Genomic DNA, 57,671 nt, shown 5'->3' on the forward strand with positions numbered 1-57,671 from the left:
TAATAAAGCAGATGCTAAGCTGTAATGAACATTCTTATTACAGGTGGAGCAGGTTTTATAGGGTCTCAAGTGGTGAGACTATTTTTAGAAATTTTTCCCAAAAGTCATATTTACAATCTTGATGCGCTTACTTATGCTGGAAACCTAGAAAACCTTTCTGATGTAGAAACTTCTAGCAATTATACATTTATAAAAGGGGACATCAATGATGCCCCTTTTTTAATGAATCTGTTTTCTAAATATCAATTTGATAAAGTAATTCATCTAGCTGCCGAATCTCATGTTGATAGAAGTATAAAAGATCCAATAGCCTTTGTGCAGACTAATGTTATTGGAACACTTAATCTTCTTAATGCTGCAAAGAGTATTTGGAAAGACGATTATTCGTCAAAACTTTTCTACCATATCAGTACAGATGAAGTGTACGGTACACTTGGTGAGACAGGCTTGTTTACAGAGAATACGTCATACGACCCAAACTCCCCCTATGCAGCGTCTAAGGCAAGCTCAGATCATTTTGTAAGAGCTTATGGAGAAACCTATGGTTTACCATATATAATTAGCAATTGCTCTAATAATTATGGTCCTAACCAATTTCCAGAAAAATTAATTCCTTTATTTATAAATAACATCATTGAGCATAAACCACTACCTGTGTATGGTGATGGAAATTATACGAGAGATTGGTTATTTGTAAAGGATCACGCATTTGCAATAGCACTCATATTTGAAAAAGGTAAATTAAAGGAAACCTATAATATAGGCGGTTTTAATGAGTGGAAAAATATTGACTTAGTAAAGCTATTATGTGATATAATGGATGAGAAGCTTTCGCGAAAGCGGGATTCTTCAAAATCACTTATAACTTACGTGAAAGATCGTCCTGGTCATGATAAGAGGTATGCAATTGATGCAACAAAAATTGAAAAAGAACTTGGTTGGAAACCATCAGTTACCTTTGAGGAAGGTCTATCGCTTACCGTAGATTGGTATCTTGCTAATGATCAGTGGCTCAAAAATGTAACTTCCGGATCTTACCAAGAATATTATAAAAAAATGTACTCATAATGAAAGGTATTGTACTAGCAGGCGGCTCGGGGACGCGTTTATCACCACTTACCATAGCGGTAAGTAAGCAGTTGTTACCTGTGTATGATAAACCTATGATTTTCTATCCTATCTCTGTGTTAATGCTTGCGGGTATAAGAGAGATATTAATAATAACTACACCTGAAGATAGTCACCTTTTTGAGCGTTTATTGGGTGATGGAAGCACGCTAGGCTGTAATTTTCAATATGAAGTTCAAGAATCACCAAACGGACTTGCAGAGGCATTTATAATAGGTGAATCATTTATAGGACCGGATAAAGTAGCACTAGTTCTAGGAGATAATATCTTTTACGGTAATGGCCTTAGTCAGTTATTGCAAAGTAAGAATGATGTTGATGGTGCGGCTATTTTTGCTTATCCCGTTAGAGATCCAGAACGATTTGGTGTTGTGGCTTTTGATAAGGAAATGAAGGCAACAAGCATTGAGGAAAAGCCTAGTACACCAAAATCTAATTACGCAGTTCCTGGAATTTATTTCTATGATAACGAGGTAGTGGGGATTGCAAAGAAAATAAAACCGTCAGAACGCGGAGAGTTAGAAATTACTACAATCAATCAAGAATATCTCGAGAAGAAAAAACTTTCAGTAGGTATCATGAGTAGAGGTATGTCTTGGTTTGATACAGGTACAGTAGACGCGCTAGATGATGCAACAGAATTTATAAGAGTGATACAGCGCAATCAAAGTACAATGATAGCATGTCTTGAAGAAATTGCTTACAAAATGAATTGGATATCATACGAAGCACTTAAGGCAAGCGCATCAAGGTATGGTAAAGGTGCCTATGCACAATATATAAATACACTATAGTGGAATTTCAAAAAACAGCATTCAAAGATTTAATTATATGCACTCCAAACGTGTTTGAAGATGACCGAGGATATTTTTATGAATCATATAATTCAGAAGCTTTTAAAAAATTTGCAGGTTTCTCCCCATCTTTTGTTCAAGATAATCAGTCTAAATCTACGTACGGGGTACTAAGAGGGCTCCATTTTCAGATAGGAATACATGCTCAGTCTAAGCTTGTAAGAGTCATTGAGGGTGAGGTGCTAGATGTTGTTGTAGATCTTCGTAAGGAAGAACCTACTTATGGAAAATCTTTTGCTATCGAACTTTCAGGTGCTAATAAAAAGCAGCTCTTTGTACCTAAAGGAATGGCGCATGGGTTTATTACATTGAGTGATACTGCTATCTTTGCATATAAGTGTGACGCGTTTTATGATCAAAAAAGTGAACGTGGACTTGCTTACAATGATGTATCATTAAAGATTGATTGGTTGCTTGACGAGCATGAATTTTTGCTTTCTCCTAAGGATTTAGAAAACCCTATGCTCTGCGAACTTAAAAACATTTCTTTTTAATGAATGTTACTGCGAGTAATAGAGAGGTCACATTAAAAAAGATTGTAGTCACTGGAGCTCTTGGTCAGCTGGGAATGGCTTTACTAGAGCAGTCTAAGTACCATAAGGATTTTTACTATGTGTTTCTTTCAAGAAAAGACTTTGATATAACTTCTCGTGATAATATCTCATCAGTGTTTGATACACATCAACCAGATGTTGTTATCAACACTGCTGCATATACAGCCGTAGATGCTGCCGAAGACGATAAAGATCAAGCATTCCTTATTAATGAAACAGCTGTGGGTTATCTCGCAGAGGAGTGTAAAAAGCGCGATTGTGCATTAATTCATGTCTCTACAGATTATGTTTTTGATGATAATAAATCTACTGCATATGTAGAAAGTGATAAGCCTAATCCGCAAACAGTTTATGGTGCGTCAAAACTAGGCGGAGAAATCTTAATTGAGGCTTCAGAGATATCAAAATACGCTATTATTCGAACGTCATGGGTTTATAGTGTGTACGGTCATAATTTTGTAAAAACAATGCTGAGATTAGGGCAAGAAAGGGGTCAGCTCTCTGTTGTAAATGACCAGTTGGGTTGTCCTACTTGGGCAAATGACCTGGCATATGCTATTTTAACTGTTGCCCGAGAATTGAAAGAAGATAATTCCGGTGTATATCATTTTTCTAATATGGGAAGTATTACTTGGTATGATTTTGCGAAAGCCATCTTTGAGAACTCACAAATCGATGTTCTCATTACTCCAGTTACAAGTGATTTGTTTCCTACCAAAGCAAAACGCCCTAAAAATAGTGTGCTAGACACGCATAAGATTGAAAAGCAATTTCAAGTTGATATTCCAGAATGGGGTAGTTCGCTGCAAAAAATGCTCAAAAGACTATAATGAATGAATCTTGGAAAACTATCGCAATTAAAGCTGCAATAAGAGCAGGGGAAGTTATTATGGATGTTTACCGTCGTGACTTTGATGTAGCACATAAATCAGATAATTCTCCGCTCACTGAGGCAGATTTAAATGCTCATGAAGCTATTGTAGCTCATCTTGAGGAAACTGGGATTCCAATATTGAGTGAGGAAGGAAGTGAAATACCTTTTGAAATTCGTACAAAATGGGATCAATTTTGGATGGTAGACCCTCTCGATGGTACCAAGGAGTTTGTAAAACGCAACGGTGAGTTTACGGTAAATATCGCTTTAGTAGTAGATAATAGACCTGTTTTTGGTGTGATTTATGTTCCTATAAATAATACTTTGTATGCTGGTGGGTCAGATGATGGAGCTAGTTATAAGTTGGTTGATCCCAAAGATGATATCTCATGGAAAACGTTGATAAGTAAGGCAATCCGGCTTTCGCGAAAGCTTAAAAACTACAATGACCTTAATGTCGTCAAAGTAGTCACTAGTCGCTCTCACTTAAATTTAAAAACGCAAGAATTTGTTAAGGACTTGCAGAACGCAGGTAAAAATACAGAAGTAGTACCATCTGGTAGTGCATATAAGTTTTGTCTAGTTGCAGAAGGAACTGCAGATGTGTATCCGCGTTTTGGGCCTTGTATGGAATGGGATACTGCAGCGGGAGACGCTATTTGTGAAGGAGTAGGAGGAGCTGTTTATTTTGAAAATACCAGGGAGAAACTATTATATAATAAAGAATCACTTTTTAGTCCTAACTTCGTAGCACATTAATTGATTTATGAAAATTCTTGTTACTGGCGCTGCTGGATTTATAGGCTATCACCTTTGTAAACGATTACTGAGCGAGGGTCACGCTGTGGTAGGCCTCGATAATATAAACGATTATTATGACCCACAACTCAAGTTTGATAGACTTAAAGAGCTGGGTGTAGTGAAGGAACAGGCAGAAAAGTGGAATACACTTTCTGCTAGTACTGTAGAAGACAACTTCTCATTTATTAGATTAAATCTTCAAGATAGAGCAGCGCTACCAAAACTGTTTAGCTCAAATTCCTTTGATCAAGTCTGTAATCTTGCAGCTCAAGCAGGAGTGCGATACTCTATAGAAAACCCAGAAGTGTATGTGGATACTAATATTGTGGGTTTCTTGAATATTTTGGAATGCTGTAGAGATTATAAAGTTTCAAAATTAGTTTATGCCAGTAGTAGCAGTGTTTACGGTAATAGTAAAGAGGTCCCTTTTACAGAAAAGCAGCCTGTAGATGAGCCTATAAGTATTTATGCAGCGACTAAGAAATCTAATGAGTTAATGGCGCATACGTATAGTCATCTATTTAATATAGAGACTGTAGGATTACGATTTTTTACCGTTTACGGGCCTTGGGGAAGACCAGATATGGCGATGTTTTTATTTACAGATGCTATATTAAATAACAAACCTATTAAAGTCTTTAACGAAGGTAATCTCTCACGTGATTTTACATATATATCAGATATCATAGATGGTGTGATGACAGTAATTTCTAGTGCTTCGCAGTCTAAAAACCCAATTTATAATATTGGGAATAGTAAACCGGTAAGGTTGTTAGATTTTATTTCGGCATTGGAATCAGAGCTAGGCCTAACTGCTACAAAGCAAATGATGCCTATGCAAGATGGAGATGTACACAGAACATGGGCAGATGTTTCCTCATTGCAAAAAGATTTTGGCTATGAGCCTTCAGTCTCTGTTGCAGAAGGGATAGCAGCTTTTGTAACATGGTACAAGTCTTATTACGTAAAGTCTTAAGTTCGCTTTCGCGAAAGCGTAAAGGAATACCACAACTACCTTATTATTCAAACCGCTATATTTGCGATTTGCCACAAATTAGACTAGAATGAAGATTAAAAATATTTGCTGTATAGGTGCAGGATATGTAGGAGGTCCTACCATGTCTGTCATAGCATTAAAGTGTCCAGATATTAAGGTAACTGTAGTAGATCTTAATGAAAAACGCATTGCCGCGTGGAATGATAAAAACTTGGACAACTTACCTATTTATGAGCCAGGACTTGCCGAAGTAGTAGGAAAGGCTAGAGGAAGGAATTTATTTTTCTCAACAGAAGTAGATAAAGCAATAGATGAAGCAGATCTTATATTTATCTCTGTTAACACACCAACAAAGACATACGGTGTAGGAAAAGGCATGGCTGCCGATCTTAAGTATATCGAGCTATGTGCTCGACAAATTGCAAGAGTAGCAACGTCTGATAAGATTGTAGTGGAAAAATCAACACTTCCCGTACGAACGGCGGAGGCACTTCAAAATATCTTACATAATACAGGAAATGGTGTGCGCTTTGATATTTTATCAAACCCTGAGTTTCTAGCAGAAGGAACTGCAATTCAAGATTTGTTAGACGCAGACCGTGTTTTAATAGGTGGAGAGGCTACACCAGAAGGAATAAAAGCAACAGATGCACTTGCAGAAATTTACGCAAAATGGTTGCCAGAAGAACGTATTTTGAGAACAAATGTATGGTCTTCAGAGCTTTCTAAGCTTACGGCAAATGCTTTCTTAGCACAGCGAGTATCTTCTATAAATGCCATGTCAGAACTATGTGAAGTTACTGGAGCAGATGTTCAAGAAGTTGCTAGAGCAATAGGTACAGACTCACGTATAGGTCCTAAATTTTTAAAGGCTTCTGTAGGTTTTGGAGGTTCTTGTTTTCAAAAAGACATTTTGAACCTTGTTTATATTGCCAAAACGTATGGGCTTGATGAAGTAGCCGATTACTGGGAGCAGGTAATTATTATGAATGATTATCAAAAAAGGCGATTTGCAGAAAAGATAGTAAAAACGCTGTTTAACACTGTTTCTGGTAAGAAGATTACATTGTTAGGATGGGCATTTAAAAAGGACACTAATGATACCCGAGAATCTGCGGCCATTTATGTAGCAGATTATTTACTCAATGAACAAGCAGAGGTTGTTATATACGACCCAAAAGTTTCTGAGGAAAAGATTCTAGCAGATTTAGATTATTTAAACTCTCGTTCTGAAGCAGAAAACAGAGCTTTAGTTACGGTGGTCACAGATCCTATGGAAGCTTGTGAGAATGCCCATGCTATTGCGATTATGACCGAGTGGGATGAGTTTGTAGGATATGACTGGCAGCAAATTTACAATCTGATGCAAAAGCCTGCTTTTGTTTTTGATGGAAGGGCATTGTTAAACGCAGAGTTTTTAAAAAATATAGGTTTTGATTATTACGCTGTAGGGAAAGGATAGTTGTTCAGTATGTTTTTACATTGTTGTTTGTTATACTAGCTAAAAAAGCGGCTTTTGAAAGATTAAATTTTAATTAGCAGATGAGAATCAAAGAAACTATATTTGCAACTAGTTCAAAATCACGAAAAACTTTTATTTTTTTATGCCAAAACTAACATACTTTGCTCATGAAACGGCAGTTATAGATGAAGGTTGCTCTATTGGTCTAGGAACAAAAATTTGGCATTTTTCTCATATAATGCCTGGCTGTGTTTTGGGGGATGACTGTAATATTGGTCAAAATGTTGTTATATCTCCTCAGGTTATATTAGGTAAGAATGTAAAAGTTCAAAATAATGTATCTATATATACAGGTGTGATTTGTGAAGATGATGTCTTTCTTGGGCCATCTATGGTTTTTACAAACGTAATCAATCCTCGTAGTGCAGTAAACCGCAAAGCAGAGTATGCTCAGACTAGAGTTAAAATTGGTGCCTCTATCGGTGCAAATGCAACGATAGTTTGTGGAAATGATATTGGGAAATTTGCATTTATTGGTGCAGGAGCAGTAGTCACAAAAGAAATACCAGATTACGCCTTAGTGGTAGGTAATCCCGCAAAACAAATAGGGTGGGTAAGTGAATATGGACATCGTTTAACTTTTGACGAAAATAATCTTGCTTTTTGTCCAGAGACACAACAAGAGTATAAAATAGTAAACAATACAGTACAAAGAATAGCATAAAATAGATATGAAGAATTTTGCATTAATCGGAGCAGCAGGATATATAGCTCCTAGACATATGAAAGCTATAAAAGATACAGGTAACAATCTAATAGCTGGATTAGATAATTTTGATAGCGTAGGTATAATAGATAGTTATTTTCCTAATGCGGACTTCTTTGTAGAGTTTGAACGTTTTGATAGACATATTTCTAAATTGAAATATGATAAAAATGTACAACTAGATTTTGTGAGTATTTGTACTCCTAATTACTTACACGACGCTCATATCCGGTTTGCATTGAGACAAGGTGCAGATGCAATTTGTGAAAAACCGTTGGTACTAAATCCTTGGAGCGTTGAATCATTAAAGAATATTCAAAAGGAAACAGGAAAAAAAATCTATAATATTCTTCAGTTAAGAGTACATCAGAGTATTATAGACTTGAAAGCAAAAATTGACAATGGTCCTAAAGATAAGATTTATGACGTAGATCTTACATATCTCACCTCAAGAGGTAATTGGTATTATACTTCATGGAAAGGCGATGAGTCTAAATCAGGAGGAATAGCAACAAATATTGGAGTTCACTTTTTTGATATGTTATCATGGATTTTTGGAGGTGTTAAGCAAAATATAACCCATATTTATGAGCACGATAGAGCTTCTGGATATTTAGAACTTGAAAGAGCCCGTGTACGTTGGTTCCTATCGATAAATGAAGATGTACTGCCTAAGGAAATAGTTGAAAAAGGACAACGAACATATAGGTCAATAACTATTGAGGGTGAAGAGCTTGAGTTTAGTGGTGGCTTTACAGACTTACATACGACAAGCTATAAAGAGATTTTAAAAGGCAATGGTTACGGAATAGAAGATGCTTCACAAGCTATAGATATTGTATACGACATACGTAACTCTAGCCCAGTAGGTCTTAAGGGAGAATATCACCCTTATGCAAAGAAGAGCTTAGCTATCCATCCTTTTAGAAAGAAATAGATAATGAAAGTAGTTACAATCATAGGAGCTAGACCTCAATTTATTAAATCTGGAGCGGTAAGTAGATCTTTTATAGAGTTTAATAATACTAGACCACCAGAAACTATTGATGAAGTAATAGTTCATACAGGACAGCATTACGATAGTAACATGAGTGATGTCTTTTTTGAGCAAATGGATATACCTAAGCCAGCATATCAATTAGATATCAATGGGTTAGGGCATGGTGCGATGACCGGGCAAATGCTTGAAGCTATTGAAAAAGTATTGCTTGAAGAAAAGCCTGATTGGGTAATGGTGTATGGCGATACAAATTCAACACTTGCTGGAGCTCTAGCGGCATCAAAGCTCCATATAAAAATTGCACACATTGAGGCTGGATTACGATCGTTTAATATGCGTATGCCGGAGGAGGTGAACCGTATTCTTACTGATAGAGTAAGTACTGTTTTGTTTTGCCCAACAGACTCGGCAGTACAAAATTTAGAGAATGAGGGTTATAATGATTTGGATATCGCTATTGTAAAAAATGGTGATGTGATGATGGATGCTAGTTTAATGTTTTCCGCTTTCGCGAAAGCGCCCAAAGAAAGTATACCGGCTGCATTTGTTTTAACAACAATTCATAGAGCAGAAAACACAGATGATCCGGCTAGATTGAGGGCTATATTTAAAGCACTCAATACAATATCTAAAGATACTCCCGTAGTACTGCCATTGCATCCTCGAACCAAAAGCTTTATGGCGAAATATAATATTGAGATTGGTGAGCAACTGCATTGCATTGATCCTGTAGGCTATGTTGAGATGTTATATCTTCTTAAGAATTGTTCACTAGTCTTAACAGATAGTGGAGGACTTCAAAAGGAAGCATATTTTTTTGAAAAGTATTGTCTCACTCTAAGAGACGAGACAGAATGGGTAGAGCTTATAGATAATGGGTTCAATCAGCTAGTAGGAGCAAATTTTGATGTTATTATGAAAGCATTTAATGATGTCAATACTAAAAAGCCAGATTTCTCATTAGACCTTTATGGTAATGGTGAAGCTAGCAAAAAGATTATAGAAGGCCTTTTAAAGTATAAATAAAACAGTAGTTTAATATTAAGTAAATTATGACTAGATAATTTTTTTAATATGAACAATACATCAGAATCAATGACAATATCTAAAAAGTTAATTTCTGTATTTGCAATTTGTTTTGTTCTTATTGCAACGACAAAATCTTATAGCCAAACAGTTGAAGATATTAATGCAATGCCATCTCAAGATGTTCAGAGTCTAATCTCTAAAGCTAAGGCAAGTGGTTATACACCTGAGCAGCTAAAGGCTTTAGCTCTATCTAAAGGACTATCTCAAGATCAAGTAAATGCTTTAGTAGGAAAGGTGGGTGAAAATCAAGCAGGAAATCAAAGTACTCCTGATAATCTTGCGATTACTCCCAATACTAATGTGGATACTTCATTAGACAATACGAGGGTGCCAAAAAAGTCAACATTATTTGGTTATGATTTTTTTAATAATCCAAATATTAGTTTTCAGCCTAATGTTAATCTTGCTACACCTGTAAATTATCAATTAGGTCCTGGTGATGGTCTTGTTATAAGTTTATGGGGAGCAGCAGAGAATACATATGATCTAGTAGTAAACAGAAATGGTAGCGTTAAAATACCTAATGTAGGTCAAGTATTGGTAAGCGGCCTAACTATGGAAGAAGCCAGTTCTAAAATAAAAAGTAAATTACTTAATGTTTATAGAGGCATATCCGCACCAAATAGTAGTCCATATAAAATCTTCACAGACATTTCCTTGTCTAGTGTAAGAACAGTACAAGTAAATATTATAGGAGAGGTAGCGGTGCCCGGCACTTACTCTTTAAGTGCATTATCTACAGTTCTTAATGCGTTGTATGCAGTGGGAGGGCCTACTGATCAAGGTACTTTTAGAGAAATTAAATTAGTTCGTAACGGTGTTGAGATGCCTTTGTTTGATATATATGATTACTTGATTAATGGTAGTCAGGTAGGGAACGTTACTTTAAGAGATCAGGATGTAATTATTGTAAAACCCTATATTTCTAAAATAAACATAACAGGAAGTGTTAAACGTCCAGGGGTGTACGAAATAAAAAAATCAGAAAAGTTCTCCGATTTATTAAAATATGTAAGCGGTTTTACTTCTAATGCATTTAGAGAAATTATAAAACTAGAGAGAATACAAGGTGATAGAAAAGTACTTAAAGAAATAAGCTTAAATGATTTTAGAAATGAGCAACTCTTTGACGGAGACGTTATTACTGTTGGTTCTATCATCGATAAGGTAGAAAATCGTGTAACTATAAACGGTGCTGTTTATAGACCTGGAGATTATGAGTATACATCTAATATGTCCTTGCAAGAGTTGCTTAGTAAAGCAAGTGGTCTTAAGGAAACAGCATATCTTGATAGAGTTGTTATTACAAGTAATATAGAAGGGCAAAATAGTACTTCTCAATCCTACTCATTAACGACAGATGGAGATATTTACTTGAAGGTAAATGACGTAGTCAATGTTTTTGACAAGAATAGCGTGCGTGAGCTAGGTACAATCACAATAGGAGGCGCAGTTAAAAATCCCAAAACAATATCTTATATAGAAGGAGTTAGTCTTGAAGAACTTGTTATTATGGCAGGTGGTTATGAAAAGGAGGCAGACGCGCGTGTTATTGATGTAACTAGAGAGGTTATAGATGACGACTATAAAACAGTCTCAGAAACATTTAAAATCTCGGCAGAGGGGGGATTAGATGTCAATACCAATACTACATTTGTATTTGAGCCTAATGATAAAATCACTGTACGCTATTTGAAAGGTTCTGGAGACAGAATTGCCGTTTCTGTTACAGGTGAAGTCCTTTATCCAGGAAGTTATGATGTAAGTTTTAAAAACGAGCGCATACTTGATCTTGTAAATAAAGCAGGAGGTCTCTCACCATATGCTTTTGAACAAGGAGGAAGCTTAGTGAGGAAAAATCCATATTACAAAGAAGTTATACAACAATTAACTTCAGATAATGTAAATGACAGTACTGCTACAAAAAATATAAATATTAATCTTAATAATCTAGAAGAGTATCGTGTGGGTATTGACTTTAAAAAGCTACTTAAAGAGGGAGAAACTTCAAAAAACAACATGATTCTTAAAGATGGTGATCGATTAATTATACCATCTATAAAGCAAACTATAAAAGTAGAAGGAGAGGTGATGTTACCATCATTAGTGCGATATGACAAGTCTATTAGCTTTAAAGAATACATAAGTAAATCTGGAGGCTTTAATAGTAAAGCATTAAAACGAAAATCTTATGTGATATATGCAAATGGTGATATTAAAGCGACAAAGAATTTTCTGTTCTTTAAATCTTACCCATCCATTGAACCAGGAGCATTAGTTATAGTGCCAGCAAAGAAGGAACGTGCAGGAGGAATTAGTACTCAAGAAATTTTAGGTATAAGTACCGGTTTTGCAACATTGGGATTATTAATGGAGAGATTATTTTCAAATTAATATGAAAAAACATTTAGATCATTCTAATGAAAACGACTATAAGATTATATTAAGTCTTATTAAGGGGTTTTTAAAAACTAAGAGATTTATTATAATTTCTGTTACAGTCTTTCTAATTTTAGGGGTAATAGTTGTTTTAAGCAAACCAAAAACGTATAGCTCTAGTGTCTTGTTTATAACACAAGATTCAAGTAGTGCGCAATCTAGCGGTTTGGGTGGCATAGCATCATTAATAAGTGGAGGTACTATTAAATCATCATCTACTAATGATATACCAACTTTTTTATATCCTCAAATTATTGATAGTTGGGAATTTAGAAAACAACTTTTTGATACTCCATTGAAGTTAAAAAACGAAGATTCTCTTATTACCCTGAGAAGATATGTTTTAGAAAGAGAAGGAACTCCGATAATGCAGACGGTCGCTAAGTATACAGTAGGACTTCCTGGGCTAATCTCAGGTAAAAATGAAGTAAAAAGTATATCTAGTGATAGAATTGATTCTTTGGAATATATAACAAACGATGATAGAAGAGTACTAGAATCTCTACAAGAGAAAGTTTCGTTTGCAATTAGTAAGGATGATGGTACTCTGGAGATAAGAACAGCTATTAGGGAAGAGCCTATTGCGGCAGCACAACTGGCAAAACAAGTGCAATTAAAGTTACAAAAGGAAATTATAAGGTATAGAATTGGTAAGGCTCAAGAAAAATATGATTTTATAGAAAATCAATACCAAGAAACAAAACAAAAATATAAGGATTCCCAAATTTCACTAGCCAGATATTCAGATCGTAACCGATTTAACACTACAGAGTCGTCATTAATACGCAAAAGAGAATTAGAGAGTGAGAGTACATTACTTTATGCATTATATTCGGATTTGGAACAACAAAGAATTACTCAAAGTATAAAAATTAAGGAGGATACTCCTAATTTTACTATTATAAACCCGGCTGTTGTACCTTCTAGAGCCGATGGGAATAATTCTATCATAACACTGTTTATTTACGGAATTGTTGGATTTATAGTAGCTGTATTTCGATATTTATTTATTGTATCTCGATCATATGTAAGTAGTCTTTGGAAGGAAGTTTAAAATCTAAGCTTAGTTTTATAGGTTTTTACTATTAAAACTCTACTGTCTTTCTCTATCATCTTAACTTATTTATTTTGTACAAAAAAATAATTTCCTATTTAAATAAATATCAAGGAAGTAATACTTTAAAGGCATTTCATCTTGCTATTTCACAAAGCTTTATAGCTTTTTTATTTATTTTCATCGACTTTATCTTTTCAAAGAGATTATCCGTCTCTGATTTCGGCGTTTGGAAAGAAACTTTCTTTATCATGAATTTAGGAATCCCTTTTCTTTCATTTGGCTTTACAGAAAGTTTTAAATATTTTATAGCTAAGGAAAATAAGGACATATTATTCTTTTTTCAGAACTTAACTTTTGTAATATTTAGAATTGCTCTTATTTTGTTTGTTGCATTGGCAATTGTTAATATATTACATTATTTAACCATAATTAATATTGGAGTTTATTATATTAATTCTTTGTTTTTTCCTCTACCATTATTAGCGTTTCTTTTTAATAAAACGCTGAGATATATTTATATAAACTTAGGTAAGGCAGAGTTGTTAACTAAGTTGTCCTTTTTTGGAGGAATATTTAGTCTTATAGTTTTAGTTGCTGGATGGTATCTGTTGGCTATTTCAATTGAGTATTATGTTTCTATAGCTGTAGTTTCGTATTTTTCAGTTTTCCTTTTTCCTTCTCTCTTTTATTACAAGTCTTTAGGGCTACCTATAAATTTTTTTAGTAAGCATAAAGCGACTGTTAAGAAAATGTGGGTGTATGGTTTTCCCTTATACTTAGCTACTTTTTCTGGATTATTTAGCTCTTATCTAGATAAGTTTATTGTAAATATTTTTGAGAATGAAGCAACATTTGCAATTTTTGCAGTAGGGGCTTTCGAAATACCCATTTTCGCAATGCTAAGTGCAGCGTTTTCTCAACAAATATTTCCCAAAATGGTTCAATTCATAGGAGAAGGAAAAGAATACGAGGCAAAAGACTTATGGTTGCAAACGACCAAAAAAGTTTCCTATATAACTTATCCAATTATTTTACTAACGATGTATTTTGCCGAAGATATTATTTTTTTTATCTACAATGATTCCTATCAAGAATCTGTAGTATTATTTAAAACCTACCTTTTGGTGTTGTTATTTAGAAATAATAGCTATGGAATTTTACTTACTGCAAAAGGTAAGACAAAACTTATTACAAAGATTAGTTTTGTTGTTTTGATAACAAATATAATTTGCTCTTTAGTTTTATATAATTTTTATGGAATTCAAGGAGTGGTATTTGGTACTTTACTATCGACGTTCCTGATGTGGGTGATTTACATTTACAAAGAGCAGCTATTTATGGAGTATTTAAAAACAATAATTTTAAATAAAGTGTTATTAATACTTCAGTTATTGATATTTTTAATATATATCCTATGATTAGATTCCTCAAGCTTTTTTGTTTTATTCCATTCATTAAAAGACTTATTGATCGAAAATACTATGCAACCGGTTTCGGAACATATTTATTAAATTCTTTTTGCAAAGTTATTCTTCGCATTAATAGTCCTAGCCCTTTTTTATTGCATTTTACATCACGGGTAAATAATGCTAAAAGCATTATTATTCTTGGTGAAGATAAGCAAAGTGTATATTTAAGCTTAGCTACCTCTGGAGGATGCTATTATCAAGCAATCAACGGAATTGAAATAGGAGAAGGAACTATTTGGGCCTATAATTGTAGTTTTATTAGTGCCAATCATTCAAATGAAGATCTGACAAAACATAAAAAGAGTGATCCCATTAAAATTGGGAAAAATGTATGGATAGGTAGTAATTGTGTTGTTTTACCAGGTATTCAAATTGGGAATAGTACTATTATTGGTGCTGGAGCAGTCGTTACAAAGAATATTCCTAGCCACAGTATAGCTGTTGGTAATCCCGCAAAAGTTATATGTAAGATATGCCCTAATTGCTCAGGAAAAGTAAAATTAGAAGGTATTTGCGATTGCAGATTATAATAGGATTTAGTCTACTATATAATATTTTTAAATTGTTCTAATAGATGAAATTAATATGAAGAGCAAAAAATCCTTATTGAATATACCTTTGTTTTGCGCTATACCTTTTGTTTCTTTTTTAATAGCAATTAGAAACTTAAGGTCGAGAACAAATGGTTTAATATTTATTTCATTTTGTACCCTTTTGGGTTTTGCCTTTGCATTCTCTAATGATTCGGCAGATTCTTATCGCGTTGCATTGGTATTTCATGAATTTGATTATAAATCACTCTTTGATATCTATCAACTTTATATATTAGGAGGGGCACCAGATTTGTATAGATTTTTCGTTTATGCAACACTTAAAAGCTTCACAGAAAACCCAAAATTATTATTTGCAACTTTTGGATTAGTTTTCGGTGTATTTTGGTATTTTTCTTTGCGAATCTTTAAAAAGGAGCAAGGTAGTTACACTGGGTTATATGCATCTCTCTTATTTTTTATTTTTGTAATTATTAATCCTATAACAAATATTAATGGAGCAAGATTTAATACCGCTATTTGGGTTTTTTTTCTAGCTACAATTAATATTGTACTTTACAAAAAGAACAGATATTTTTTACTTTTAATATGTGCACCATTATTTCATTTTTCTTTTTTATATGGAGTAGTAGTAGTAGTTTTATTTTCAATTACGAGAAGATTCCTTTATTCAAAATTAAGTGTTAATAAGTTTCTTTTTTATGCGTTTGTAGGTAGTTTTTGTCTTTCGTGGATTTTGGAATCCAATATTATAAGCTTTGATTTTATTGGAAATATTGTTCCTTCAGATAGTATTTCTAATAAAATTGGAACCTATAATAGCGCAGAAGTTTCTGATATTTACGCAGAAAGGGAGGCCAATTCTCCATTTTTAATTGTTTCTAATTTTTTTCAGGCTCTGATGAAAATCACTTTTTTTACCATTATAGTCTATTTTAGGAATTTCATGGAGAAGAATGGATATATAAATCCAAGTATAAATAGATTGATGGCTTTCATACTATTTTATTTTGTTTTTTCTTTTATTATAGCAACAATCCCTTCAGGCGGTAGGTTTTTAATGGTTGGTTATATTCTATCCTTATTACTTATGATAAAAATGTGCGATGTTTACGGTTTAGTTTTAAATAAAAAATACTTTTTAGCGCTGATACCAGTTTATTCTTTTACTTTTTTCTTCAACACTGTTTTTTTAAGTGTTACTTTAACTAGTAGTACAATTTGGTACGGCAATTTATTCTGGATTATTTATGAGGGATGGGACTATACCTTTATTTATTTGTAAGTCAAGAAAACAAACATTTATCTACATTATAGAGAACAAAAAATGAAAAACATACTCATTATAAGCTATATCTATCCTCCTTACAATGCTCCTGCGGCACGAAGACCATATAGCTGGGCAAAATATTTAGATAAAAATAAGTATAACATAACTGTCCTTACTTGTAGTAATCCAGATAGTTCATTGGGAATGGACGAAACGATGAATATTCAACTTAAAGGTGTTAACCTTATATCTATTCAAAGTTCTTTAAAAAGTAATATTAGTTCAGATTTACGTGACTCAAATACGGTAAATACAGGCTCAACAATTAAGACTAAAATCAAAAGAAATTTGGTTAAAATAGGGTCGTATTTTCTTATACCTGATAAAGCTATATTTTGGTATTCTAATGTGAAAAAGTACTTGAAAGATAATGATGAATTGATCAGGCATATGGATGTGGTTATTACAACATCTCCAGCAATGACTAATCATCTGTTAGGTTTACATATTAAAAAAAAATATCCCCAAATAAAACTAATAGGAGATTTACGTGACTATCATTACATAGGAGGACATCAATTACACTCGCCATGGCCACTTTCTTTATTTCATAAGAAATTTGAGCGAAATATTTTACATAAGGCGGATAAAATTACATTTATATCAAATGCGATGCGTGAGATATATGCAAATCACTATAAGAAAGATTCCGCAAAATTCTCTGTGATATATAATGGTTTTGATCAAGATGATTTTAGCTTTGATAATGACCCTGTAAATCAACATTCAGATAAGATTAGAATTTTCTACGCAGGTAGCTTTTATGGGGGTATTAGGTCTCCAAAAGGGTTGCTCCAGCTTATTGATTGGGCTGTAGAGGATAAATTAATGAAGCTTGATGATGTGGAGATCGTTATTGCTGGAAATTTCGAAAAGTCTTTACAAGAAGAAATGGCAAGTTTTATGTCTTATAAAACAGTCAAATATATTGGTAAGATCCCACGTAATGAGGTAATCAAACAATACCAAGAATCTACCATTCTGTGGTTAATTGTAGGAGAAAAGCTTTCTCATTATACAGGAGTTCCTTTAAAATTTTATGAATATCTCGCAGCAAATAAGTTTATTATGAATTTTGCTCCAAATAAATCAGAACCTACAGCATTAATTAACAAATATGATTTAGGTTCTAATTTCGATATTCATAATGACTCTAAGGAAAGGCAGATGGAAATTTGGAAAAAGGTAATATCGAAATGGAAGCATGATGGTCTAGAAGTTCATTCACAACAAGGAGTTTTAGATATATTTGATAGAAAAAATCAAACCAAGGAGTTAGAAGTAATTATAGATTATTCTAAGTAATTATTTTTTACTTAATGCTAAGTAACAACGTTTATATCCATGAGTAATGATTGATAAAATTTATAAACTAAGTCCTTATTTTGTTAAAGTTATTTTACTTAACATAAAAGCTTTTCTTAATGAGAGAAGTAGATATACAAAAGGGTACTATGCTTATTTGAAAGAGTATAACGCCTTATGGAAATCAGACAATACTACTGTAGTAAATTATCAGAGAGAAAGATTGACAAAATTGTTATTAGAAGTAAATGAATATGTCCCTTATTATAAAGATTCTTTCAACAAGGTTTCTATTAGTACTGAGGAAATAGTAAATGATCCTTATGCCGCTTTAAAGAGATTGCCCTTTCTATCCAAAATAGATAGAAAAACTAAAGTAGATGATTTAATTAATACTAACCCAGAGAGAGAACTTGTAGAAGTAGGATATACGAGTGGAACATCTGGTTCTCCTACCGTAAACTACTTAGACAAAGAATCTATAGAAAGAGCATTTGCACTTTGGACACGTTTTCAAAATACTATAGGTATTAAGAAAAATGATAAAAGCATTCGTTTCTCGGGTAGAATTTTAGTAAAACCAACGAGTTCGAAACCGCCATTTTGGGTAAACAATTATATACAGAATCAATTGTTTATGTCTACGTATCATCTTACAGACAAAAATGCGTTGGCTTATATTACTAAGATAAATAAGTATAAACCTGTCTTTATGGACGGTTATCCTTCTGCATTTTATATTCTTGCAAAATTTGTAGAAGAGAATAATTGGAAAATAAACTTCACACCGAAGGGAATAACAACAACTGCAGAGACGCTTCACGATTATCAAAGAGTCTTAATCGAAAAAGTGTTTAACTGTAAAGTGTTTAATCAATATGCATCTAGTGAAGGGAGTCCATTCATAACTGAATGTGTAAATGGCAATTTACATGTTAATGAAGACTCTGGTGTGTTTGAGTTTTTGGATAAAAATGATCAACCAGCAGGTCCTAATGAAATAGGAAGAATGGTAGTTACTAGCTTTAGAAATTATAAAACACCTTTGGTAAGATATGACATTCAGGATACTGTATTGATGCCTTCTACTGACATAACTTGTGACTGCGGGTGTGCAATGCAAATAATTGATAAAATAATAGGTAGGGAAGATGATCTATTATGGACTCGTGAAAAAGGGTATGTGGGGAGAATGGATACGGCATATAAAGGTTTAGTTGGAATCTCTAAAAGTCAGATAATTCAAGAGGAAGTTAATTTGTTTATTGTTAAAAATGTAGTCAGTGAAGAATATACAGATGCTATTGAGAAAAAATTTAGATTTAATCTAGAAGAAAGGCTCGGTACTGAGGTTACAGTAAAAATGGAATATTTAAATGATATCCCTCTTGGTAAAAATGGCAAATTTAATGCTGTAATCAGGAATTGCAAATTACCTATAGACTTATGATTATAAAACTATATTACGGATTAGCGACTATCATTACTAGATTAAGATGTAATGTCAAAGGTGTAAAATTGGGTAAAGGAGTTTTGTTTAAAAGCTTTCCTGCAGTTATGAGAAACCCTACAGCAGTTATTACAATAGGAAATAATACATTACTGAATTCAAGTAATACTGGTTATCATATAAATATGCATTCTTCTTGTAAAATCCTAGCAGATAGAGATAAAGCTCAAATAACTATAGGTTCAAATTGTAGAATTCACGGAACTTGTATACATGCATATAATTCTATTAAAATAGGTGATAATGTATTAATTGCCGCCAATACTCAAATCATAGATGGTAATGGACATCAATTATCATTTGATAATACATCTGATAGAATAAATACTACAGATAAAGGCAAGCCTATTATCATTGAAAGTAATGTATGGATAGGAGCAAATTGTTTTATTTTAGGAGGAGTTACAATAGGTGAAGGAGCAGTAGTTTCAGCAAATAGTGTTGTACATAAAGATGTAAAACCAAATACAATTGTAGGTGGTAATCCAGCAAAATTAATTAAAGATGCAAATAAAATAGGCTATTAAAATAACACAGCAACCTATTTACGATGGCACAAGAAAAAATGCAAAGAGAAAAATTAATAAGAATTACAACGGTACCTATCTCATTAGATAAGCTCCTCGAGGGGCAGCTTGACTTTATGAAAGATTATTTTGAGGTTATTGCTGTATCTTCTCAAGAAGAGGAGCTTAAAAGAGTAGCTAGAAAGCAAGGTGTGCCTTATTTTTTTCTTGAAATGACAAGAAAAATAACGCCATTACAAGACCTCAAGGCTGTATATAAACTTTATATATTTTTAAAGAAAGAGAAACCTGTTATTGTTCATACGCATACGCCTAAAGCGGGCATTGTAGGTATGCTCGCCGCAAAGCTTGCTGGAGTACCTCTAAGATTGCATACAGTAGCTGGGTTACCATTACTAGAGGCTACTGGTGCAAAAAGAAAACTGCTAGATATTGTTGAAAAATTAACCTACCGTTTTGCAACAAAAGTGTATCCTAACGCTCAGGGTCTTAAAACTATTGTGGAGGAATTAAAATTTGTTGAATCTTCAAAGCTTAAAGTGATAGGAAAGGGCTCTTCAAATGGGATAGATACTACTTATTTTTCAAAAGATTCTTTAGTAAATAATAGTCTAGATGTCAGTGACGAACTCAAAATAGCGGTTAGTGATTTTACATTCATTCTTGTAGGGCGACTAGTAGGAGATAAAGGTGTGAATGAATTGGTAAAAGCATTTGTAACTGTTCAACAAAAGCATCCAGAGACATCATTACTGCTTGTGGGTCCTCTAGAAGAGGAACTGGATCCACTTTTACAGACTACACAAGATATTATTAAAAAGCATCCTAAGATTTATACAACAGGATATGTAGATGATGTAAGGCCTTATCTTGCTTTCGCGAAAGCGTTAACCTTTCCATCATATAGGGAGGGATTTCCTAATGTGGTATTACAAGCCGGTGCTATGGGGTTGCCGTCTATAGTATCAGATATAAATGGATGTAATGAGATTATCGTAAACAATCTCAATGGATTAATTATTCCAGTAAAAAGTAGTGCCGCACTCGAAATAGCAATGTATAAACTTATAGAGGATAAGGATTTTTATAGTCATACTCAGGCAAATGCTAGAGCAATCATAACAAGTAGTTATGAAAGAAAAGAAATTTGGCAAGCGCTACTTCAAGAGTACAACACACTATTGGCCACTTTAAAGGGTAACAAAAATTAAACTCATGTTATATAATAAAATTTTGAAACCCATTGCAGATTTTTGCTGTGCATTAGTAGGTCTTATTCTTATTGCTCCTGTGTTTATTGTAATCACAATACTGCTGGCTATTGCAAATGCGGGAAAGCCTTTTTATACACAGTTAAGAACAGGGAAAAAGGATGTGGTTTTTAGAATTATAAAGTTTAGATCAATGAATAATAAATGTGATGCTTCTGGTGATCTTCTTCCAGATGCAAAACGACTTACTCCTGTAGGAAAGTTTATTAGAAAAACATCTCTTGATGAGTTACCACAACTTCTTAATATTCTTAAAGGTGATATGAGTTTTATAGGCCCAAGACCTTTGCTGCCAGAGTATGTTCCATTATACTCAGCAGAGCAACGTAAACGCAGCGATATAAAACCAGGAATTTCTGGCTGGGCCCAAGTAAATGGCCGTAACGCCATAAGCTGGGAGAAAAAATTTGAACTTGATGTGTGGTATGTAAACCATCAATCTTTTCTTTTAGATTTAAAAATTCTATTTTTAACCGTTAAGAAAGTATTTGTGAGTGAAGGAATTAGTGCACAAGGAGAGGCTACAACGACTAAGTTTAAAGGAACAAAAAAATAACATATGAAAGACATAGTAATCGCAGGAGCGGGAGGTTTTGGTAGAGAAGTTAAGTTTATTATAGATAGGATAAATGCAGTAAATCCAACATATAATTTATTAGGTTTTTATGATGACAACACAGATTTACCTTCTACTATAAATGGTGTTCCGTTATTAGGCACAACAAAGGATCTTATAAATTATAACAAAACTATTAATGTTGTTTTGGGTGTAGGAGTTCCAAAAATTAAAGAGATAATTGTAAACTCTTTGAAAGAAAATAAGCTGATAACCTTTCCTGTCCTCATTGATCCAAGTTCAATAATAGGTTACGATAATATCCATATTGGAGGAGGTACTGTAATTTGTGCTGGCGTTGTTGTGACTTGTGATATAAAAATAGAAAGATTTGTTACCTTGAACTTGTCATGCACAGTGGGGCATGATACTGTTATAAATGAATTTTCATCATTTATGCCATCTGTTAATATATCTGGCGAAGTGAATATAGGCAAAAGTGTTTATGTTGGAACCGGTGCAAAAATTATCAATCAATTAGAAATAGGAGCAGACACAATTGTTGGCGCAGGAGCAGTGGTTGCTAAAAGTTTGCCAGAAAAATGTACAGCAGTTGGTATACCTGCGAAACCTATAAAATTTCATGAATAATGTAGAAAAACTGATTGCTTTTATACTTTTAATCGTATTCTTCGCTTTTATCGTATTAGTCTTAATTATATCAAGTGCTAGTACAAAGTCATATGGTTTATTTTCACAAATTAGAATAGGTCAGTTCGGTAAACCTTTCATAATATATAAGGTCAAAACGATGAGACACAATAGAGTGACTCTTTTTGGAAAATATTTAAGAAAGTTTAAGATTGATGAGCTTCCTCAGTTATTTAATATATTAATAGGAGACATGTCTTTTGTAGGTCCTAGGCCTGATGTTCCAGGATACTATGACCTTTTGCGCGGAGAAAGCAGACAAATTTTAAACTGTAAGCCTGGTCTTACTAGTCTAGCAGCTTTAAAATATTTGAATGAAGAAGCACTATTATTAACAAAGGACAATCCTCAAGAATATAATGATACTGTCATATTTCCCGATAAAGTTAAGATGAATCTCGATTATTGTAAAAAAAAATCCCTTAGGCACGATCTCTATATCATAGGTCTTACGCTAAAAGCTATATTTGTAAAAAATAAAATCACCGCATAGTGTATGTCAAGTATTAGTAAAATCTGGCTCTCTTCTCCTCATATGGGAGGAAATGAGCGTAAATATGTAACAGAAGCTTTTGATACAAACTGGGTAGCTCCTTTAGGACCTAATGTAAATGGTTTTGAAAGCGATCTTAAAGAATATCAAGATAACGATGTAGAAATAGCTGTTCTTAGTTCTGGAACAGCAGCTATTCATCTTGCATTAATACAGTGTGGTGTTGTAGCAGGAGACGAGGTAATCTGCCAGTCTTTTACATTTTGTGGTAGTATTAATCCTATTAAATATCTAGGTGCAAATCCTGTACTTGTAGATAGTGAGAAAACTACATGGAACCTTTGCCCTGTGCATCTAGAAGTAGCAATAAAGGATAGAATTACAAAAGGTAGAAAACCTAAAGCTATTGTTGCTGTACATTTATACGGTATGCCTTATCAAGTAGACTTGATAAATGAAGTTGCTATTAGATATGATATTCCGGTAATAGAAGACAGTGCAGAGGCTCTTGGATCAACTTTTAAGGGGCAGAAATGTGGAACGTTTGGTCGTTTTGGAATTCTATCATTTAACGGCAATAAGATCATCACAACAAGTGGAGGAGGAGCAATGGTTTGCCATTCACAAGAAGATAAAGAGAAGACAGTATTTCTTGCTACACAAGCACGTGATGATGCTCCGCATTATGAGCATACAACGATAGGTTATAACTATAGACTCAGTAATATTTCGGCAGGGATTGGTAGAGGGCAAATGGAAGTGTTAGATAAACATATAGGTTTACGTAGATCTATGAATGCGTTTTATGTTAAGGCATTTAAAACCATAAGTGGTGTTACTGTTTTTCAAGAACCATCAGATCATTATTTTAGTAATCACTGGCTTAGTGCTATACTTATTGATCCATCAAAAACTGGCGGTATTACTAGAGAAGATTTGCGCCACGCTTTCGCGAAAGCAGATATAGAGTCAAGACCACTTTGGAAACCTATGCACTTACAGCCTGTTTTCAAAGGTGTTCCATATTACGGTAGTGGAGTATCTGATGAGTTGTTTGATAATGGGTTATGTCTTCCATCTGGTTCAAATTTAACAAATGATGATAGAGTGCGCATCGAAAAAGTTATCTTTGAAGTCTTCAAAAATTGTTTGACGAATGTTCAATAGGTTATTAAGTGCAATAAATAGATTGTTTTCTGAGGAGAACAAACTCGATATAAGGAATGTAAGGTACTTGCCGAGATGGGCGGTACTTTTTATTGATACCTTCTTAATTTTTTGCTCATTAATACTTACTTATTTATTACTTCTTGATCTTAATATAGCTCCTCTAAAGGCAATATCAAATACACAACAACTAAGCCTTATTGTAGGTGTAAACTTTGTCTTTCTTTTAATATTTAAAACGTATGCAGGGCTTATAAGGCATTCATCTTTTATGGATGCTCTTAAGTTAATGTTTGCTACCATCTCAACATTTGGAGTTTTGATGATTATTAATATCTTCTGGTTGGAGATTGAGAACCAGAAGCTATTTATTAATGTAGGGCTTATTTTATTCTCTTTTATTTCATTTACAGCGCTCTTTACCTTTAGACTCGCGGTAAAGCAATTATACGAACGATTTAAGATTGCTCAAAAGCACGAAGAGATTATTAGAGCGGTAATTATTGGAGTAGATGATGGTGCAATTTCAATTGCAGCAGCGCTTGATATCGAGCATCCGCAACGTTTTATAATCACTGGCTTTATTTCAAAAAGGCAAAACAAAAGCTTGAGGATTTTAGATAAACCTGTGTTAGAGTTGGATAAAGGTATTTCTGATTTGTTAGAAAAGTTAAATGCAGAGGCAATAGTCTTTGCAGGAAACTCCATGACTGCCGAAGAACGTTTTTCTATAGTAAAAGAGTGTCTTGAGCACGACATTAAAGTCTTCAATTCTCCATTAGTAATAAACTGGAGTGAGAAAACTACAGTTACAGATCAGCTCAAAAGTTTACAAATAGAAGATTTGTTAAATAGAGATCCAATACAACTTAACGACAGTGTTAAATCAGGTAAAATACAAGGTAAGATTATACTTGTTACTGGTGGTGCTGGATCTATAGGTAGTGAAATCGCAAGACAAGTAGCATCTTACAACCCTAAGAAGCTTATTGTATTAGATCAAGCAGAAACGCCGTTACATTCTCTAAGTTTAGAACTTATGGGAGCATTTCCTGACATAGATTTTGAATTTGTTATCTGTGATGTAGCAAACCGTAACCGATTGAGAGTTCTTTTTGATGCTTTTAAAATTGATATTATCTATCATGCAGCAGCTTATAAGCATGTGCCATTAATGGAGAATAATCCATCTGAGGCTATACTCACAAATATTTACGGAACAAAAAACCTTGCAGATATAGCCGCAAAGCATAAAGTGAGTCACTTTGTAATGGTAAGTACTGATAAAGCAGTAAACCCAACAAATGTAATGGGTGCAACCAAGAGAGCTGCCGAGATGTATGTCCAGTCTAAGCATTTTAATCTCCTTAAAAATGGCAAGAAAAGAAATACTAAGTTCATAACTACCCGTTTTGGAAATGTTCTTGGATCTAATGGGTCTGTGGTTCCTTTATTTAAAAAGCAAATAGAAGCTGGAGGGCCTGTTACCATAACACACCCAGATATTATTCGTTATTTCATGACAATTCCTGAGGCTTGTCAGTTGGTACTAGAAGCAGGCGTAATGGGTAAGGGAGGTGAAATATTTATTTTTGATATGGGGGAACCTGTTCGCATCATGGATCTTGCCGAAAAGATGATTAAGCTTGCAGGGCATACTCTCAATCAAGACATTGAAATAAAAATAACAGGTTTACGTCCTGGTGAAAAATTATATGAAGAGCTTCTAAGTGACGAAAGTACAACGCTTCCTACACATCATAATAAAATAATGATAAGTGAGGACATGGAGAATGATTATGAACAGATTAATGAAGTGGTAAACTCCATTATTAAGGCTGCTATCAAAAATAATAACTCAATTAGTGTTGCAAAACTTAAATCTCTCATTCCTGAGTTTAAAAGTAACAATTCTGAGTATGAGATACTTGATATAGAGGTGTCACAAGAAAAAGGGGCGGTTGGTGCAAAAAATATTGCCTAGCACCAAATCACTATTTTTCAAAACATAATAAAAAATCCCCCTACTTAATGCGAATTTTTAAAATTCTAGTAATTTTATTACTTGTGAGCACATGTTTGTCCTCCTGTATTTCCAAAAAGGAAGTGCTTTATTTTCAAGATATTGAAAGGTTAAACACAAGTAAGAATGAAATAAGTTACAATACAATAATAAGACCTAATGATTTACTTTCCATTTTTGTAGTTGGAGGTTCTCCAGAAGTAGTCTCAGCGTTTAACCCCACAGTAGGTGTTGCACAACAGGATGGAAGTTCTACAGGATATTCACCTTCTAATACCTATTTAGTTGATCAATATGGAGCTATTGAGTTTCCATTAGTTGGTTCAATTACAGTTGGTAATCTAAGCCGTACAGAAGCGCTGCAAAGGCTAAAGGAAGCAGTAAGCATCTATGTAAAAGATCCAGTTATTAATTTACGTATAATAAATTTTACAATTTCTGTATTAGGCGAGGTAAAACGACCTGGTACATACTCCATTAACGATGAGAATATTTCATTGCTTAAAGCATTAGGTCTTGCTGGCGATTTAACTATATATGGAGATAGAAAGAATGTAGTACTCATAAGAGAATCTAATGAGTCTAAAATCTATAAAGTAATTGATCTGACATCGGCATCGATTCTAGGTTCTGAGTTTTACTATTTACAACAAAATGATGTTCTTATTGTTTCCCCTAATAAGGCACAAGTTCAAAGTGCAGCCTTTTCTAGGAGTACTACCATTTTATTTTCTATAGCTGGTTTAGCACTTGCCGTAATAACTCTCTTTACTCGTTAAGTAATATGCAAGAATCAACAAATTCTTCTAAAGAAGATGATTTAAATATTAAAGAGGAAGTACTTAAATATCTAAAATTCTGGCCTATAATTATCTTTAGCTTTATTTTAAGTTTGACATTGGCATTTTTATATTTAAAATTTGCTACACACATTTACGAAAGTCAAACTACTATACTTATAAAAGATCAAAATAATAGTGCGGTATCTGAGCTTGCTGCTTTTGATGATTTAGGAATTGGAAGTACAGCTTTAAGCCCATCTTCATTTGATAATGAAATAGAAATAATCAAATCGAAACGTCTTTTAGGGTATGTTGTTGATAATTTAGAGCTTACAACGAATTATATTGACGAGGAAAATTTGAAGTACGTTTATATTTATAAGAACATCCCATTTAAAGTCTTATTCTCTTTAGATAATACTTCAATTCTTAATAAGAATATTTATATCAAAGTGCTATCTAAAACGCAATTTGCTATGAAGGAAAAGAAGGATGAAAATTCGAAGACATACAATTTTGGAGAGAGAATTGTTTTATCCGACGTTAGTATCACAGTAGTACCAACCAACGGTGATGAGTTTGCCAAAATAGACTATGCAGATCAACATTTTGTACGTATCCTTTATGTGGATAGAGGGAACACCGTAAACCGACTTCAAAATAGTTTGTCAATAACTCAAACTACTAAGTATAGCAGCGTGTTGCGCTTGTCAATTAAAGGGCCTAATAAAGATCAAGGTGAAGCAATTCTTAATAATCTCATAACTGTCTATAATGAGGATGCTATTAATGATCGTAATCTGGTATCAAAAAATACTGCAAATTTTATTGACAATCGTCTATCCATAATTACAGCCGAATTAGATTCAGTCGAAACGGATAATGTAAAATTTAGAGAACGTAATGAGATTATTAATTTAGAAACGGAGGGAAGGCTCTCTCTACTAAATGCAAATGAACTTGTAAAAAAACGTGTAGAACTTAACACGCAAGTTAAGTTGTTTGATCTTATGACTGAATATCTTAAAACCGATAATCAAACAGAGCTTCTTCCCACAAATACTGGTATAGCTCTTGCCGGTGCCGAGGGACAGCTAGAAAATTATAATACACTTATATTAGAGCGAAATAGACTGTTACAAAATGCAACAGAGTTAAACCCAGTCGTTGTACAATTAACGAGTCAAATTGAAAGTTTAAAAGACAATATTTTAAACAGCCTAAAGTCTGTAAAGAAATCATTTTTAATTCAGAAAAATGATTTAAATAATGAACAATATAATATAACAGATAAGCTATCGACCATGCCTAATTTGTCTAAAGGTGCGCGTGATATAGCAAGACAACAAGGTATAAAAGAATCGCTATATCTCTATTTATTGAAGAAAAGAGAAGAAACAGCTATATCTCTTGCAGTGGCAACACCGAAAGCAAAAATAGTAGATAGGGCATACAGTCTAAGAAATTTGGTCTCTCCTCAGAAGAATATTACATATTTGAAATTTGGCACTCTCGGTTTACTTATACCACTTTTGTTAATTTATTTAAAGGAGTTATTTGATACTAAAATTCATAATCGAGATGATGTTGAGAGATACATATCAAGCTTATCCTTTTTAGGTGAAATACCTATTTTAAATAATAAAGATAGTGACGTAATTACAGCTAATGATCGTTCCGTTCTTGCAGAAATCTTTAGAATTATTCGGACTAATATCGCTTATGTTTTAAAGAGAAATGCTAATGAGAAGGAAAATGTCATTTTTGTTACGTCTGCAGTGAAGGGCGAGGGAAAGACTTTTGTCGCTTACAATTTGGCGTTAACACTTAATAGTACAAGTAAATCTGTATTATTAATAGGAGCAGATATCAGAAATCCTCAGTTGCACAGGTATATAGACAAAGAAGAATGGAATATTGGACTATCTGAATATTTAAATGACTCAACTTTAGATATTGAAACCATAACTAATAGAGCAGATGGAGGTGATAGTTCATTTGATTTAATATTGTCAGGACATATTCCGCCCAATCCAGCCGAACTTTTAATTAATTCGAGATTTGATAATCTAATAGATGAAGTTAAGTCAAAATATGACTATGTCATTGTTGATACTGCGCCTACGCTATTAGTTACTGATACGCTACTAATTAGCCAGAAAGCAGATATGACAGTATATGTATCACGCGCAAACTATACAGATAAGAAACTAATTAAACACCCAAAGGAGCTCATTGAAGAAGGAAAATTAAAGAATGTGGCGTTTATTATAAATGGTGTTAAAATGACTAATTTGGGTTATGGCTCTCAATATGGATACGGTTATGGTCTAGAAGAACCTAGTTTAATGAAGAGAATAAAACAAAAATTAGGGATAGGTTTCTAGCTTTCTATTATTTCAAGGGATAACATATTTGTTCTTGATAATAGTTTATATTAATTTCATTACACTTAATAATTTCAACTAGAGAATACTTTTGTCGTTTTAGAACATATATCAGTTAACCTATTTTTATATTGTTTAGATAATTTCATAGTCTCAATTTTTTCAAGGTGATCTATTTTGTGAGCATCAACACCGATGAAATCATAAAGGCCTTCTTTCAAAAGTTTAAATGCAACCCTTTGGCAAGAATTTCCATAATGCGGTGTGAGTGCTAGAGCGTTTAGCTGTAAAAGGCAGCCTTTTCTTTTGAGTTCGGAATAGATATGGTATTTATCATGATAATATTTATAGCGTTCAGGATGTGCTAGTATAGGCATGTATCCTTTAGACTTTAATTTATAAATTAACTCATATAAATTTTCAGGAGGTCGCATGTAAGACATTTCTATTAGTATGTACTTATCTTTAAGAGGGATTATTAGATCTTCTTCAAGAAGATTATTAAAATTATCATCTAACATATATTCAGAAGAGTAAGTAAGTTTAATCTCGGGAATATTGGGTACAGATTCAAAAGCTTTTTTGATGGAATGAATAGTATTATTGTAAATTCCATTCATTGTATGAGGCGTTGCAATAATCCTTTTACAGCCTAATTGTGCATATTTTTCAAGAAGGTTGAGACTTTCTATTTTGTTTTTTGGCCCATCATCAATTCCTGGTAGTACATGACAATGCATTTCTGGAGTACCACTCCAAATATTTATAAAGAGTACTTTTTTATGAAAGAAGCTGAGTATATTTAAAAACATAAGTAGTAGATGAGATTTCAGTACTTTTAATTTTCAAAGATATAGATATGACACAGCGATTTGTCCAACTTTTAGTAACTCTTTTTGTTTGCTCTCAAATTATAGCACAAGAGAGTGTCAAAGTCGAGGGGTCAATTAATAGTCGGGTGTTTTTGTCGTCAGAATCATTGCCTTTTTGGATGTATTCTAATAATAATGGATACGTAAATGAACAATCAACCTTTGGTATTCACGCTTTCGCGAAAGCGGAATTTAAAATCTCCGATAAAAGCTCATTAGAAGGAGGGACGTCGTTATTTTATAGAGATGGAACTAACGAAAATTTACAAAGAGGTAATCTATTTATATCATATACGGCTCCTTATTTCAAGATTACTGTGGGAGCAAAAGCTTCTGAAAGTTTAAATGTATTATCAACCACAAATGAAAATATATTATTGAGTGGAAATGCAAGGGCTTTACCTGGGATAGTCATTGAAGCACCATCATTTATTAATCTTACTGATAAAATTTCCATTGATTACGGCTTAGGACATTATATTCTGAATGATAATCGGTTTGTAGATAATACTAAGGTTCATTATAAACGATTGAATTTAAGATACAGAACTAATGATTCAGAAAATTTTACAATAGGAGTTCAGCACTTTGCACAATGGGGAGGAACGAGTAGAACACTTGGTGATTTGCCTGATGGACTAGGAGATTATTTTAAAATATTTTTGGCTCAAGGAGGAGGAGAAGATTCTACAGATGGCGAACAGGTAAATGCACTAGGCAATCATCTAGGTAGTTTTGATTTTAGTTATGAAAAACAATTAAAACGAGGAACTATAAAAACTTATCATTTGCATCTCTTTGATGATGGGTCAGGAACAGCCTTTAAAAATTTTCCGGATGGGGTATGGGGTGCTCAATACACATTTAATAATAATTCAATCCTTGAGACTATAATGTACGAATATGTTGACACTAGAAGCCAAAGCGGGAGTTCTGGTAGATCAGGTCGAGATAACTATTTCAGTAATGCTGGATATCGTAGTGGTTGGACTTATGAAGGTAGGATAATAGGATTACCATTCTTTGAACTTAATCCAGAAACGGGATTAGGAATTACAAACAATAGAGTTATAGCTCATAATATAGGAGTTTCTGGTACTTTAAAAAGTGTTAAAATATCAGGTAAAGCAACTTATTTACAGAACTTAGGAACATATGCAGGTCCATTACAAACTAGACAAAAAAAGCTTCTTTCCTACTTGTCTTCAACTTATAGAACTCATAATTGGGGAGAAATTAGCCTTTTAATGGGTATAGATCTTATAAATAGTGAGCCTGATAATTATGCGCTAAGCATTGGGTATAGATTTTTTATCAATTAAAAAACCAAAATATTCGTCAAGGAAATATTTTTTGCAATTCGAATTTATATTTCAATGTTAAAATATTATTGTTACTACTTTGTAATTGTAGTACTATCTATTCAATTAATTCATGAACTAGATAATAAACAATTAGAATTTTACTAAATAAGATTTTCCATATTTCAAGTACCTTTACATTACGTGAAACCTTATTTTTAGGTCGTAGTAATTACGCAGACACTATTACCTAATCCCAAATTTAAATTTTAATGTCAAAATTATACACTCCATTTACAATAAGAGGGTTAGAATTATCAAATAGAATTGTAGTTTCTCCCATGTGCCAGTATAGCTCAGTTAACGGAATGGCAAATGACTGGCATCTTGTTCATTTGGGTTCTAGAGCTGTAGGAGGAGCCGGATTAATAATTACTGAGGCTGCAGCAATTTGTCCAAAAGGAAGAATTACTCACTCAGATATGGGTATCTGGTTAGATGAGCATATCGAACCTCTTAAGCGAATTACTACATTTATTAAAGAGCAAGGTAAAGCTGTGGGAATACAACTAGCACATGCTGGGAGAAAAGCAAGTACGTTACCGCCTTGGGAAGGTAGTAAGGTGCTTACAAATGGAAATGGAGGATGGCTCCCTGTGGCGCCGTCGCCTATATCATTTAATGATGAAGGAGTGGTGCCCAAAGAGCTTTCTATAAGTGAGATTAAAGATCTCATTAAGTTATTTATAGATGCATCTAAGAGAGCTGTATTAGCAGGTTTTGATGTTATAGAAATTCACGCCGCACATGGCTATCTTTTAAATCAGTTTTTGTCTCCACTAACCAATAAACGTGTAGACGAATATGGCGGTAATTTTGAAAAGCGAGCCCTCTTCTTACAAGAGGTGACAAAGGGAATTCGATCAGTAATTCCTGATAAAATGCCTTTATTTGTTCGTATATCTGCTACGGAATGGGCAAAAGGTGGTTACACTATTGAGGATTCTTTAAAAATCTCTCAACTCCTCAAAGATAACGGAGTAGATTTGATAGATTGTTCAACCGGGGGTGTTGTTAATAATCAAGAAATTCCAGTTGAAAAAAACTACCAAGTTCCTTTTGCAGAAGAAATTAAAAAGAAAGTAAATATAGCCACGGGCGCAGTTGGCTTAATTGATGACGCCATTCAAGCTGATGAGATTTTAACTAAAGACAAGGCAGATTTAATATTTATAGGTAGAGAAATGTTACGAAATCCATATTTTGGATTATTAAGTCCTGAACTTGGTGGAAAGAAGATTGCTTGGCCAAATCAATATCAAAGAGGAAAACCTAGATAATAATTATACCCCTTTGAAATTATATCATCTATAATAAGTCCTATTTTATTATAAAATTATATTTAAATTATTGTTGATCACCATTTGCCGATTGCTTAACAATATAGAAACATTGCACACTGAGTTTGGTTGTAGATTTGCAAAAATCATAACTAAAAACTCACTCAATGAAAAAAAAACTACTCAATGCGCTTTTGTGTTTTATACTAGCATTTCTAAGTGTTAATATAAATGCTCAAGGTGTTTTTATTAATGAATTGCATTATGACAACGCCGGAGGCGATGTTAATGAAGGAATCGAGCTTGCTGGTCCTGAAGGAATGGATTTAGCCGGATGGTCATTAGTTTTATATAATGGTTCTAATAACGAAGCTTATAGAACTGTAGACCTTTCAGGAGTAATAGCCAATCAACAAAATGGTTATGGAACAGTAAATTTTCCTATTACAGGAATTCAGAATGGTGCTCCAGACGGTATCGCTCTTGTAGATACAACAGATAACGTGGTTCAATTTCTATCATATGAAGGAGAGCTTACTGCTATAGGCGGTCCGGCAGATGGACTTACTAGTAGAAATATAGGTGTAGCCGAAGGAGCAGATACTTCAACCGAAAGTTCACTATCTCTATCTGGAAATGGCACAGAAGCAGGTGATTTTACTTGGGAAATTACAAATACAAATACCTTTGGAGCGGTAAATACAAATCAAGTTTTTGGTACTTTGATAATTACGCCTGTAATTAATGAATTTGTATTTAATCATACTGGTTCTGATACTGAAGAGTTTATAGAAGTTCTAGCAGGTGCTAATGAAGATCTCTCAGCCTATTCACTTTTAATTATTGAGGGGGATGTAAATTCTGTTGGAACTATTACTTCGGTTTTTCAATTAGGTATTACCACCGCAGATAGACTTTATACAATACCTTTTCAAAACAATGTGTTTCAAAATGGATCTCAAACGATTATTCTTGTTACAAACTTTAGTGGTAACATAGGAGAAACTATTGATACAAATGTAGATGGATTAATTGATGTTAATCCTTGGGATGAGATTATTGATAGTGTAGCGGTAAGTGATGGTGATGAAGGAGATATGTCATACAGCGATGTGGTACTAACCAATGATTTTGATGGAGGAATTTTTACAGTAGGTGGAGCATCTAGAATTCCTAGTGGAACTAATTCGGGAAGCACAACAGACTGGATTAGAAATAATTTTAATGGGGCTGGGCTTCCAAGTTTTCCAAGTGCAATACCATCTGCAGGAGAAGCTATCAATTCTCCAAATTCTGAAAATATCACAGTTCCTTCAGAACCAACAAACGATGCGGTGTTGCTTATTAATGAAATTGATGCAGACAATACTGGTACAGATACCATGGAATTTATAGAATTATATGACGGAGGAACGGGTAATACATCTCTTGAGGGATACACTTTAGTATTTTATAACGGTTCTAGTGATACAAGTTATGCATCTTATTCATTAGATGGCTTTACCACAAACGCAAATGGTTTTTTTGTTTTAGGAAATGAGTCAATAGGTTCTGCAAGCATCGTTTTTGCTAATAATGGGATTCAGAATGGAGCAGATGCTATTGCTCTTTATAAAGATGCTACCATTGATTTTCCAAATGGAAGTCCAGTAAATCTTGACAATCTGCAAGATGCCGTTGTTTACGATACTAATGATGCAGATGACGATGGTTTGCTCATACTTCTAAAAGAAGGTCAAGAACAGCTTAATGAAGATATTTTAGGTAATAAGGATACATTCTCTTTACAGAGATTTACAAATGGATCAGGTGGTTTAAGAGAAACTACAGCTTATGTGAGTGCATTGCCTACTCCTGGAGCCACAAATAGCAATGCTACTGAGCCAATTACTTTAGTTATTAATGAACTTGATGCAGACACCGCAGGATCAGATTCACAAGAATTTCTTGAAATTTACGATGGTGGACAGGGTAATACCTCTCTCTCTGGATTTGTAGTTGTTGCTTATAATGGAAATGGCGATGCTGTTTATAACACTTTTGACTTAGAAGGCTTTACTACGAATGAAGAAGGATACTTTGTTTTAGGAAATGCAGATGTTTTAAATGTAGATTTAGTAATTCCTGGCAACTCCTTTCAAAATGGAGCAGATGCTATAGGTTTATATCAGGGAACTGCGGTTGATTTTCCAAATGGAGCAGTACTAACCCTTGATGGACTAGTTGATGCAATAGTTTATGGAACTGATGATGATACAGATATAGAACTAATAATATTATTAAATCCTGGACAAGAGCAGCTTAATGAGAATTCAAACGGAAGTAAAGACTCAGAGTCTTTACAGAGAATTCCAAATGGACAAGGAGGGACTAGAAATACAGCAAACTATGTTGGTCAGACTCCAACACCAGGGAAAGCAAATGATGCCATTATTACGCCAGGGGAAATACTTACTATCGCGCAGGTGAGAGCAGCTGCTGAAGGAGATACCGTAACAACTACTGGAATCCTAACAGTAAGTGATCAGTTTAATGGACCTGCATTTATTCAAGATGCAACAGGAGGAATTGCAATATTTGATAATCTTGTTCATGGTGAGAATGTATTTGCTATCGGTGATTCTATCACAGTTACAGGTACAAGAAGTGCATTCAATGATCTTGCACAGATAAGTCCTGTAAATATTGTGGAAATTAATGCACCGCCTACAGGTGTTATAGAACCTATAACTATCACTTTATCACAATTATCTAATTACGAAGGACAATTAGTGCGTGTTGTAAATGCGAGCTTTCCTAATGAAGGAGACTTACTATTTGGAAATTCTAATTTTGAACTAACAGATAGCAGTGGAACAGGTCAGTTGCGTATAGACGGGAATGCATCTTCACTTATTACATTAACACAACCTAGTAGTTGTGATATTGTAGGAGTTGTAGGTCGTTTTGGTGATAATTTCCAACTATTACCTAGAGTAGCAAGTGATATACCATGCGCTACTCCTTTTGAAAGTCCAGATGAAACCTCTGATGTTTCAAGGGATGATAGCTTTGATGTAGTCGCGTGGAATATTGAGTGGTTTGGAGATGAAAATAATGCTCCGCCAGCTGGCAGACCTATGTCTGATGAAATACAGAGAGATAGCGTACGTACAGTACTAAGAAGATTAGATGCAGATGTTATTGCTGTAGAAGAGATTGCAGATGATGTACTTTTCGCAGAACTAGTGGATGGATTGGAAGGCTACGATTATATCCTTTCTGATGCTGTTTCTAATCCAACAGGTACACCACCTTTTCAAAAGCTTGGTTTTATTTATAAAACTGCTACGGTGAATCTTGTAAAAACTCAAGCACTATTAGCTACGATCCATCCATTATACAATGGAGGAGATGATAGTGCTCTAGTAGATTATCCTAGTACTACAGATCGTTTTTACGCAAGTGGACGGTTACCATTCCTAATGACTGCAGATGTTACCATCAATGGAACCACAGAGCAAATAGATTTAATAGCATTACATGCTCGTGCAAATGGTAGTACTCAATCTCAAAATAGATATGATATGCGTCGTTATGATGTAGAGGTTCTTAAAGATTCTCTAGATGTACAATTTTCAGATAGAAAGGTTATTCTTTTAGGAGATTACAATGATGATGTAGATGAGACGGTTGCAGATGGTGTGCCCACAACAGAATCATCATTTATAGCTTACGTACAAGATCCAGAAAACTACAATGTTGTTACAAGTGTATTAAGTGATGCTGGATTTAGATCTTTTGTATCTAGAGAAAATATGATTGATCATATTGCAATCACAAATGAGCTTTTTGATAATTATATCGAGAGCAGTGCATCAATAGGATATCAATTTTATGATGAAGACTATGCATTCACCGCGTCTGATCACTTTCCTGTTTCAGCTAGATTCTTATTTGAAAATATAGAGCCTTTAGAAGTGGCATCTATAGAAACATTTGACATCACTTGTTTTGGTGCAAATGATGGAGTCGCTACCGTTTCTATAACTGGAGGTGGTGCTCCGTATAGCTATGTTTGGAGTGACGGGCAGACAGAAAATTTTGCAGAGAATCTATCTGAAGGTACCTATTCAGTAATTATTAGTGATAGTAATGATGAAGAGCTCCTAGTTGAAAATATTAATATATCTAGCCCTGCACAAATAACATTGTCAGTATCTGAGGATGTGACTATATACAAAGGTTATGATTCTGGTTGTACGACATTATCTGTATTTGATATTGTAGCAGAAGGTGATACATCCATACTATGGAGTACGGGGGAGACTACAGAGAGTATTACTTTTTGTCCTGAAGAAACAACAACCGTATCAGTTACCATAATGGACTATAATGGATGTGAGACTACAAAGGAAATTATTGTTACAGTAGAGGATGTTACATGTGGTAATAACCCATATATACAACGCGTTCAAGTTTGTTATAAGGGGCGTTCACTCTGTGTAAGCCGTAATGCAGCCAGAGTATTTTTGAGAAAAGGAGCAACTTTAGGTTCTTGTAATAATTCTGCAAATATTATTTCTAAGATTAAAGTATATCCTAATCCAGTAATTAAAGATGCCAACGTGAAAATCACTAGCTCTATAGATACCGAAGTGTCTTTCGAACTATACAATATTTTTGGAGTTCGTGTATTTTCTCAAAATGCAATAGTTTCTGAAGGTCAATCTATTACGTCTCTTCAATTAGAAAATTTACATAGAGGTTTTTATTTCTTAAAGCCAACTGTAAATGGAGTAGAACAGGGAACGAAAGTTCTTATCAAGAGATAATAAGGAGTACTATATCTTTATAATTTTAAGGCTGAGCAATACTATTATTGCTCAGCCTTTATTATTTAATATACTCAAATGAAGGTTTTCTAAATACTAATACTCCGGAACTATTTTTTGATGAATGTAGGATTGATTTATAAAATGTTAAAGAAAAATTCTAAATCAATCTACTTTGCAAAATTTCTAGGAAGATTCTTATATTTTTTTGCTCGTTACCGTAATTACTTCCCGATACAAAAGTTTGCAAAAATATTTCCAAGTAGCTCATCATTAGTAACTTGTCCGGTAATTTCTCCAAAATGATAGAGTGCTTCTCTAATATCTATTGCCATAAGATCTCCTGAGAGATCTGTATCTAGTCCGTATTGCACTTTTTCTATTTCTTCTAGTGCTTTCAAGAGTGCATCGTAGTGACGACTGTTTGTAACAATAGTCTCGTCGTTGCGTAAAGCACCAGTGTTTACAAATTCTAGAAGTTTAGTTTTAAGTTCATCAACTCCTTTATTTTCTTTAGCAGAAAGTAAATGGAGATTTGGTATTTGATTAATTATTTCTTTAACGTTACTCTCAGAAACTTGATCAACTTTATTGGCGACAATAACAAGAGGCTTTAGTGGAAACTTGTTTTTGATTTTTTCAATTTCTGTTTTGAAAGACTCGGCATTTGCAAGAAATTCATTTGCACTAAATAATAAAATAACTACTTGTGCCTGCTTGATTTTTTCAAATGTTTTCTTTATTCCTAAGCCTTCAATCACATCTACAGTTTCTCGTATACCAGCAGTGTCTATAAACCTAAAACCAATACCACCAATTGATAGCTCATCTTCAATGGTATCGCGAGTGGTACCTGCGATATCTGATACAATAGCGCGCTCTTCATTGAGCAGTGCATTTAATAATGTTGATTTCCCTACATTAGGTTCGCCCACAATAGCTACAGGAATTCCATTTTTTATTACATTACCAGTTGCAAAAGAATCTATGAGACGCTTGAGTACTTTTGTGATACGAGCGATGAGTTCTTTAAACTGGCTACGGTCTGCAAACTCAACATCTTCTTCAGAGAAGTCTAATTCTAGTTCAATGAGGGATGCAAAGTTTAAAAGCTCTTGACGCAGCTGTGCTATTTCATTAGAGAAGCCTCCTCGCATTTGTTGCATGGCAATTTGATGAGAAGCTTCGTTATCACTTGCAATTAGATCTGCAACAGCTTCTGCTTGACTCAAGTCCATTTTACCATTAATAAATGAACGAAGCGTAAATTCTCCTGCCTGCGCAGCACGACAGCCTGACCTTAATAGTAACTGTATGATTTCTTGCTGAATATAATTAGATCCGTGGCAAGAAATTTCGACGGTAGGCTCGCCAGTGTATGAGTTTGTGCCTTTAAATAAAGAGACTAGAACTTCATCTATAGTGCGCTCACCATCCATAATATGTCCTAAGTGGATGGTATGTGTTTTTTGTTCTGATAACACTTTACCACTTACAGATTTAAAAATAGGGGAGGTTATTTTTAGGGCTTGAGCTCCTGAAACGCGTATTACAGCAATTGCGCCAGCGCCTGCTGGACTTGCTAAAGCTACTATAGTATCTTGTACATTCATCTTTACAAAATTACGTAAACGTGTAACATTTTCGCGTAAGCATATACATATATAGTATCAATCAATAATCAATCATATGGAAATCGTACAACAAACCACTTTTGCGCGTGAAGATAGAACGCTGCTAGCACTTACTCATCTATCCCAACTTCTAGACTATATAACTGGTTTTGGAGGTTTTATAGTACCACTTATACTGTGGCTTTCTAATAAAGACCGAGTAATTGACATGGATGAGCATGGAAAATCTATTGCAAATTTTCAGATAAGTCTGTTCATTTATTGCATACTGAGCATCCCTGCAATACTATTATTTGGATTAGGTCTCGTTACTTTATTAATACTTGCGGTGTTAGGCTTTATTTTGCCTATAATTAATGCAATACGAGCTAGTAATGGGGAAGAGCCTAACTATTATATCAGTATAAAATTCTTTAAGTAGACTGGAGATATTTTTTATCCATCCAAAAAGTACCAAATGGAATAATAGAGCATAAAAGGACGATTCCTACTGTTTTATTGTTCCATTTCATATATGATTTCATCATAATTGCCATTACTACATAGGCAAGAAATAGAAATCCATGAGCCATACCAATAACTTTATTAGGTGCTCCATTATCAAATATATACTTTAATGGCATGGTGATAAAAAGGATTAATAAGAATGATATTCCTTCTAATACACTGAGAATTCTAAAGGTCTTAAGCATCGTATATTTTTCAACAAAAATAAGGGCAAACTAGTAATAAGCCTACTCATCAAAGAGTAACTTTTACTTAATTTCAAATAGGATTATCTGACTAAGTTGTTTTCCAAAGGAGTTAAAATTATTATCAGAGATAACGACTAGTGATCTATTTCCATTTTCAAAATTAGGACCAAAAGTCATTCCTTCAATATTATCTACAATACCATCTGTGAGCTGACTGCGCACGCTACTAAAATCCAATAACAGCTTCTTTGTAGCAGGGATATAAGAGGAATTAGAAAGACTGTTTAAGTCATTTATATCTGTTGCATTTTTTGTAGAAACTTGGTAAATCTTAACGTCATTTCCACCGTCATCATGACCCGAAGCATAAGACCGTTCAAGAACTAGAAAAGAGTGTTCGTCATATGACAAAATTTCAGTCACACCATTTACTTCAAGCTTCCCATTCCTAGCCACTTTATCTAGTATGTAAGCATACTCTCTAGTAAAAGTGTTGCGTTCATGATCTATGTATGCAATACGCACGGGAGAGTTTGCATCACTAGCAGTTGGCACTATGCCATCTTGTTTAAGTGGTAATTCTGTAGTTACCCAGAAGCCATTGTTATCGTAATTTCTAGTAAGCGCTTCAAAAATTCCATTATTATGCGGCCCACTAGCAAGATCGTTTTGAACAAGATATCTAGAAGGAATCACAATAGCACTTTTAAACGCTCCGTCTATACTTGATATTCTTATAAACGGATTAATACCCTTGCTTATATTTCCTTCACTTGACCATATAATGTCTTTTGATGGAGTAACTCGGAGAGATTCTGGATCAGCCAGACCACTCTTAAAAGCAATACCTAAGGTGTCCTTGAGGTTCACCATAAATGTGAAAACTGGTGATTGTAACTTGCCATTTTCAATCTTGATATCTGCAATATAAAATCGCGGATCTTTTCTGTCGTCACTTATAATATACCACTTGCCATCCACGTAATCAATACTAGATAAACCACCCACAGCTACTCCGTCATACATAGCGTCGGCAGGAATAATCACTTCATTTACAAAGTTAAACTGCTGTATTTCTTGCGTGTTCTCTGGAAGTAGGCTAGTAGATTTACAGGATAGTAAAATGGTAATAACAAGAAGCGAATAGATATATTTAATAGACATTTGATTACAGATTAAGTTGTTTGCAAAGGTGTCACTTTTTTAGATTTAGTTTAAGAAAATTTCTTGTTAGCTTTCGCGAAAGCGTGATTATCTTTATAAAAAACACGTAATCATGGAATCATTAAAAGATAAAGTCGCATTAATAACTGGTGGAACTAAAGGTATAGGACGCGGTATAGCCGAAGCCTTGTTGCATCAAGGGATGAAGGTTGCAATCACGGGAAGAGATGAGAAAGGTGCTCAAGAAGCAGCTCATGAACTAACTGAAAATGATAATTACATTCTCGGTATTGCTGCAGATGTAAGGAACTATGAAAGCCAGCAAAATGCGGTAAAAGCAGTACTAGATAAATTTGGAAAAATTGATGTACTCATTGCAAATGCAGGTTTAGGGCATTTTGAGAGTATTGCAGATATGTCTATAAAACAATGGGATGAGACCATAGATACCAATCTTACAGGAGTTTTCTACTCAGTAAAAGCGTCACTTGAAGCACTTAAAAAAACAGAAGGATATATTTTTACAATTTCTAGTCTTGCGGGAACAAATTTCTTTGAAAAAGGAACAGCTTATAACGCGAGCAAATTTGGCTTAACAGGATTCTCACAAGCGCTTATGTTAGACTTAAGACAAGATAATGTAAAAGTGACTACCATTATGCCAGGTTCTGTAAGTAGCCATTTTGGAGGTAGATCACCAGAGGAAGGTACTGACTGGCGCATACAACCAGAGGATCTTGGTCAGATTACCGTTGATCTCCTTAAAATGCATCCAAGAACATTACCTAGTAAAATAGAAGTGCGTCCATCTAAACCACCTACTAAATAACAGTAAATTATTTTCAACGAAGCCTTCAATTAGTTATAATTGAAGGCTTCGTTGATTTATGACCCATTTACAAAAAATGCGCAATTTATTATTGCGATATTAATAACCGTAATTACTTACGAGTATGAAATATTATTTCAGTAAGAGTTTCTTTATTAGTTAGTTATTAATTGCGTGTTATGATTTTTTATAATTAGCTAGGGTGTATTATAGAAGTAAGTGAGCTGTATTTGAAAAATTCACAATTATCTATATATTTTTTACGAAATTGCAGCAAAACTTCCCCTTATGTCAACAATACATTATATCAGTAATGATATTCTCAATTTACAGACTATTTCAGAAATAATATCTGAGCACAAAATCCTTGAGCTTAGTGAAGAAAGTATTCATAACATTAGTGCTTCTAGAAGTTATCTAGATAAAAAGATAGCGTCTAGTAAAGTGCCTGTATACGGTGTAAATACAGGCTTTGGAAGTCTTTGTAATGTCGCAATAAGCGATGAAAACTTAACGCACCTCCAAGAAAATCTTGTGCGATCTCACGCTTGCGGTACTGGAGATTACGTACCTAAGGATATCGTAAAATTAATGATCTTATTTAAGATTCAATCTCTAAGTTATGGTCATAGTGGTGTACATATTAATACAGTGTTACGATTATTAGATTTCTATAATAATGATATCCTACCAGTAATATATGAGCAAGGTTCGCTAGGTGCTAGTGGTGATCTAGCGCCACTTGCGCATCTTGCATTACCGTTAATAGGCGAGGGGCTTGTTTGGAACGGCGAGCATGTAGAATCGTCTAGTATAATAATGTCTAAATATGGTTTCGAACCTATAACGCTTCACTCAAAAGAAGGACTTGCTCTTTTAAACGGAACACAGTTTATGAGTGCATACGGAGTATACGCTCTTTTAAAATGTCATAAGCTTTCTTACATGGCAGATCTCATAGGAGCAATATCTATTGATGCATTTAATTGTAATCTATCACCCTTTGATCCATTAGTGCACTTTGTAAGACCGCATAGCGGACAGATTAAAACAGCAGAGCGGATCCTCGAATTACTAGATGGAAGCACCATTGCTGAGACGGAAAAGAATAACGTACAAGACCCGTATTCTTTTAGATGTATTCCGCAAGTGCACGGTGCATCTAAGGATGCTATTCAATTTGCAACTAAAACATTTAAAACTGAAATCAATAGCGTTACAGATAACCCAAATATCTTTCCCGAAGATGATAAAATTATAAGTGGAGGAAATTTTCACGGTCAACCACTAGCGCTAGCTTTAGACTTTTTGTGCATTGCAATGGCAGAATTAGGGAGTATTAGTGAACGCCGCGTATTTCAACTAATAGGTGGGCTCAGAGGGTTACCTCCATTTCTCGTAGATAGTCCAGGACTTCATAGTGGTATGATGATCACCCAATATTCTGCGGCGAGTATCGTGAGCCAGAATAAGCAATTATGTACACCTGCAAGCGTAGACTCAATTGTTTCTTCAAATGGTCAAGAAGATCATGTAAGCATGGGGGCAAACGCTGCGACAAAACTATTACGTGTTGTTGATAATATAGAAACCTTACTATCTATCGAGCTCCTTAATGCTGTACAAGCATTACACTATAGAGCACCCTTAAAAACCTCTGATTTTCTAGAGGCTTTTGTAAAGAGTTATCGAGAAGTTGTTCCTTTTGCTGCAAAAGATCGCATCTTCTCTGAAGATATTTTTAAAGGGAAGGAGTTTTTAAACAGTCTTAATATAGACCCTCATGATCTTTACTAGTGACTATGTAACTAGCAGCTGAGATAACCAATTCTTTGCGTCATCTACAGTATTGAAAGACTCAAAGGGTTGGTTAAAAAATTGCTTTTCTAATAATACATTGGATTTAATAAGCGGATTATCAAAAACCACAGCGATGGCTTTAAGACCACGATGATTACCTGCATCCATATATACCGTAGGGTCTACTGAATATGAATTGAGTCTATACGAAATGTAACCAAATGGTCTATCATTAAAATAATCATTGCAAAATGATAGTAGTAATTGGTTAGACTCTCTATCTACATGAGAGCCTTCTTTCATAATACCAATAACGAAATTGTCTTCAATTTGGATTTTTCCAAATTCAAATTCTTTAATATTTTTCAAGAGTTGTAGGGGGAATTAATTTGTGCGCAAAACTCTTTCTTTTTTAAATAAGATAAAAGTATTTACCACAAAAAAATCATTGTTTACCAGAGAGCAATTCTTCCTTATAGACTAAGGCCTCATCTAGCGTTTGATAAACAGCAAAAGGCTTTTCAAAAAATAATTTTTCAATTCTAAAAGATTCAATAAGACTCTTGTTTGGGCAAACGGCTATAAAACCTTTTAAGTTTTTAATTTTTGAAGTTTCTATGTAAACAATAGGGTCAATGGAGTAGGAGTTAATTCTGTGAGTTATATAGACAAATTCTCTATCACTATAATAGATTTCGGCTACAGCAAGGAGAATATCGTTCAGATTTGGTGATACTGTTATGCCTTCGTTCATAACAGTGTAAACATAATCGTTATAGACAGTTATCTCTCCGAATGATAAACTTAAGTGGTGTTCTATTGGTTGTGTCATAGGTACATGGGGGACTTAGACATTTAAGATAATAATAATACCTAATATAATAATCTATTTATCAATACATTAACTATGTGTGCATAGTACTTTTAATAAAAAAATCCCCAAAAAGTCAATTAGACCTTTCGGGGATTTTTATAAATATGTGGCTTTAACTACGACTCTGTAGGTGCTGCTTTTTTAATATCAATGACTAGTTCTTCTTTCTTCTCATCAAAATCCATGAAGATACTGTCACCTTCCTTTAGTTGAGAATTTATAATCTCCTCAGCTAGTGCATCTTCAATGTATTTTTGAATAGCTCTCTTAAGCGGCCTTGCTCCATACTCTTTATCAAATCCTTTATCACTTATGTAATCTTTAGCTTTTTCGCTAAGAGATAAGTCATATCCTAAGTCTTTAATTCTAGTAAATAGTTTTGCAAGTTCGATATCAATGATTTTATGAATATCCTCACGCTCAAGTGCATTAAATACTACAACATCATCTACACGATTTAAAAACTCAGGTGCAAAGGCCTTTTTAAGTGCATTCTGGATAATACTTCTAGCATTATCGTCTACTTGAGTTTTACGAGTAGCGGTGCCAAAACCAACTCCCTGACCAAAGTCTTTGAGTTTTCTTGCACCTATATTAGACGTCATAATGATGATTGTATTTCTAAAATCGATTTTACGACCTAAAGAATCTGTTAAGAAACCATCGTCTAGTACTTGCAATAGCATATTGAACACATCTGGATGCGCTTTTTCTATTTCATCAAGAAGTACTACTGCATAAGGCTTGCGACGCACTTTTTCTGTAAGTTGTCCTCCTTCTTCATAACCTACGTATCCAGGAGGCGCTCCAACTAATCTAGATATTGAGAATTTCTCCATGTACTCACTCATGTCAATACGTATGAGTGCATCTTGATTATCAAATAGTTCCTTTGCAAGGACTTTTGCTAGTTGCGTTTTACCTACACCCGTTTGTCCTAAAAAAATAAATGAACCTATAGGCTTATTAGGATCTTTTAATCCTGCTCTGTTACGTTGTATAGCCTTAGCCACTTTAGCAACTGCTTCGTCCTGACCTATTACATTTTTCTTAATGATAGCAGGTAATTCGGCAAGTTTGTTACTTTCTGTTTGTGCAATACGATTAACAGGGATTCCCGTCATCATACTGACTACATCTGCAACATTATCTTCAGATACCTCTTCTTTATGAAGCTTCGCATCTTCTTCCCAGCGCTCTTGAGCGATTGCGAGTTCCTTTTCTAAGGTTTTCTCGTCATCTCTTAATTTCGCAGCCTCTTCATACTTCTGCTTTTTAACAACAGATGTTTTGAGTTCTCTTACTTCTTCTAGCTTCTTTTCTAGTTCTAGAATTTTCTTTGGGACATCTATATTTGTAATGTGCACACGAGATCCAGCCTCATCCAGCGCATCAATAGCCTTGTCTGGTAGAAATCTGTCTGTCATATACCTATTAGTGAGCTTTACACAAGCTTCAATAGCCTCATCCGTATACGTTACGTTATGGTGTTCTTCGTATTTTCCTTTAATGTTCTGTAGGATTTCAATAGTTTCTTCAACTGTTGTAGGCTCTACGATTACTTTTTGGAAACGACGCTCTAGGGCTCCATCTTTTTCTATATGCTGACGGAATTCATCTAACGTAGTAGCTCCAACACATTGTATTTCGCCTCGAGCTAAAGCTGGTTTAAACATATTTGATGCATCAAGAGATCCTGTTGCTCCACCTGCACCTACAATCGTGTGAATTTCATCAATAAAAAGAATAATATCATCATTCTTCTCAAGCTCATTCATCACAGCTTTCATGCGTTCTTCAAACTGTCCTCTATACTTTGTTCCAGCCACAAGGCTAGCAAGATCAAGAGTAACTACACGCTTGTCAAAAAGGATACGAGATACCTTACGTTGAACTATACGTAAAGCAAGTCCTTCTGCAATAGCAGATTTACCTACTCCAGGTTCTCCTATTAAAAGAGGGTTATTCTTTTTACGTCTGCTCAAAATCTGAGAGACACGTTCTATTTCTTTCTCGCGTCCTACTACTGGATCAAGTTTACCCTCGTCTGCCATTGCAGTAAGGTCTCTACCAAAGTTATCTAGAACAGGTGTTTTACTTTTCTTTCCTCCTTTAGGAGTAGTAGGGCTGTTAAAAGGATTTTCTTTTGATCCTTCATCGCTATTATCGGCATCATCACTAAAAGATTCTGACTTAATAGGCTCTATATATTCATCGCTTTCGTTTGCCATCATTAATTTAAATTGGTCTTTTACACTGTCATAATCTACTTTAAGTCGATTGAGCAGTTTTGTGGTAGGGTCATTTTCATTACGCAATACACATAATAATAAGTGAGCCGTATTTATTGATGAACTTTGAAAAAGCTTTGCTTCTAAGAATGTGGTCTTAAGTGCACGCTCTGCCTGGCGAGTAAGGTGTAAGTTTTTCTTATCGTTACTCTGTAAGTTCAAGTTGGGGTTTGCCGGACTTAGTATCTCAACCTTACGCCTTAAGTGCTCTAAGTCTATATTTAAAGCTCCTAAAATATCGATTGCTTTACCGCTTCCGTCTCTTAATAAGCCAAGTAGTAAGTGCTCCGTACCTATAAAGTCATGACCTAATCTCAAGGCCTCTTCCTTACTATAAGCAATCACATCTTTTACTCTTGGTGAAAAATTATCGTCCATATCTATCTTCTCTTTCTAAGGTAAATTTAAGCAAACTGGTTCAAAAATCATTCCGCTTACAGTCATTAGTCCAAATTACCAAAAATACCTGACAATTTGCCTTCAAGGGCTTTAGGTAGTTATTAAAAGACTTTGTTAAAATTTGTTGATAAATAGTACGCTTTCGCGAAAGCGTGAACCCTTAAAAAACCTTCAAAATGCTTACATTGCTAGCTAGTAAAATTTTGACATAAAATCTAATCAATTTATATATGGCTGCAGGAGAAAAGCTGATCTCGATTAATATTGAAGATGAAATGAAATCTGCTTACATCGATTACTCGATGTCGGTTATCGTGTCACGTGCATTACCCGATGTACGCGATGGTCTTAAACCAGTACACCGTCGTGTTCTTTTTGGGATGCACGAGTTAGGAATACGAGCAAGCGGTGCTCATAAAAAAAGTGCTAGAATAGTAGGAGAAGTATTAGGTAAGTATCACCCACACGGAGATACCTCTGTATATGACGCTATGGTGCGTATGGCTCAAGAATGGAGCTTACGTTACATGCTCGTAGATGGTCAAGGTAACTTTGGGTCTGTGGATGGTGATAGCCCAGCAGCAATGCGTTATACGGAGGCTAGAATGCAAAAGATATCTGAGGATATGCTTGCAGATATTGATAAGGACACTGTAGATCATCAACTTAACTTTGATGATACTCTTAAGGAGCCTACGGTGCTTCCTACAAGAGTGCCAGGCTTACTTATTAATGGTGCTTCTGGTATTGCAGTGGGTATGGCTACAAATATGCCTCCACACAACCTTTCTGAAGTTGTAGACGGGATTCATGCTTACATAGATAATAATGACGTTACTATAGATGAACTAATGGAGCATGTAAAAGCTCCAGATTTTCCTACTGGTGGTACCATTTATGGTTATGACGGAGTAAGAGAAGCTTTTAAAACTGGTCGTGGGCGTGTTGTAATGCGTGCAAAGGCAGAGTTTGAAGAAGTTAAAGGTCGTGAGTGTATCATCGTTACGGAGATACCATATCAAGTTAATAAGGCAGATATGATTAAGAAAACGGCAGATATGATTAACGATAAAAAGATCGAAGGGATCTCTGCTATTCGTGATGAATCTGACCGTAATGGAATGCGTATCGTTTATGTAATTAAACGTGATGGTATTCCTAATATCGTTCTTAATAAACTTTATAAATATACTGCACTACAATCTTCTTTTAGTGTTAATAACATTGCCTTAGTTAATGGGCGTCCTGAGATGCTTAATCTTAAGGACATGATTCATCATTTTGTAGAGCACCGTCACGTAGTGGTAGTGAGACGTACAGAATACTTGCTTAAAAAAGCTGAAGATCGTGCTCACATTCTTGAGGGACTCATCATAGCATCTGATAATATAGACGAAGTAATTGCAATTATACGTGCAAGTGCAAACGGTGATGAAGCTCGTAACAACTTAATTGAACGCTTTAAGCTTTCTGAAATTCAAGCAAAGGCGATTGTAGAGATGCGTTTACGTCAACTTACAGGTCTGGAACAAGACAAGTTGCGTACAGAGTATGACGAGATCATGAAAACTATTGATGATTTAAAGGATATTCTTGCTCATAAAGAACGTCGTATGACGATCATTAGAGAAGAGCTTCAAGAAATCAAAGATAAATATGGTGATGAGCGTCGTTCTGTTATTGAGTATGCTGGAGGAGATGTGAGTATCACAGATCTTATTCCAGATGAGAAAGTGGTAATTACCATCTCAAATGCTGGATATATTAAGAGAACTTCACTTACAGAATATAAAACACAAAATAGAGGAGGAGTAGGTACAAAAGCATCTACTACTCGTAATGAGGATTTCTTAGAGCATTTATTTGTGGGTACAAACCACCAGTACATGTTATTCTTCACACAAAAAGGAAAATGTTTCTGGATGCGTGTATTTGAAATTCCAGAAGGTAGTAAAACTTCAAAAGGTCGTGCGATTCAAAATCTTATCAATATAGAGCAAGATGATGAAGTAAAAGCATTTGTATGTACCGGTGATTTAAAAGATGAGGAATACATCAATAATCACTTTATCATCATGGCTACTAAAAAAGGACAAGTGAAGAAGACTGCTTTAGAGCAATATTCTCGTCCTCGTACTAATGGTATTAATGCAATTACCATTAAGGATGATGATGAATTACTATCTGCAAAACTTACTACAGGAGAAAGTCAAGTAATGCTTGCACTTAAGTCTGGTAAGGCGATACGCTTTGAAGAAAGCAAGACAAGACCTATGGGAAGAAACGCTTCTGGCGTTCGTGGCATAACTCTTGCAAATGATCAAGACGAGGTCATAGGTATGGTTTCTGTAAATGACGTAGAAAGCAATATTCTAGTTGTTTCAGAAAAAGGATATGGTAAGCGTAGTAGTCTTGAAGATTACAGAATTACTAACCGTGGAGGAAAAGGTGTAAAAACTATTTCTGTAACAGAGAAAACCGGTGAACTTGTAGCTATTAAAAATGTAACAGATGAGGATGATCTTATGATTATCAATAAATCTGGTATTGCCATAAGAATGGAAGTAGCTTCTCTTAGAGTTATGGGTAGAGCAACACAAGGTGTTAGACTTATAAATCTTAAAGGAAATGATTCCATTGCAGCTGTTGCTAAAGTAAAAAGCGACGATGATGCAATAGATGAAGAAGATCTAGAAGGAGTAGTAGGTGAAACTACTGAGAACCCTACTGGAGAGTCAACAGCCCAAGAACAAAACTCATCTGATGAAGAGGAGTAGCGATAATCAAGGGTTGATAAAAAAGTAGTAATTTTGAAACCCTTATATTAATTAAACCATTACAATGAAAAATAAACTATTTTTAGCAATAGCACTTGCCGCAACATCAATGGCATTTGCACAGAAAAAGGAAGTTAAAGCTATAGAGAAGGCTATTAAGTCTGGAAGCTATACTGAAGCAAAAACGCTACTAGGAGCTGCCGAAGCTCTTACAACTAATATGGATGAGAAAACAAAAGAGAAGTTCATGCTTCTTAAAGCTCAGGCATATTTAGGAGTAGATAATCAAAATCAAGAGGATCTAGAAAAAGCAGCAATAGCTTATTCAGATCTAAAGGATACTAAGTACAGTAATGAAGCAGAAGCAGGTCTTGCAAATGTTACAAATGCCTACATCAACGGTGCAGTAGCAGATCAAAATGGTCAAGATTATGCAAGTGCAGCAACAAAACTTGAAAAAGCATATAACTTAAGTAAGAAGGATACTGTATACTTATACTTTGCAGCATCAAACGCAATCAATGGAAAAGATTACGATACTGCATTAGGTTATTATGAGCAGCTTAAAGACTTAGGTTTTAAAGGAAGAGAAGTTTCTTACGTAGCAACTAATGTTGAGACAAGCGAAGTTGAAAATTTCGCAAGCAAACAAGAAAGAGATCTTCAAGTACTTGCTAAAACTCACGTAAAACCAGAAGAGCAGTTAGGAGATTCTAAAAGTGCGGAGATTGCAAAAAACATCGCTCTTATCTACATCTCTAAGGATGAAAATGAAAAGGCACTTGCTGCAATGGCAGATGCTCGTAAAGAGAATCCAGATGATATCTTATTATTACGTTCTGAGGCAGATATCTACCTTAAGATGAAGAAAATGGATAAGTACCAGGAAGTAATTGCAAAAGTTCTTGAGAAAGACCCTAACAATCCAGAGTTATTATATAACCTAGGTGTAAGTTCTGATCAACAAGGAAATAAGGAAAAGGCAAAGGAATATTACATGAAGGCTGTTGAGCTTGATCCTACATATGCTGCAGCTTATAATAACATTGCTGTTCTTATCTTATCTGATGAGCGTGCAATTGTGGATGAGATGAACAGTTTAGGAACTTCAAAAGCAGACTATGACAAGTATGATGCTTTAAAACTTAAACGTCAGGATGTTTACAAGAATGCTGTTCCTTACTTAGAAAAAGCATTAACAGCAAAGCCTGATTACCTTGATGTAGCAAGATCTCTTTACGGAATCTATGAGCAACTAGGTGAAACATCTAAGGCAGATGCAATGAAAGCAAACATTGAAAAACTAGAAGGAGGAAACTAATCTTCTATCTTCTATAAATTAAAATAGCCACTCATTTGAGTGGCTATTTTTTTGTGAGATATTTTAAATCTAAACTATATAATTTTCTTAATCACTCTTAATTTATGAGTGTGTACACCCTTATGTACATTATAAATACCAGAATGATCTAAGCGATCAATTCTCACTTCGCCATGAGCGTGTATGATATAATTGTCTTCCATAATAATACCTACGTGCGTAATTAATCCCTCTGCATTGTCAAAAAATGCTAGATCACCAGGTTCACTTTCCTCTATAAAACTTAATGCTTCACCTTGTGTTGCTTGTTGTGAAGCGTCTCTTTTAAGGTCAAAGCCATTAAGTCGATACACCATTTGAGTAAAACCACTACAATCTATACCAAAGGTTGTCCTTCCGCCCCACAGATATGGAGTTTTCAGATAGAGTAGTGCTGTTTCCACAAGCTGCGTTCTGGATGTTTTTCCAGTGTGACTATTGCCATCGTAAGAATCTTTAAGAAGCGCAATATTTTCAACAGAAGAACCTAGCACTACCGTAAGTAGTTGGTTATGTTCTGTTGTGATAAATTGTACAGGATCTGTGGTGAGTATGGTTTGTTGCGCTTTCGCGAAAGCGTACTCCTCCTCACTAATCTCTACGTATTGCTTATTATCAATCCATCCCTCATATTTATCATGAGAAAGTTTAATACGGCTCCATTGCTTGCGTTGCTCCACAACCTTAAAATGTTCACCATATAGAACTTGATTTACAAGTTCGCTAGGATCCGAAGGTTCGGCGCGCATAGGGACTATACTAAGCTGGCAAATACCGTATCGCATAGGGTATAACTATTCTTATTTGTGATTTTCTATTACCATGGCAGAAGCACCTCCACCACCATTACAAATCGCGGCAGCACCTAGTGTTGCATCATTTTGCTTCAATACATTCATGAGTGTAATAAGAATACGCACTCCACTACATCCTAATGGATGTCCTAAAGAAACAGCTCCTCCATTTACATTTACGTTTTCGTCTGTTAAGCCTAATATTTTCATATTTGCTAGACCTACTACAGAGAATGCTTCATTAAACTCAAAAAACTCAATATCGCTTTGAGCTACACCTGCCTTTGCAAGAGCCTTAGGTAATGCTTTTGAAGGTGCAGTAGTAAACCACTCTGGCTCATGTGCAGCATCTGCATAACTTTTTATAGTACAAAGTGGAGTAAGGTTAAGCTCTTTTGCTCTTTCTTCACTCATTACGATTACAGCACCAGCGCCATCGTTAATTGTAGATGCATTTGCAGCAGTTACTGTTCCGTCTTTTGAGAATGCAGGACGTAAAGCAGGAATTTTTTCCATTTTTACATTTGTAAATTCTTCATCGCGAGATACGATAACATCATCTCCACGTCTTTGTGGTACCGGAACTGGTACTACTTCATTATCAAACTTTCCAGCTTCCCAAGCAGCAGCACTACGCTTATAAGATTGGATAGCATAAGCATCTTGATCTTCACGTGAGAATTTATATTCAGTTGCACATGCATCTGCACATACACCCATCGCGTTACCATCATAAGCATCTACAAGACCGTCTTTTTGCATACCGTCTACCATAGTCTGCGGTCCAAATTTATGTCCATTACGTAACTGAACATAATGAGGAATAAGACTCATGTTTTCCATTCCACCAGCAACAACAATATCTGCATCTCCTAGAGCAATAGCTTGTGTAGCCATCATCACAGCTTTCATTCCTGAAGCACATACTTTATTTACAGTAGTACAAGGCACAGTATCTGGAATTCCAGCTCCTAGTGCAGCTTGTCTAGCAGGTGCTTGGCCTACACCAGCTTGTACCACGTTACCCATATATACTTCACTTACAAGTGAGGGGTCAAGGTTAATTTTATCTAAAGCGCCTTTTATAGCGATTGATCCAAGTTTACTAGCAGTAACAGAGGATAAAGCTCCCATGAAACTCCCTATCGGTGTGCGTGCAGCCGCAACTATAACAACGTTCTTACTCATATATTTGTGTGTTTGAAGTACTAAATTTTTCTCTTGCGAATGTAAGGAAAATTTGAAGATTTTAGAATCTATAGCGACGCTCTAAGTGGTATATCAAGCGATAATAATTTAGTACTTTAGCTTCATACTAGACAACCCTATGAGCAGCACTGCACAAAAGTTTTATAAACATCAAGATCTCATCTACAAGCTCTTGCTTGTCTTCATTTGTGCAGGATTTATTGTTTATTTTTTTCCGAAAAGCGGAAAATTCCAATACGAGATTCAAAAGGGATTTCCGTGGCAGTATGAAAATCTTTATGCAGATGAAGATTTTGCCATTCTAAAGAGTACTACAGAACTTGAAGAAGAACGTAGTCAGGTAAAGTCTCAATCTGCAGTGTACTTTAATTATAATCAAGGCATTGTAGATAACATCATAGCATCTTATGATGAGAATTTTGATAAGGTATTTCCTGATAGTATTGATTATCAATTTCCAAAACCAGAATTGAGAAGGTATGGAAGTAATTTGCTAAAAGGAGTTTACAAAACTGGGGTTATAAAAAACAAACCTGTCTATGATTCTGGCCGACTAATCTTTATAAAAAAAGGAAATGAAGTATATGAAATGAGGTTAAACCAAATTTCAGTGCTTAATAATGTAACAGATGATCTTACATCTGTCATTGAGAATGGTGCTTATGCAGCATATTCAAATAAATATCTTCAGCTTTATTTTGATGGACTAGAAGCAAATGTTTCGTTAGATGAAGTTCTTACAAAGGAGACACTTGATATAGAGCTTGGTCAGATTTCAGAAACACGCAATATAGTACCTAAGGGAAGTATTGTGATAGCAAGAGGAGAACTCGTAGAAGGTGATAATCTGCAAAAATTACTATCTCTAAAAGCCAAATACGAGTCGCAAAACATAAGTGATTCGCGTTATAATTGGGTGCTTTTTGGATACATCTTATTAGTGCTGCTAGCACTCGTAATGTTGCTTCTTTTTATACGTACATATAGGCTATCCGTATTTTTAAATAATACTAAAGTAACCTTTATATTTTTTAATGTTCTAGTGATGGTGCTTCTTACAACGATAGTTGTAAAGTGGAGTCCTCAGTATGTATATGCAGTACCTATGTGTATACTACCACTCATTATCAAAGCATTTTTTGATGCTCGATTGGGACTTTTTACACATGTAATTGCAATACTATTATTAGGATTTATAGTGCCAGATAGTTTTGAATATTTTTTCTTACAAGTCATTGCGGGTATCGTAACTATCTTAACAATACCGGAATTATATAAAAGAGCAAATCTCTTTATTTCCATAAGTCAAATTACACTCATTTATATTCTAGCATATTTTGCATTTAATATTATAAGTGAAGGTGGAATGGAGGGGCTGCAGTGGGAAGACTTCGGTATGTTTTTACTCGCTGGTCTAGCAACACTATTTGTACAGCCGCTCATCTATATTTATGAAAAGGTTTTTGGTTTGGTGAGTGATGTTTCACTATTAGAATTATCAGATACTAACTCAAAGCTTCTCAAGCGCCTCGCAGATGAAGCTCCTGGTACTTTTCACCACAGTCTCAATGTGGCAAACTTATCTGAAGCAGCAGCAAATGAAATAGGTGCAAACGCCATGCTTGTTAGGGTAGGAGCTCTTTATCATGATATTGGTAAAATAGAAAACCCCACAGATTTTACAGAAAACCAAGCTACAGGTATTAATAGTCACGATGATTTATCGCCAAAAGAAAGTGCGCGTATAATAATAGATCACGTGATTAATGGAATTGAACTCGCACGCAAATACAATTTACCAGATCGTGTAATCGATTTTATACGCACGCATCACGGTACCAGTACTGTTCAATATTTTTATTTTAAGGAAAAGGAAATTAATGAAGACACACTAATCACAGATTTTCAATATCCAGGACCGTTACCTTTTAGTAAAGAAACTGCGATACTAATGATGGCAGATAGTGTAGAGGCTGCTTCCAAGAGTCTTAAAAATCCAACTTCAACACTTATAGATGCTTTTGTAGAAAAGATAATCAAGAAGCAAATGGATGAAGGGCAGTTTCTAAATGCAAATATTACGTTCAAAGAAATTCAGCAGATTAAGAAAGTACTTAAAAAGAAGCTTAATAACATTTATCACCTTAGGATTGAATATCCAGAATAGGAGCTAGATTAAAAGTATATTCTAACGGAGTAATATTAGTTAGTAACGCTTTCGCGAAAGCGCAGGAAAAAGTCAACTATGTCAGAAGTCTATTATTTCTTAATTCTTATTATAGGTAGCTTAGTCTTATTTTTTGTGATAATTCAAGTCACTAAATTTTATGACAAACCAATAGTAAAAGATTTAGATACATATAAATATCCAGAGCAAATATCTGGTTTAAAAGAAAACTTTCTAAAGTCCATTGAAAAGAAGCAGGATGGAAGTTTTGTGATTTTGGATTTCGAAAACTACTACCTACAGTATCTTCTACTTACAAACTCTGGTGAAATATGGTGTGAGGCTGTATCTAATGAATTTTTAAAAGTAAAAGATACACTATCGAACATACAAATTGAGCGACTTCTAAATGAAGGATTTATAAAGCCTTACGAAAATGATAAGCACGGCAATCAAATGGCTAATTATAGAAAACTCTATAAAGCGACTTCCACAAATGATTTCATAATGATTATTGATGAGGGTATTCGGATAATTGAAGAAATTTATGAGTTACCGAGGCAAAAGGATATAGTATTACACTACGAGAGTAATCAAGTATAAACGATGTTCTCTTATGGTTTGAACTCATTACGCTTTCGCGAAAGCGTAAAAAAAAACGAGATACAAATTAATGTATCTCGTTTTATATTTAGACTAAGTTTCTTATCTCAAAGTAGGAAAACTAGAAGGATTAACTTCGTTCATCATACTGTATATTTTCTCAAATATATCATCTGCCGAAGGTTTAGAGAAGTAATCTCCATCTGTACCATACGCTGGTCTATGTGCTTTAGCGGTCATCGTTTCTGGCTTGCTATCTAGATATTTGTAAGCATCTTGCTCATTTAATACCGCATTAAGTAAGTAAGCACTAGCTCCACCTGGCATATCTTCATCTATAACGATAAAACGATTTGTCTTTTTTATACTCTCAACAACATCGTGATTAAGGTCAAATGGTAATAAAGATTGTGCATCAATTACTTCGATGTTGATACCTACAGTTAGAAGTTCTTTTGCAACTTCCATAACGATACGCAGTGTACTTCCGTAAGAAAGGACTGTGATATCTGTCCCTTCTTTTACAGTTTCGACAACACCTATTGGAGTTTTAAATTCTCCTATGTTAGTTGGCAAGTTTTCTTTTAATCGGTAACCGTTTAAGCATTCTACAACTAGTGCAGGCTCATCACTTTCTAATAGTGTGTTATAAAAACCAGCAGCTTTCACCATGTTACGAGGAGTAAGAATGTACATACCTCTAAGAAGATGTACGATGGCTCCCATTTGTGATCCACTGTGCCATATTCCCTCTAGTCTGTGACCTCGAGTTCTTACGATAAGTGGTGCTTTTTGTTTACCATGAGTTCTATAGCGCAATGTCGCTAGATCATCACTCATAATCTGGATTGCATATAGAATATAATCAAGGTATTGAATTTCGGCAATAGGGCGTAAGCCTCTCATCGCCATTCCTATTCCTTGACCAAGTATCGTTGCTTCACGTATTCCTACATCGGCAACTCTATGCTCTCCGTATTTCTCTTGCATTCCTTCTAGCCCTTGGTTTACATCACCAATGGCTCCAGCATCTTCTCCAAAAACTAGTGTATTAGGATATTTGCTAAAGATAGCATCAAAGTTATCTCTTAAGATAACGCGACCATCTACAAGGTTTTCTTCCCCATAAGTAGGAGCAACAGCCTCTATTGAAGTCGCACCATTACCATTTTCATTGTATAAGTGTGCGCTGTACTGTGGTTGAATTGTTGCAATATAGTTATCAATCCATGCTGCGAGTTCTTTGTGAGTATCAGATTCCTCACCTATAGTAAGACGTAAAGCCTTACGCGCTGTACTAAGTAAATCACATTTAAGAGATTCCTTATTTTCTACAAGTTTTTCAAAAAGTGGCTTTATAAAACTTCCGTTACTTGAGCTCTTGATAAGTGCTTCAAGGATTGTTGTGATTTTATCTTTTTCGGTTTTAATAGGTCTTAAAAATGCTTCCCAAGCAGCTTTCTTGCCATCTCGCACTTTCTTTTTAAGATCTTTATCTATAACAGTAAGTTCCTCGTCTGTAGCTAGACCTTGATCAATAAGCCAGCTTCTGAACTGTACATTACAGTCATTCTCACGTTCCCATTGTAATCTATCTTGATCTTTATAGCGTTCATGAGATCCAGAAGTAGAGTGCCCTTGAGGC

Annotated in this window: 47 protein-coding genes (2 of these 47 cut by a window edge); 37 read left to right on the forward strand and 10 right to left on the reverse strand. The window is 34.6% G+C overall.

The genetic code is table 11. From position 1 onward, the window contains the following. The 27 genes from SJY37_RS12090 to SJY37_RS12220 all read left to right on the forward strand — a co-directional run. Window positions 1-25, forward strand: partial view of a nucleotide sugar dehydrogenase gene (locus SJY37_RS12090; protein WP_298324767.1) — the end only. 1,256 nt of this gene lie to the left of the window's left edge; the window shows 25 of its 1,281 coding nt (coding positions 1,257-1,281); its start codon lies beyond the left edge, outside the window; it ends in the stop codon at window positions 23-25. After that, on the forward strand, window positions 25-1,068 hold the full coding sequence (gene rfbB, locus SJY37_RS12095; protein WP_298324770.1) for a dTDP-glucose 4,6-dehydratase: 1,044 nt from the start codon (window positions 25-27) through the stop codon (window positions 1,066-1,068). Before SJY37_RS12090 ends, rfbB begins: the two co-directional genes overlap by 1 nt. Further along, window positions 1,068-1,922 carry a glucose-1-phosphate thymidylyltransferase RfbA gene (gene rfbA, locus SJY37_RS12100; protein WP_298324774.1) on the forward strand — a complete coding sequence of 285 codons (855 nt, stop codon included), beginning with the start codon at window positions 1,068-1,070 and terminating at the stop codon, window positions 1,920-1,922. The genes rfbB and rfbA overlap by 1 nt, the downstream gene beginning before the upstream one ends. Next, the gene (gene rfbC / locus SJY37_RS12105) at window positions 1,922-2,476 is read left to right on the forward strand and encodes a dTDP-4-dehydrorhamnose 3,5-epimerase (RefSeq protein WP_298324777.1); all 555 of its coding nucleotides are present in this window, start codon (window positions 1,922-1,924) and stop codon (window positions 2,474-2,476) included. The genes rfbA and rfbC overlap by 1 nt, the downstream gene beginning before the upstream one ends. Continuing rightward, on the forward strand, window positions 2,476-3,366 hold the full coding sequence (rfbD, locus tag SJY37_RS12110) for a dTDP-4-dehydrorhamnose reductase (protein WP_298324780.1): 891 nt from the start codon (window positions 2,476-2,478) through the stop codon (window positions 3,364-3,366). Before rfbC ends, rfbD begins: the two co-directional genes overlap by 1 nt. Continuing rightward, complete coding sequence (gene cysQ, locus SJY37_RS12115) at window positions 3,366-4,169, forward strand: 3'(2'),5'-bisphosphate nucleotidase CysQ (protein ID WP_298324783.1); 804 nt, start codon at window positions 3,366-3,368, stop codon at window positions 4,167-4,169. Before rfbD ends, cysQ begins: the two co-directional genes overlap by 1 nt. 7 nt (window positions 4,170-4,176) lie before the next feature. Beyond that, window positions 4,177-5,187 carry an NAD-dependent epimerase gene (locus SJY37_RS12120; RefSeq protein ID WP_298324785.1) on the forward strand — a complete coding sequence of 337 codons (1,011 nt, stop codon included), beginning with the start codon at window positions 4,177-4,179 and terminating at the stop codon, window positions 5,185-5,187. An 88-nt stretch (window positions 5,188-5,275) separates the two neighbouring features. Beyond that, window positions 5,276-6,670, forward strand: a complete 1,395-nt coding sequence (locus SJY37_RS12125) for a UDP-glucose 6-dehydrogenase (protein WP_298324788.1) — start codon at window positions 5,276-5,278, stop codon at window positions 6,668-6,670. Window positions 6,671-6,812: 142 nt separating this feature from the next. Next, window positions 6,813-7,394: an acyltransferase gene (locus SJY37_RS12130; RefSeq protein WP_298324791.1), complete on the forward strand. Its 582-nt coding sequence runs from the start codon at window positions 6,813-6,815 to the stop codon at window positions 7,392-7,394. A gap of 7 nt (window positions 7,395-7,401) precedes the next feature. Next, complete coding sequence (locus tag SJY37_RS12135) at window positions 7,402-8,373, forward strand: Gfo/Idh/MocA family protein (protein ID WP_298324793.1); 972 nt, start codon at window positions 7,402-7,404, stop codon at window positions 8,371-8,373. A 3-nt stretch (window positions 8,374-8,376) separates the two neighbouring features. Further along, on the forward strand, window positions 8,377-9,462 hold the full coding sequence (gene wecB, locus SJY37_RS12140; RefSeq protein ID WP_379953131.1) for a non-hydrolyzing UDP-N-acetylglucosamine 2-epimerase: 1,086 nt from the start codon (window positions 8,377-8,379) through the stop codon (window positions 9,460-9,462). A 48-nt stretch (window positions 9,463-9,510) separates the two neighbouring features. Further along, entirely contained in the window at window positions 9,511-11,919 is a 2,409-nt protein-coding gene (locus SJY37_RS12145; RefSeq protein WP_379953132.1) for an SLBB domain-containing protein, read from the forward strand. A 1-nt stretch (window position 11,920) separates the two neighbouring features. Further along, window positions 11,921-13,018: a hypothetical protein gene (locus SJY37_RS12150; RefSeq protein ID WP_379953133.1), complete on the forward strand. Its 1,098-nt coding sequence runs from the start codon at window positions 11,921-11,923 to the stop codon at window positions 13,016-13,018. 74 nt (window positions 13,019-13,092) lie between these two features. Further along, entirely contained in the window at window positions 13,093-14,439 is a 1,347-nt protein-coding gene (locus SJY37_RS12155) for a hypothetical protein (protein WP_379953134.1), read from the forward strand. Next, window positions 14,436-15,020, forward strand: a complete 585-nt coding sequence (locus SJY37_RS12160) for an acyltransferase (protein ID WP_379953135.1) — start codon at window positions 14,436-14,438, stop codon at window positions 15,018-15,020. The genes SJY37_RS12155 and SJY37_RS12160 overlap by 4 nt, the downstream gene beginning before the upstream one ends. Window positions 15,021-15,075: 55 nt before the next feature. Next, a complete protein-coding gene (locus tag SJY37_RS12165; RefSeq protein WP_379953136.1) occupies window positions 15,076-16,326 on the forward strand; it encodes a hypothetical protein in 1,251 nt (416 codons plus the stop codon). Between the two features lie 42 nt (window positions 16,327-16,368). Further along, window positions 16,369-17,676 carry a glycosyltransferase gene (locus SJY37_RS12170; protein ID WP_379953137.1) on the forward strand — a complete coding sequence of 436 codons (1,308 nt, stop codon included), beginning with the start codon at window positions 16,369-16,371 and terminating at the stop codon, window positions 17,674-17,676. Window positions 17,677-17,722: 46 nt separating this feature from the next. Continuing rightward, window positions 17,723-19,126: a phenylacetate--CoA ligase family protein gene (locus SJY37_RS12175; RefSeq protein WP_379953138.1), complete on the forward strand. Its 1,404-nt coding sequence runs from the start codon at window positions 17,723-17,725 to the stop codon at window positions 19,124-19,126. A gap of 107 nt (window positions 19,127-19,233) precedes the next feature. After that, window positions 19,234-19,713, forward strand: coding sequence for an acyltransferase (locus SJY37_RS12180; protein WP_379953139.1), 480 nt, complete (start codon window positions 19,234-19,236; stop codon window positions 19,711-19,713). Between the two features lie 23 nt (window positions 19,714-19,736). Beyond that, entirely contained in the window at window positions 19,737-20,924 is a 1,188-nt protein-coding gene (locus tag SJY37_RS12185; protein WP_379953140.1) for a glycosyltransferase family 4 protein, read from the forward strand. Window positions 20,925-20,928: 4 nt separating this feature from the next. Further along, on the forward strand, window positions 20,929-21,540 hold the full coding sequence (locus SJY37_RS12190; RefSeq protein WP_379953141.1) for a sugar transferase: 612 nt from the start codon (window positions 20,929-20,931) through the stop codon (window positions 21,538-21,540). Window positions 21,541-21,543: 3 nt separating this feature from the next. Then, window positions 21,544-22,191: an acetyltransferase gene (locus SJY37_RS12195; protein WP_379953142.1), complete on the forward strand. Its 648-nt coding sequence runs from the start codon at window positions 21,544-21,546 to the stop codon at window positions 22,189-22,191. Beyond that, window positions 22,184-22,744: a sugar transferase gene (locus SJY37_RS12200; protein ID WP_379953143.1), complete on the forward strand. Its 561-nt coding sequence runs from the start codon at window positions 22,184-22,186 to the stop codon at window positions 22,742-22,744. Before SJY37_RS12195 ends, SJY37_RS12200 begins: the two co-directional genes overlap by 8 nt. 3 nt (window positions 22,745-22,747) lie before the next feature. Further along, window positions 22,748-23,911: a DegT/DnrJ/EryC1/StrS family aminotransferase gene (locus SJY37_RS12205; protein ID WP_379953144.1), complete on the forward strand. Its 1,164-nt coding sequence runs from the start codon at window positions 22,748-22,750 to the stop codon at window positions 23,909-23,911. Continuing rightward, window positions 23,901-25,895: a nucleoside-diphosphate sugar epimerase/dehydratase gene (locus SJY37_RS12210; RefSeq protein WP_298324858.1), complete on the forward strand. Its 1,995-nt coding sequence runs from the start codon at window positions 23,901-23,903 to the stop codon at window positions 25,893-25,895. The genes SJY37_RS12205 and SJY37_RS12210 overlap by 11 nt, the downstream gene beginning before the upstream one ends. A 47-nt stretch (window positions 25,896-25,942) precedes the next feature. Continuing rightward, the gene (locus tag SJY37_RS12215) at window positions 25,943-26,713 is read left to right on the forward strand and encodes a polysaccharide biosynthesis/export family protein (RefSeq protein WP_298324861.1); all 771 of its coding nucleotides are present in this window, start codon (window positions 25,943-25,945) and stop codon (window positions 26,711-26,713) included. 5 nt (window positions 26,714-26,718) lie between these two features. Then, window positions 26,719-29,103, forward strand: a complete 2,385-nt coding sequence (locus SJY37_RS12220) for a polysaccharide biosynthesis tyrosine autokinase (RefSeq protein WP_298324864.1) — start codon at window positions 26,719-26,721, stop codon at window positions 29,101-29,103. Window positions 29,104-29,177: 74 nt separating this feature from the next. Here SJY37_RS12220 and SJY37_RS12225 read toward each other — a convergent pair whose 3' ends face one another. After that, complete coding sequence (locus tag SJY37_RS12225; RefSeq protein WP_298324867.1) at window positions 29,178-29,915, reverse strand: tyrosine-protein phosphatase; 738 nt, start codon at window positions 29,913-29,915, stop codon at window positions 29,178-29,180. A 47-nt stretch (window positions 29,916-29,962) separates the two neighbouring features. Between SJY37_RS12225 and SJY37_RS12230 the strand changes: the two genes are divergently transcribed. From SJY37_RS12230 to SJY37_RS12240, 3 genes are all read left to right on the forward strand, one after another. After that, the gene (locus SJY37_RS12230; RefSeq protein WP_298324870.1) at window positions 29,963-31,297 is read left to right on the forward strand and encodes a capsule assembly Wzi family protein; all 1,335 of its coding nucleotides are present in this window, start codon (window positions 29,963-29,965) and stop codon (window positions 31,295-31,297) included. A gap of 251 nt (window positions 31,298-31,548) precedes the next feature. Continuing rightward, window positions 31,549-32,616: an NADH:flavin oxidoreductase/NADH oxidase gene (locus SJY37_RS12235; RefSeq protein WP_298324872.1), complete on the forward strand. Its 1,068-nt coding sequence runs from the start codon at window positions 31,549-31,551 to the stop codon at window positions 32,614-32,616. A 167-nt stretch (window positions 32,617-32,783) separates the two neighbouring features. Beyond that, window positions 32,784-37,430, forward strand: coding sequence for a lamin tail domain-containing protein (locus SJY37_RS12240; RefSeq protein WP_379953145.1), 4,647 nt, complete (start codon window positions 32,784-32,786; stop codon window positions 37,428-37,430). Between the two features lie 224 nt (window positions 37,431-37,654). Here SJY37_RS12240 and mnmE read toward each other — a convergent pair whose 3' ends face one another. Continuing rightward, on the reverse strand, window positions 37,655-39,043 hold the full coding sequence (mnmE, locus tag SJY37_RS12245) for a tRNA uridine-5-carboxymethylaminomethyl(34) synthesis GTPase MnmE (protein WP_298324877.1): 1,389 nt from the start codon (window positions 39,041-39,043) through the stop codon (window positions 37,655-37,657). A 76-nt stretch (window positions 39,044-39,119) separates the two neighbouring features. On the opposite strand from mnmE, the gene SJY37_RS12250 reads away from it, so the two are divergent. Further along, complete coding sequence (locus SJY37_RS12250) at window positions 39,120-39,485, forward strand: DUF4870 domain-containing protein (RefSeq protein ID WP_298324880.1); 366 nt, start codon at window positions 39,120-39,122, stop codon at window positions 39,483-39,485. On the opposite strand, the gene SJY37_RS12255 is transcribed toward SJY37_RS12250, so the two are convergent. Together SJY37_RS12255 and SJY37_RS12260 are read right to left on the reverse strand one after the other, a co-directional pair. Beyond that, window positions 39,478-39,756, reverse strand: coding sequence for a DUF3817 domain-containing protein (locus SJY37_RS12255; RefSeq protein WP_013752231.1), 279 nt, complete (start codon window positions 39,754-39,756; stop codon window positions 39,478-39,480). The genes SJY37_RS12250 and SJY37_RS12255 overlap by 8 nt on opposite strands. Before the next feature lie 63 nt (window positions 39,757-39,819). Then, the gene (locus SJY37_RS12260) at window positions 39,820-40,923 is read right to left on the reverse strand and encodes an esterase-like activity of phytase family protein (protein ID WP_298324886.1); all 1,104 of its coding nucleotides are present in this window, start codon (window positions 40,921-40,923) and stop codon (window positions 39,820-39,822) included. Between the two features lie 112 nt (window positions 40,924-41,035). On the opposite strand from SJY37_RS12260, the gene SJY37_RS12265 reads away from it, so the two are divergent. Continuing rightward, entirely contained in the window at window positions 41,036-41,752 is a 717-nt protein-coding gene (locus tag SJY37_RS12265) for an SDR family oxidoreductase (RefSeq protein ID WP_108878766.1), read from the forward strand. Window positions 41,753-42,040: 288 nt separating this feature from the next. Beyond that, window positions 42,041-43,549: a histidine ammonia-lyase gene (gene hutH / locus SJY37_RS12270; RefSeq protein ID WP_298324890.1), complete on the forward strand. Its 1,509-nt coding sequence runs from the start codon at window positions 42,041-42,043 to the stop codon at window positions 43,547-43,549. Between the two features lie 3 nt (window positions 43,550-43,552). Here the strand turns inward: hutH and SJY37_RS12275 are convergent, their stop codons facing one another. From SJY37_RS12275 to SJY37_RS12285, 3 genes are all read right to left on the reverse strand, one after another. Next, window positions 43,553-43,921, reverse strand: coding sequence for a hypothetical protein (locus tag SJY37_RS12275; protein WP_298324893.1), 369 nt, complete (start codon window positions 43,919-43,921; stop codon window positions 43,553-43,555). A gap of 76 nt (window positions 43,922-43,997) precedes the next feature. Continuing rightward, a complete protein-coding gene (locus SJY37_RS12280) occupies window positions 43,998-44,384 on the reverse strand; it encodes a hypothetical protein (protein WP_298324896.1) in 387 nt (128 codons plus the stop codon). A gap of 158 nt (window positions 44,385-44,542) precedes the next feature. Next, a complete protein-coding gene (locus SJY37_RS12285) occupies window positions 44,543-47,095 on the reverse strand; it encodes an ATP-dependent Clp protease ATP-binding subunit (protein ID WP_298324899.1) in 2,553 nt (850 codons plus the stop codon). A gap of 251 nt (window positions 47,096-47,346) precedes the next feature. Here SJY37_RS12285 and gyrA point away from each other — a divergent pair, with 251 nt between their 5' ends. Further along, the gene (gene gyrA / locus SJY37_RS12290) at window positions 47,347-49,893 is read left to right on the forward strand and encodes a DNA gyrase subunit A (protein WP_298324904.1); all 2,547 of its coding nucleotides are present in this window, start codon (window positions 47,347-47,349) and stop codon (window positions 49,891-49,893) included. A 64-nt stretch (window positions 49,894-49,957) separates the two neighbouring features. Further along, on the forward strand, window positions 49,958-51,214 hold the full coding sequence (locus tag SJY37_RS12295; protein WP_298324908.1) for a tetratricopeptide repeat protein: 1,257 nt from the start codon (window positions 49,958-49,960) through the stop codon (window positions 51,212-51,214). A 74-nt stretch (window positions 51,215-51,288) separates the two neighbouring features. Here SJY37_RS12295 and SJY37_RS12300 read toward each other — a convergent pair whose 3' ends face one another. After that, window positions 51,289-52,038, reverse strand: coding sequence for a C40 family peptidase (locus SJY37_RS12300; protein WP_298324911.1), 750 nt, complete (start codon window positions 52,036-52,038; stop codon window positions 51,289-51,291). 15 nt (window positions 52,039-52,053) lie between these two features. Beyond that, entirely contained in the window at window positions 52,054-53,235 is a 1,182-nt protein-coding gene (locus SJY37_RS12305; RefSeq protein WP_298324914.1) for an acetyl-CoA C-acyltransferase, read from the reverse strand. A gap of 139 nt (window positions 53,236-53,374) precedes the next feature. Between SJY37_RS12305 and SJY37_RS12310 the strand changes: the two genes are divergently transcribed. Together SJY37_RS12310 and SJY37_RS12315 are read left to right on the forward strand one after the other, a co-directional pair. Continuing rightward, entirely contained in the window at window positions 53,375-55,423 is a 2,049-nt protein-coding gene (locus SJY37_RS12310; RefSeq protein ID WP_298324916.1) for an HD family phosphohydrolase, read from the forward strand. 78 nt (window positions 55,424-55,501) lie between these two features. Further along, window positions 55,502-56,026 (forward strand): hypothetical protein, encoded by a 525-nt coding sequence (locus SJY37_RS12315; protein WP_298324920.1) that lies wholly within the window; start codon window positions 55,502-55,504, stop codon window positions 56,024-56,026. Window positions 56,027-56,128: 102 nt separating this feature from the next. Here the strand turns inward: SJY37_RS12315 and SJY37_RS12320 are convergent, their stop codons facing one another. Then, on the reverse strand, window positions 56,129-57,671 hold the 3' portion of the coding sequence (locus SJY37_RS12320; protein WP_298324923.1) for a thiamine pyrophosphate-dependent enzyme. The gene runs 866 nt beyond the window's last position; only the last 1,543 of its 2,409 coding nucleotides appear in the window; the start codon falls outside the window, past its right edge; it ends in the stop codon at window positions 56,129-56,131.

This window comes from Dokdonia sp. R78006 (assembly GCF_042466145.1).
In the GTDB taxonomy this organism is placed as follows: Bacteria; Bacteroidota; Bacteroidia; order Flavobacteriales; family Flavobacteriaceae; genus Dokdonia.

Excerpts from the sequence above, each read along its gene's own strand:
- rfbB (WP_298324770.1), top strand. The coding sequence starts at position 25 with ATGAACATTCTTATTACAGGTGGAGCAGGTTTTATAGGGTCTCAAGTG.
- rfbA (WP_298324774.1), top strand. The coding sequence starts at position 1,068 with ATGAAAGGTATTGTACTAGCAGGCGGCTCGGGGACGCGTTTATCACCA.
- rfbD (WP_298324780.1), top strand. The coding sequence starts at position 2,476 with ATGAATGTTACTGCGAGTAATAGAGAGGTCACATTAAAAAAGATTGTA.
- cysQ (WP_298324783.1), top strand. The coding sequence starts at position 3,366 with ATGAATGAATCTTGGAAAACTATCGCAATTAAAGCTGCAATAAGAGCA.
- SJY37_RS12120 (WP_298324785.1), top strand. The coding sequence starts at position 4,177 with ATGAAAATTCTTGTTACTGGCGCTGCTGGATTTATAGGCTATCACCTT.
- SJY37_RS12125 (WP_298324788.1), top strand. The coding sequence starts at position 5,276 with ATGAAGATTAAAAATATTTGCTGTATAGGTGCAGGATATGTAGGAGGT.
- SJY37_RS12130 (WP_298324791.1), top strand. The coding sequence starts at position 6,813 with ATGCCAAAACTAACATACTTTGCTCATGAAACGGCAGTTATAGATGAA.
- SJY37_RS12135 (WP_298324793.1), top strand. The coding sequence starts at position 7,402 with ATGAAGAATTTTGCATTAATCGGAGCAGCAGGATATATAGCTCCTAGA.
- wecB (WP_379953131.1), top strand. The coding sequence starts at position 8,377 with ATGAAAGTAGTTACAATCATAGGAGCTAGACCTCAATTTATTAAATCT.
- SJY37_RS12145 (WP_379953132.1), top strand. The coding sequence starts at position 9,511 with ATGAACAATACATCAGAATCAATGACAATATCTAAAAAGTTAATTTCT.
- SJY37_RS12150 (WP_379953133.1), top strand. The coding sequence starts at position 11,921 with ATGAAAAAACATTTAGATCATTCTAATGAAAACGACTATAAGATTATA.
- SJY37_RS12160 (WP_379953135.1), top strand. The coding sequence starts at position 14,436 with ATGATTAGATTCCTCAAGCTTTTTTGTTTTATTCCATTCATTAAAAGA.
- SJY37_RS12165 (WP_379953136.1), top strand. The coding sequence starts at position 15,076 with ATGAAGAGCAAAAAATCCTTATTGAATATACCTTTGTTTTGCGCTATA.
- SJY37_RS12170 (WP_379953137.1), top strand. The coding sequence starts at position 16,369 with ATGAAAAACATACTCATTATAAGCTATATCTATCCTCCTTACAATGCT.
- SJY37_RS12175 (WP_379953138.1), top strand. The coding sequence starts at position 17,723 with ATGATTGATAAAATTTATAAACTAAGTCCTTATTTTGTTAAAGTTATT.
- SJY37_RS12180 (WP_379953139.1), top strand. The coding sequence starts at position 19,234 with ATGAGAAACCCTACAGCAGTTATTACAATAGGAAATAATACATTACTG.
- SJY37_RS12185 (WP_379953140.1), top strand. The coding sequence starts at position 19,737 with ATGGCACAAGAAAAAATGCAAAGAGAAAAATTAATAAGAATTACAACG.
- SJY37_RS12190 (WP_379953141.1), top strand. The coding sequence starts at position 20,929 with ATGTTATATAATAAAATTTTGAAACCCATTGCAGATTTTTGCTGTGCA.
- SJY37_RS12195 (WP_379953142.1), top strand. The coding sequence starts at position 21,544 with ATGAAAGACATAGTAATCGCAGGAGCGGGAGGTTTTGGTAGAGAAGTT.
- SJY37_RS12200 (WP_379953143.1), top strand. The coding sequence starts at position 22,184 with ATGAATAATGTAGAAAAACTGATTGCTTTTATACTTTTAATCGTATTC.
- SJY37_RS12205 (WP_379953144.1), top strand. The coding sequence starts at position 22,748 with ATGTCAAGTATTAGTAAAATCTGGCTCTCTTCTCCTCATATGGGAGGA.
- SJY37_RS12210 (WP_298324858.1), top strand. The coding sequence starts at position 23,901 with ATGTTCAATAGGTTATTAAGTGCAATAAATAGATTGTTTTCTGAGGAG.
- SJY37_RS12215 (WP_298324861.1), top strand. The coding sequence starts at position 25,943 with ATGCGAATTTTTAAAATTCTAGTAATTTTATTACTTGTGAGCACATGT.
- SJY37_RS12220 (WP_298324864.1), top strand. The coding sequence starts at position 26,719 with ATGCAAGAATCAACAAATTCTTCTAAAGAAGATGATTTAAATATTAAA.
- SJY37_RS12225 (WP_298324867.1), bottom strand. The coding sequence starts at position 29,915 with ATGTTTTTAAATATACTCAGCTTCTTTCATAAAAAAGTACTCTTTATA.
- SJY37_RS12230 (WP_298324870.1), top strand. The coding sequence starts at position 29,963 with ATGACACAGCGATTTGTCCAACTTTTAGTAACTCTTTTTGTTTGCTCT.
- SJY37_RS12235 (WP_298324872.1), top strand. The coding sequence starts at position 31,549 with ATGTCAAAATTATACACTCCATTTACAATAAGAGGGTTAGAATTATCA.
- SJY37_RS12240 (WP_379953145.1), top strand. The coding sequence starts at position 32,784 with ATGAAAAAAAAACTACTCAATGCGCTTTTGTGTTTTATACTAGCATTT.
- mnmE (WP_298324877.1), bottom strand. The coding sequence starts at position 39,043 with ATGAATGTACAAGATACTATAGTAGCTTTAGCAAGTCCAGCAGGCGCT.
- SJY37_RS12250 (WP_298324880.1), top strand. The coding sequence starts at position 39,120 with ATGGAAATCGTACAACAAACCACTTTTGCGCGTGAAGATAGAACGCTG.
- SJY37_RS12255 (WP_013752231.1), bottom strand. The coding sequence starts at position 39,756 with ATGCTTAAGACCTTTAGAATTCTCAGTGTATTAGAAGGAATATCATTC.
- SJY37_RS12260 (WP_298324886.1), bottom strand. The coding sequence starts at position 40,923 with ATGTCTATTAAATATATCTATTCGCTTCTTGTTATTACCATTTTACTA.
- SJY37_RS12265 (WP_108878766.1), top strand. The coding sequence starts at position 41,036 with ATGGAATCATTAAAAGATAAAGTCGCATTAATAACTGGTGGAACTAAA.
- hutH (WP_298324890.1), top strand. The coding sequence starts at position 42,041 with ATGTCAACAATACATTATATCAGTAATGATATTCTCAATTTACAGACT.
- SJY37_RS12280 (WP_298324896.1), bottom strand. The coding sequence starts at position 44,384 with ATGACACAACCAATAGAACACCACTTAAGTTTATCATTCGGAGAGATA.
- SJY37_RS12285 (WP_298324899.1), bottom strand. The coding sequence starts at position 47,095 with ATGGACGATAATTTTTCACCAAGAGTAAAAGATGTGATTGCTTATAGT.
- gyrA (WP_298324904.1), top strand. The coding sequence starts at position 47,347 with ATGGCTGCAGGAGAAAAGCTGATCTCGATTAATATTGAAGATGAAATG.
- SJY37_RS12295 (WP_298324908.1), top strand. The coding sequence starts at position 49,958 with ATGAAAAATAAACTATTTTTAGCAATAGCACTTGCCGCAACATCAATG.
- SJY37_RS12300 (WP_298324911.1), bottom strand. The coding sequence starts at position 52,038 with ATGCGATACGGTATTTGCCAGCTTAGTATAGTCCCTATGCGCGCCGAA.
- SJY37_RS12305 (WP_298324914.1), bottom strand. The coding sequence starts at position 53,235 with ATGAGTAAGAACGTTGTTATAGTTGCGGCTGCACGCACACCGATAGGG.
- SJY37_RS12310 (WP_298324916.1), top strand. The coding sequence starts at position 53,375 with ATGAGCAGCACTGCACAAAAGTTTTATAAACATCAAGATCTCATCTAC.
- SJY37_RS12315 (WP_298324920.1), top strand. The coding sequence starts at position 55,502 with ATGTCAGAAGTCTATTATTTCTTAATTCTTATTATAGGTAGCTTAGTC.